This window comes from Streptomyces sp. AC602_WCS936 (genome assembly GCF_019049125.1).
In the GTDB taxonomy this organism is placed as follows: domain Bacteria; phylum Actinomycetota; class Actinomycetes; order Streptomycetales; family Streptomycetaceae; genus Streptomyces.
Genome location: NZ_JAGMUF010000009.1, coordinates 57,672 through 102,235 on the forward strand (window position 1 = coordinate 57,672; position 44,564 = coordinate 102,235).

Genomic DNA, 44,564 nt, shown 5'->3' on the forward strand with positions numbered 1-44,564 from the left:
GGAGGCGGGCGAGGTGAAGGGCAAGTACGCGGTCGTGCCGCTGCCGGGCGTGAAGTCCGGCTCGATCGCCCCGGCCTTCGCGGGCGGCAACAACATCGGCGTACTCAAGAGCACCTCGCACCGCACCCTCGCCGTGGACCTGATGAAGCGGCTCGCGTCGAAGCAGGCGCAGGGCGAGCTGTTCGACGCGATGGGCTTCCTGCCCACCTTCACGGACGTACGGCAGCGGGTGGCGGCCGAGGAGCCGTTCGTGAAGCCGTTCGTCGACACGCTCGCCGCGGGCACGAAGTTCGTGCCGGCCTCGGCGGCGTGGGCGACGATCGACTCGTCGCAGGTGCTGCCGACGATGTTCCAGGAGGTGGTGAGCGGCAAGAAGGACGTGGGCGCTGCCGCGGGGGATGCGGCTGCGAAGATGGACGACGCGTTTGGCTCCGCCGGATGACGGGGGCGCCCTCCGGGCCGGGGGGTGCGGTGGGTTTGCGGGTGCGGCGCCGTCGTGGCTGGTCGCGCAGTTCCCCGCGCCCCTGGAGGGGCGCTGCCAGTACCCCCTGGATCTACCTCGCGCCTGCTCTTGTCGTCCTTGGTGGGTTGCTCGTCTACCCCGTCTATCAGCTTGGGCTGATCTCCTTTCTGGAGTACACGCAAGCCCAGGTGTCCGGTGGGGAGCCCACCACCTTCCGGGGGTTCGGGAACTACGCCGAGCTGTTCGGGGACGCGCAGTTCTGGCGGGTGCTGGTGGCCACCGTCGTGTTCGCGGCGGCCTGTGTGGTGTCGACGCTGGCCGTCGGGTGTGCGCTCGCCGTGCTGCTCACGCGGGTGCGGGCCGTGCCGCGGCTGGTGCTGATGCTCGCCGCGCTGGGCGCCTGGGCGACCCCGGCGGTCACCGGGTCGACGGTGTGGCTGCTGCTGTTCGACCCGGACTTCGGGCCGGTCAACCGGCTGCTCGGGCTCGGCGACCACTCCTGGACGTACGGGCGCTACAGCGCCTTCGCGCTCGTCCTGCTCGAAGTGGTGTGGTGCTCGTTCCCGTTCGTCATGGTGACCGTCTACGCCGGTATCCGCGCGGTGCCGGGCGAGGTGCTGGAGGCCGCCGCGCTCGACGGCGCCTCGCAGTGGCGGATCTGGCGGTCCGTGCTGGCGCCGATGCTGCGGCCCATCCTGGTCGTCGTCACCATCCAGTCGGTGATCTGGGACTTCAAGGTCTTCACCCAGATCTACGTCATGACGAACGGCGGCGGCATCGCCGGGCAGAACCTCGTCCTGAACGTCTACGCCTACCAGAAGGCGTTCGCGTCCTCGCAGTACAGCCTCGGCTCGGCGATCGGCGTCGTGATGCTGCTGATCCTGCTCGCCGTGACGCTGGTCTACCTGCGGCTGCTGCGCCGCCAGGGGGAGGAACTGTGAATCTTCCGCTGCGTCTACCGCGCGTGCGGGTGCGCCGTCCGTGGCGGCTGGCGGCCGAGGCGTCGGCGCTGGTGATCGCCGTCGTGGTGGCCTTCCCGCTGTACTGGATGGTGCTGAGCGCCTTCAAACCGGCCGGGGAGATCGAGTCGAGCGAACCGCGGCCGTGGACGCTGACGCCCACGCTGGATTCCTTCCGGCGGGTCTTCGGGCAGCAGGAATTCGGCCGCTACTTTCTCAACAGTCTGCTCGTGGCCGGCACCGTCGTGGTCGCCTCGGCGCTGATCGCGTTCCTCGCGGCGACCGCGGTGACGCGTTTCCGGTTCCGTTTCCGGACCACCCTGCTGATCATGTTCCTGGTGGCCCAGATGGTGCCCGTGGAGGCGCTCACCATCCCGCTGTTCTTCCTCATGCGGGACTTCGGGCAGCTGAACACGCTGGGTTCGCTGATCCTGCCCCACATCGCCTTCTCGCTGCCCTTCGCGATCTGGATGCTGCGGGGTTTCGTGAAAGCCGTGCCGGAGGCTCTGGAGGAGGCCGCCTACATCGACGGGGCGAGCCGGGCGAGATTCCTGTGGCAGATCCTTTTCCCGCTGGTCTTCCCGGGGCTGGTGGCCACCAGTGTCTTCTCCTTCATCTCGACCTGGAACGACTTCCTGTTCGCCAAGTCGTTCATCATCAGCGACACCTCCCAGTCGACGCTGCCGATGGCGCTGCTGGTCTTCTACAAGCCGGACGATCCCGACTGGGGCGGAGTGATGGCGGCCTCCACGGTGATGACGATTCCGGTGCTGGTCTTCTTCGTACTCGTGCAACGACGACTCGTCTCCGGCCTCGGCGGAGCGGTTAAGGACTGACGTGACCGACGTTCTTCCCCAGCCACAGCAAGTGTCGCCCCAGGAGGGCGCGTTCTTCGATCTCCGTCCGGACACCCGGCTGGTGGCCGATGACGGCGCCGAACGCACCGAGCGCTGGCTGCGTGCCACGCTGGGCGCGGCCACCGGCCTGCCGCTGGCGCCCGGAGCGGGCGGCGGCGGCACCGTACGGCTGGCCCTCGACGCCGCACTGCCCGACGAGGGCTACCGTCTCGACATCGCACCGGGGGGCGTGCACCTCGCCGGCGGTGACCCGGCCGGCCTCTTCTGGGGCGCCCAGACGCTGCGCCAACTGCTCGGCCCGGACGCCTTCCGGCGCGCCCCGCTGCCCGGCCGACGGTGGCGGCTGCCGGCGGTCCGGATCGAGGACGCCCCCCGCTTCGGCTGGCGCGGCCTGATGCTGGACGTCGCCCGGCACTTCATCCCCAAGGAAGGCGTCCTGCGCCACCTGGACCTGATGGCGGCCCACAAACTCAACGTGCTGCACTTCCACCTGACGGACGACCAGGGCTGGCGGGTCGAGATCAAACGGCACCCCGGGCTCACCGAGATCGGCTCCTGGCGCTCGCGCACCAAATTCGGTCACCGCGCGTCGCCCTTGTGGGAGGACAAACCCCACGGCGGCCACTACACCCAGGACGACATCCGGGAGATCGTCGCCTACGCCGCCGAGCGCCACATCACCGTCGTACCCGAGATCGACGTACCCGGGCACTCGCAGGCCGCCATCGCCGCGTATCCGGAACTCGGCAACACGGATGTGATCGACACCACCGCGCTCTCCGTCTGGGACACCTGGGGCGTCAACCCGAACGTCCTCGCCCCGACCGAGAACACACTGCGCTTCTACGAGGGCGTGTTCGAGGAACTCCTGGAGCTCTTCCCCTCGGAGTTCATCCACGTCGGCGGCGACGAATGCCCCAAGGACCAGTGGCGGGCCTCGGCCACCGCGCAGGCGCGGATCGCGGAACTCGGACTCGCCGACGAGGACGAACTCCAGTCCTGGTTCATCCAGCACTTCGACACCTGGCTCGCCGGACGCGGACGCCGGCTCATCGGCTGGGACGAGATCCTGGAGGGCGGACTGGCCAAGGGTGCCGCCGTGTCCTCCTGGCGCGGGTACGCGGGCGGGATCGCCGCCGCGCGCGCGGGACACGACGTGGTGATGTGCCCCGAGCAGCAGGTGTACCTGAACTTCCGGGAGGACGGCGGCGAGGACGAACCCGTACCGATCGCCTACGTGCGCACCCTGGAGGACGTCTACCGGTTCGAGCCGGTTCCGGCGGAACTGACCCCCAAGGAGGCCGGACACGTGATCGGCACCCAGGCGAACCTGTGGACGGAGGTGACGGAGAACCAGGAACGGGTGGACTACCAGCTGTTCCCGCGACTCGCCGCCTTCGCCGAGGTCGCCTGGAGCGCCCTGCCCGCCCCGGCCGAGCGGGACTTCACCGCCTTCGAGCGGCGGATGGCGGCCCATTACCGGCGACTTGACGCCCTGGGCGTCGCCTACCGGCCGCCCGGCGGCCCGCTGCCCTGGCAGCGGCGGCCCGGCATCCTGGGCCGGCCGATCGACGGGCCGCCGCCGAACGAGTAGGACTTCCCGCCCCTTCCCGCCCCTCCCCGCCTCTTCCCGTCCACCTCCGGTACGTGCCCGATGTTCGTAGAAGGTGTGCGAAAACGGGTCATCTCACTGCTGAGGCGGGCGAATGCCTCCTAGCGGACCCCCGCGTTCGGGCCCTGCGAAGATGTGCCAGAGTTGCCACGTCCGCCCTGTGAGGTCGTACGGTACGGCCACATGGGCGGGACCAGGTGGGACAGCGGGAAGGGGCAGTCGGTTTGACCACGCACGCACCGCAGGCGGCGCAGGCCGTCACGCTGCCCACAACACTGGACGAGGCCGTGGCGGCGCTGGCCGCCATACCCGCCGCCGTGCCGGTCGCGGGCGGCACCGACCTGATGGCCGCCGTCAACTCCGGCCAGCTCAGGCCCGCCGCGCTGGTGGGCCTCGGCCGGATCAGCGAGATCCGCGGCTGGCAGTACCAGGACGGACACGCCCTGCTCGGCACGGGACTCACGCACGCCCGCATGGGCCGCCCCGACTTCGCCGCGCTCATCCCGGCGCTCGCCGCCGCCGCGCGCGCCGCCGGGCCGCCGCAGATCCGCAACGCCGGCACCCTCGGCGGCAACATCGCCTCCGCCGCCCCCACCGGGGACGCGCTGCCGGTGCTGGCCGCCCTGGAGGCGACGCTGATCATCGCGGGCCCGGACGGAGCCCGCCGGGAGATGCCGGTCTCCCACCTGCTGGCCGGCATGGAGATGCTCCGCGCGGGCGAGCTCATCGGCTACGTGCGCGTGCCGCTGCTGCACGCCCCGCAGGTCTTCCTGAAGGCGACCGGCCGCACCGGTCCGGGCCGCGCGACGGCCTCCGTCGCGCTGGTCCTCGACCCCGCCCGGCGCGGGGTGCGGTGCGCCGTCGGCGCCATCGCGCCGATGCCGCTGCGGCCCCTGGAGGCCGAGCAGTGGGTGGCCTCGCTCATCGACTGGGACAACGGCCGCGCGATCGTCCCGGAGGCACTGCACGCCTTCGGCGAGTACGTCGCCGCCGCCTGCATCCCCGACGCGGCCCCGGCGGAGGACGGCTCCGTACCGCAGCTGCCGCCCGCCGTACTGCACCTGCGGCGCACCGTCGCCGCGCTGGCCCGACGAGCACTGGGGAGGGCGCTGTCGTGACCGACGACCAGCACGGCGATCAGCACGGAGGGGGCACGCCGCCGAGCGGCGGCCGCTGGGACCCGCTGCCCCAGGGCGACTACGACGACGGCGCCACCGCCTTCGTGAAACTCCCGGAGGGCGGTGTGGACGCGCTCCTGGCCTCCGCCGACAGCCCGCTCGCCGCGCCCGGGCACGGCTACGTGCCGCCGCAGATCACGGTGGCGCCCGCCACCACCGCCGGCACCGACCCGGCGGCCACCGGCACCTGGGCGATGCCTGCGGCACCTGTGGACGGCACCCAGTGGCACGCCCCGGACGCCGGTCAGGAGCCCGCGGACCCGCACGGGCAGGGGTACGGCGAGTACGCGCGGCAGGACCCCTACGGCGGGGCGGAACCGTACGACGCCGACGCCGGGCAGGGCGACCGGTTCGCCTACCGGCCCCAGGCCACCGGCCAGTGGGACTTCTCGGAGGCCGCGACCGGCACCGGAGCGGGGACGGCGGAGAGCGCGGCGCCCGAGTCCGGTGCGTCCGGTACCGCGCCCGGCCAGGACGTGACCGGCCAGTGGTCCATTCCCGTCGCCGGCGGCGACCTGCCGGACGAATCGGGCGAGTTCACCCAGTCGTCCCTCGCCGAGCAGTGGGGCGGCACCGCACCGGCCACCCTGCCCGGCGGGGCTCCCGCGCCCTGGGCGACCCAGCCGGCCGGGCAGCCGTGGGGCGACCGCGCGGTCACGCCCGCGCCGGGCACCGAGGAGCGGCCGGCCGAGGCGGCTCCGCCCGTCGCCGGCGCCGACCCGTACGCGGGAGCGCCCGCGGCACGCGGGACGGTGAACGACGCGGCGGCGACCGGCGAGTACCGGTCGCACGACTTCCGGGGTCCCGACCCGCAGGAGCACGACGGCTTCCGGGAGCACGGCGAGTTCCGGGAACACGGCGAGCTCCGGGAGCACGGCGAGTTCCAGGAACACGGGGAGTTCGAGCGGCCCGGCGAGCCACAGGCGGCCGGTGAGGCCTCTGAGGGCCCCGCAGAGGGCCCGGCGGGCACTGCCGACGGTCCCGGCCCGGAACCGGTGCGGGAAGCCGCTGAGGAGCCCGCGGAGCCCGCGACGGCCCCCGCACCCGGCGCTCCCGAGGAGGAGCGGTCCCCGGTCTCCGGGCCGGAGCGGGACCTCCCCCTCGGGGACGGTGCGGAAGCAGGGCGGGAGGCCGATCCCGCTCGGGCACCCGAAGCCGCTGGTGCACCGGAAGCCGCCGAGGCACAGGAATCATCGCGGGAATCCGCGGACGCCCGTCGCCCCGGTCACGAGGCTGTGCCCGACGCGGCACCCGAGGCGCGCCCCGGCGACGACCCGTCCGACCCGTCCGACCCGTCCGACGCGGACACGGACCCGACCGCTCCGGCCGACGCGACCGGCACGGCCGAGCAGGGCCCCGGCGGTCAGCCGGGTGAGCCGGGCCCGTCCAGCCCGTCCAGCCCTTCCAGCCCTTCCGGCCCGAACGAGGAACACCCCCTCGCCTCCTACGTCCTGCGCGTCAACGGCGCCGACCGGCCCGTCACCGACGCCTGGATCGGCGAGTCGCTGCTGTACGTGCTGCGCGAGCGGCTCGGCCTCGCGGGCGCCAAGGACGGCTGCTCGCAGGGCGAGTGCGGCGCCTGCAACGTGCAGGTCGACGGACGGCTGGTCGCCTCCTGCCTGGTACCGGCCGTGACCGCGGCCGGCAGCGAGGTGCGCACGGTCGAGGGCCTGGCCGCCGACGGCAGGCCCTCCGACGTGCAGCGGGCGCTCGCCCGCCGCGGCGCCGTGCAGTGCGGTTTCTGCGTGCCCGGCATGGCGATGACCGTGCACAACCTCCTGGAGGGCAACCCGGCGCCGACCGAGCTGGAGGCCCGGCAGGCGCTCTGCGGCAACCTGTGCCGCTGCTCCGGCTACCGGGGTGTCCTGGAGGCGGTCAAGGAGGTCGTCGCCGAACGCGAGGCGCACGCCGCCGCCGAGGCGCCCGAGACGGACGCCGACGAGCCCCGCATCCCGCACCAGGCGGGCCCGGGCGCGGGCGGTGTCAACCCATCGGCCTTCGAGCCGCACGACCAGCCCTACGGTGACCAGCCCCACGGCCAGGACGGAGGCCACGCGTGAGCAACGACGCCGCGACTGCGGAGGCCGCGGGACCCACGGAGACGGCCCCCGCCCCCGAGCCGATCCCGCACGGCATCGGCGCCTCCCTGCCGCCCGCCGACGCCCGCGCCAAGACGGAGGGCACCTTCCCGTACGCCGCCGACCTGTGGGCCGAGGGCCTGCTGTGGGCGGCCGTACTGCGCTCCCCGCACGCGCACGCGCGCATCGTGTCCATCGACACCACCCACGCGCGCGAGATGCCCGGCGTACGGGCGGTCGTCACGCACGAGGACGTGCCCGGCGACCCGCTGCACGGACGCGGCTCCCGGGCCGACCGCCCGGTGTTCGCCTCCGAGGTCGTACGCCACCACGGCGAGCCCATCGCCGCCGTCGCCGCCGACCACCCGGACACCGCGCGGATGGCCGCCGCCGCCGTCATCGTCGAGTACGAGGTGCTCGACCCGGTCACCGACCCGGAACAGGCCTTCGAGGCCGAGCCCCTGCACCCCGACGGCAACCTGATCCGGCACATCCCGCTGCGGCACGGCGACCCGGAGGCGGCCGGCGAGGTCGTCGTGGAGGGCCTGTACCGCATCGGCCGCCAGGACCCGGCGCCCATAGGGGCCGAGGCCGGCCTGGCCGTACCGCGTCCGGACGGCGGCGTGGAGCTGTACCTGGCCTCCACCGACCCGCACGGCGACCGCGACACGGCCGCCTCCTGCTACGGCCTGCCCGCCGAACAGGTGAAGATCGTCGTTACCGGGGTGCCCGGCGCCACCGCCGACCGCGAGGACCAGGGCTTCCAGCTGCCGCTGGGCCTGCTGGCCCTGAAGACCGGCTGCCCGGTGAAACTGACCGCCTCGCGCGAGGAGTCCTTCCTCGGCCACGTCCACCGCCACCCCACCCTCCTGCGCTACCGCCACCACGCGGACGCCGAGGGCCGGGTCGTCAAGGTCGAGGCCCAGATCCTGCTCGACGCGGGCGCCTACGCCGACACGTCCTCGGACGCCCTGGCCGCCGCGGTGGCCTTCGCCTGCGGTCCGTACGTCGTCCCCAACGCCTTCATCGAGGGCTGGGCGGTACGCACCAACAACCCGCCCTCCGGCCACGTGCGGGGCGAGGGCGCCATGCAGGTGTGCGCCGCGTACGAGGCGCAGATGGACAAGGTCGCCAAGAAGCTCGGCCTGGACCCCGCCGAGGTGCGCCTGCGCAACGTCCTGGCCACCGGCGACGTCCTGCCCACCGGCCAAACGGTCACCTGCCCCGCTCCCGTCGCCGAACTCCTCCAGGCGGTCCGCGACTTCCCGCTCCCCGCCCTGCCCAAGGACACGCCCGAGGACGAGTGGCTGCTGCCCGGCGGCCCCGAGGGCGCGGGCGAACCGGGCGCGGTGCGCCGGGGCGTCGGCTACGGCATCGGCATGGTGCACATGCTCGGCGCGGAGGGCGCGGACGAGGTCTCCACGGCCACCGTCAAGGTCCAGGACGGCGTGGCGACGGTGCTGTGCGCGGCCGTCGAGACCGGCCAGGGCTTCACCACGCTCGCCCGGCAGATCGTGCAGGAGACGCTGGGCGTCGACGAGGTGCACGTGGCGCCCGTGGACACCGACCAGCCCCCGGCCGGCGCGGGCTGCCGCGGACGCCACACCTGGGTGTCGGGCGGCGCGGTGGAACGGGCGGCCAAGATGGTCCGCACCCAGCTCCTCCAGCCCCTGGCCCACCAGTTCGGCATGTCCACCGAACTGCTCCAGATCGCCGACGGCAAGATCACGTCGTACGACGGCGTGCTGTCGACCACCGTCGCCGAGACGCTGGAGGGCAAGGAGCTGTGGGCCACCGCCCAGTGCCGCCCGCACCCGACCGAGCCCCTGGACGAGACCGGCCAGGGCGACGCCTTCGTCGGCATGTCCTTCTGCGCGATCCGCGCGGTGGTCGACGTCGACATCGAGATCGGCTCGGTGCGCGTCGTGGAGCTGGCCGTCGCCCAGGACGTCGGCCGGGTCCTGAACCCGGCCCAGCTCACCGCCCGGATCGAGGCGGGCGTCACCCAGGGCGTCGGCATCGCGCTCACCGAGAACCTCCGTACGCCCCGCGGCCTGATCCGCCACCCCGACCTCACCGGCTACGCCCTCCCGACGGCGCTCGACACCCCCGACATCCGGATCGTGAAGCTCGTCGAGGAGCGCGACGTGGTCGCCCCCTTCGGCGCGAAGGCCGTCAGCGCGGTTCCGGTGGTCGCCTCCCCGGCGGCCGTCGCCTCCGCGGTACGCGCGGCCACGGGCCGCCCGGTCAACCGACTCCCGATCCGGCCGCAGTCCGCGGTGGTGACGGGAAACTGAGCCGCCCGCGCACGTGAGGCAACGCGCGGGGCGCGGGACGCGTCTGTACAAGGGACGGGCGCGTCCGCTGTGCCGGGCCGTTGTCAGTGGTGCCCCCTAGGCTGCGAAGCGGTGGGGACGGCTGACGCTCCCACCGCACGGAGCGCGCTCACGCACACTCGGGGGAGAAGATGCACGAGGTCACCACGGACACGGCGACGCGGACACCCGCGCGCGTGCCGCTGTTCTGGACGTCGGCGGCGGTGATCGGCTGCCTGCTCGTGTCCGCGGGGCGCCGTACGGTCTCCGGTCTCGCCCTGGACCTGTCCTACCGCCTGCTGACCGGCGAGTTCGGCCGGGACCGCGTGGCCCGGTACGAGGACATCGACTTCCCGCCGGCCCTCACCCACGAGCCCACCCGCCGCTTCCTGAGCGAGACGGGCCTGCCGGAGGACGCGTTCCCGCTCGCGGCGGACGACGACGGGATACCGCTGCCGACCCTGGCGGAGCACTACGGCGACGGGACCCTCGGGGAGGCGGCCGGCCATCTCGTCCGGCTGGGCCGGCTGCCCGACGGCAGCGACGTGGTCGTGGACGGCCCGACCGGCACGGTCCTGACCTGGCACCCGTCCGACACGAGCCTGCGCCCGCTCACCCCGGACGTCTCGACGCTCGTCTTCACGCTGTGGCTGCTGCGCCGCGCGGGCGCGGTGGAGGCGTAACGACGGCGGTCGTACGACCAAGGTCCCGGTCCCGTGCCGCCTCCCGACAGGGGGCAAAGCCCACTTCGGCCCTTACTCTGGCCCGATGGCGGGCGTGGCGCTGGCGGGGGCGTGGGTGGCGACCAGGCTGCGGGAGCGGTGAGCCCGCGCCGGCCCCGGGGCGCACGGGGCGGCTGTGACGTCCGTCCCACCCGGGGGTGACCCGCCCCGCCGCGGACGCCGCTCGCCCCGGGGCGCCGGTAGGGTGGCCCGGTTGTCATACGTGGCCGAGCCGTTCTACCCCCTTCGGAGACCGTGACTACCACCGCCAGCTCCAGCACCTCGCACCACCTCTCCCCGGCCTTCCCCGGCCGTGCCCCGTGGGGCACCGCCAGCAAGCTGCGGGCCTGGCAGCAGGGGGCGATGGAGAAGTACCTCCAGGAGCAGCCCCGGGACTTCCTCGCGGTCGCCACCCCCGGCGCCGGCAAGACGACGTTCGCGCTGACGCTGGCGTCCTGGCTGCTGCACCACCACGTCGTGCAGCAGGTGACGGTCGTCGCGCCCACCGAGCACCTGAAGAAGCAGTGGGCGGAGGCCGCGGCCCGCATAGGGATCAAGCTCGACCCGGAGTACAGCGCGGGCCCGCTCAGCCGCGAGTACCACGGCATCGCCATCACTTACGCCGGCGTCGGCGTGCGCCCGATGCTGCACCGCAACCGCTCCGAACAGCGCAAGACCCTCGTGATCCTGGACGAGATCCACCACGCCGGTGACTCCAAGTCCTGGGGCGAGGCCTGCCTGGAAGCCTTCGAACCGGCCACCCGCCGCCTCGCGCTCACCGGAACGCCCTTCCGCTCCGACACCAACCCCATCCCCTTCGTCGCGTACGAGGAGGGCAACGACGGCATCCGCCGCTCCGCCGCCGACTACACCTACGGCTACGGCTCCGCGCTCGCCGACGGCGTCGTCCGCCCCGTGATCTTCATGAGCTACAGCGGCAACATGCGCTGGCGCACGAAGGCGGGCGACGAGATCGCCGCCCGGCTCGGCGAGCCCATGACCAAGGACGCCGTCAGCCAGGCCTGGCGCACCGCGCTCGACCCGCGCGGCGAATGGATGCCGGCCGTGCTGCGCGCCGCCGACCAGCGGCTGACCGAGGTCAGGAAGGCCATCCCGGACGCCGGCGCCCTCGTCATCGCCGCCGACCAGGACTCCGCCCGCGCCTACGCCAAGCTGATCCGTGAAATCACCGGCAGCAAGGCCACCGTCGTCCTCTCCGACGACGTGGGCGCCTCGAAGAACATCGACACGTTCAGCCAGAGCACCGACCGCTGGATGGTCGCCGTCCGCATGGTGTCCGAGGGCGTCGACGTGCCGCGCCTGGCGGTCGGCGTCTACGCGACCACCATCTCCACGCCTCTCTTCTTCGCCCAGGCCGTCGGCCGCTTCGTACGGTCCCGCCGCCGCGGCGAGACCGCCTCCGTCTTCCTGCCGACCGTGCCCGACCTGCTCACCTTCGCCAACGAGATGGAGCGCGAGCGCGACCACGTCCTCGACAAGCCCAAGAAGGAGGGCGAGGAGGACCCGTACGCCGAGTCCGAGAAGGAGATGGACGAGGCGAACCGGGAGCAGGACGAGGACACCGGTGAGCAGGAGCAGTTCTCCTTCGAGGCGCTGGAGTCCGAGGCCACCTTCGACCGGGTCATGTACAACGGTGCCGAGTTCGGCATGCAGGCCCACCCGGGCAGCGAGGAGGAGCAGGACTACCTCGGCATTCCGGGGCTGCTGGAGCCCGACCAGGTGCAGTTGCTGCTCCAGAAGCGGCAGGCCCGGCAGATCGCGCACAGCCGCAAGAAGCCCGACGACGAGGCCGACCTGCTCGAACTGCCCGCCGAACGGCGGCCGGTCGTCTCCCACAAGGAACTGATGGAGCTGCGCAAGCAGCTCAACACCATGGTCGGCGCCTACGTCCACCAGAGCGGCAAGCCCCACGGCGTGATCCACACCGAGCTGCGCCGCGTGTGCGGCGGCCCGGCCAGCGCCGAGGCCACCGCCGGGCAGTTGCGCCAGCGCATCGCCAAGGTGCAGGAGTGGGCCACCCGCATGAAGTGACGGGCGGGGCCCGGGAGGCGCTCTGCGTGCGCTGTACGTACCGGGACAAACACAGTCAGTTCGCGCCGGTCTCCGCCCGGATTCTGGACGGAGCCTTCCGCTGAGCGGACCTGGTCGCTACTGTCCCGCTACGCACACGCCCCGTGGCAGCGCCGCCGCGGAGCGCAGCCGTGAAGCGACTGTGCCGGGCACAGGGCCGGGCCGTCAGCCGATCGGCGGCCTCTGAAGCGCGTCACTGACGGGACTCGGTGACGCATCCGCAGCGAGGGGGCCGCCGACCTCACCACTAAGGAGTGGGCGTCGTGACCGCGGAGACCTCTCAGACGCTCGACCGGGGACTGCGGGTCCTCAAGCTGCTGGCCGATACAGACCACGGGCTGACCGTCACAGAGCTGTCCCACAAACTGGGCGTGAACCGGACTGTCGTGTACCGGTTGCTCGCCACGCTGGAGCAGCACGCACTCGTACGCCGTGACCTGGGCGGACGCGCCCGGGTCGGTCTCGGTGTGCTGGGGCTCGGCCGCCAGGTGCACCCACTGGTGCGCGAGGCGGCGATGCCGGCGCTGCGATCGCTGGCCGAGGACATCGGGGCGACGGCCCATCTGACGCTGGTGGACGGGGCGGAGGCGCTGGCCGTGGCCGTCGTCGAGCCGACCTGGACGGACTACCACGTGGCCTACCGGGCCGGGTTCCGTCATCCGCTGGAGCGGGGGGCCGCGGGGAAGGCGATCCTGTCGGCGCGGCAGCAGGTGCAGCCCGCCGAGGAGGAGGGGGAGTGGCGCGGCTACGCCCTCACCCACGGGGAGCTGGAGGCCGGCGCCTGCGGGGCGGCCGCGCCGCTGCTCGGGGTGACGGGGGTGGAGGGCAGCGTGGGCGTGGTGATGCTGTCGGAGGTGGTGCCGGAGCGGGTGGGGACGCGGGTGATGGACGCGGCGCGGGAGGTGGCGGAGGCCTTGCGGTGACGTCCCTTGGTTGGGCAGCCGCGTAGGTGCCGGCCGGGGGTGGGTCGCGCGGCTCGGCGCTGCCGAGGTGCCGCTGCGCCCACCCGTGCCGCCCCAGCGGCACGACTGCCCGCAGCTGGGGGGGGCGACGGCCGCCCGCCACCCTGCGCGGCAGCGCCCTCGCGTTAGATTGACCCCGTGCTCTCTCGTCTCACGCGCCCCCAGACCCTCGCCGTCTGCGCTCTGCCCGTCGTGGCGCTGCTCGCCACCGCCGCCCTCGCGCCGCTGCCCTTCTCCGTGGCGCAGCCGGGGCTGACGGCCGACGTGCTCGGTGAGAACCGGGGCGAGCCGGTGATCACGATCAAGGGCGCGCCGACGCACGGGACGAGCGGCCAGCTGCGGATGACGACGATCGAGGCGACCGGCCCGGACGCGAGTGTCCACCTCGGCGACGTGATCGGCGGCTGGTTCGACACCGACCGGGCCGTGATGCCCCGCGACGCGGTCTACCCGAGCGGCGACGACGTCCAGGAGATCGAGCAGTACAACGAGGAGCAGATGCGGGAGTCCCAGGACACGGCGACCACGGCCGCCCTGGACCACCTGAACCTCGACCCCGCGGACATCGACGTCGACCTGCGCCTGGAGGACGTCGGCGGCCCCAGCGCCGGCCTGCTCTTCTCCCTCGGCATCATCGACAAGCTGCGCGCCGGCGACCTCACCGGCGGCAAGGTCGTCGCCGGCACCGGCACCATCACCACCGGCGGCAAGGTCGGCCCGGTGGGCGGCGTACCGCTGAAGACGCAGGCCGCCCGGCGCGACGGCGCCACCGTCTTCCTCGTACCGAAGGCGGAGTGCTCGGACGCGCAGGCGGAGCTGCCGAAGGGGCTCCGGCTGATCCCCGTCACCACCCTCGACGGCGCGGTCGACGCGCTCGAGGCCCTGCGCACGGGCAAGGGCGAGGTCCCCGCCTGCTGAGAGGCGTTCGCCGAGGAGCCGGTCAGCCCTCCTTCACGAAGCCCTTCTCGGTCATCCAGTCCAGCGCCACCTGGTGCGGGTCCTCCCCGTCCACGTCGACCCTCGCGTTCAGGTCCCGCGCGACGTCGTTGTTCAGCGCCTCGGTCACCGGCGCGAGCACCGACGCGATCGCCGGCCACTTCTTCAGGGTGTCGGTGCGGACCATCGGGGCGGCGTTGTAGTTCGGGAAGAACTTCTTGTCGTCCTCCATCACCACCAGGTTCATCGACTTGATCCGCCCGTCGGTGGTGTACACCTCGCCGTAGGTGCAGGCGCCGTCGGCGGTCTGGGTGTAGATGATCCCGGTGTCCATCTCCGTGACGTTCCCGGCCGGGATGTCCATCCCGTACGCCTTCTCCATGCCCGGCAGCCCGTCCGCGCGGTTGGCGAACTCGACCTCCACGCACAGCGTCACCGCGCCCGGGTCGGTCTTCGACAGCTGGGCCACCTCGGAGAGCGTGTTCGTGCGGTACTTCTTGTAGTTGGCCTGGTTCATGGCCAGCGCGTAGGTGTTGTTCAGCTCGGCCGGCGGCAGCCAGGTCAGCCCGTTCTTCAGGTCCTCCTGGCGCACCGCCTCCCACTGCTCGCGCGGGTCGGGGATGGGCTCGCTGTGCCCCAGGTACGTGATCCAGGCGGTGCCCGTGTACTCGTACGTGGCGTCCGCGTCGCCGTTCTCCACCGCCGCCCGGGTGCCCACGGAGCCCTGGATGCCGGTGCGGTCCAGGACCTCCGCGCCCGCCGCCTGGAAGGCGATGCCCATGATCGCGCCGAGCACGAGCTGCTCGGTGAACTGCTTGGACACCACGGTCAGGTCGGCGCCCTCCAGCGGCCGCCCCTTCCCGATCGTGCCGGGCTCCACGTCGTCGACCATCGGGGAGCCGCTGGTGAGCCCGCAGCCGGAGGCCGCCACCAGCAGCGCCGCCGTCAGCAGCCACGTACGGCGTCGCCCGCCTCCGGCACCGGGTCGCACGCTCATGTCCGCACCTCCAGGCCCCGGGGCCGCAGCAGCATTTCGGCGAGCGAGGCCAGCCAGTCCACCAGCAGCGCGAGGGCCACGGTGAGGATCGAGCCGAGCACCAGGACCGGCATCCGCTGGCTGGTGATCCCCGTGGTGATCAGCACGCCCAGGCCTCCGCCCCCGCCGAAGACGGCCAGCGTCGCCGTGCCGACGTTGAGGACGAGGGCGGTGCGCACGCCGGCCAGGATCAGCGGGACGGCCAGCGGCAGCTCCACCCGGGTCAGCACGCCCAGCGGGGACATGCCGATGCCGCGGGCGGCCTCCAGCAGGGTCGGGTCGTTGGCCTTCAGGCCCGCGATGGTGTTGGAGAGCACTGGCAGGACGGCGTAGATGATGATGCCGATCAGCGCGGCGCGGCGGCCGATGCCCAGCCAGATCACCAGCAGCGCCAGCAGACCGATCGCCGGGGTCGCCTGGCCCATGTTGGCGAAAACCATCGCCACCGGGGTCGCCTTCCGGAACATCCGGCGGGTGAGCAGGATGCCCAGCGGGATGGCGATGATCAGCACGAAGAAGGTCGAGATCACCGTGAGCTGCACGTGCTGCCACAGCGCCTTGGTGACCTGGCCGTCGGAGAGCGCGTTGCGGCTGAGCGCGTCCAGGTCGGCCTGCCGGAACCACAGCCAGGTCGCCAGCAGCACGGCCACCAGGAGCGCGGGCAGGAAGGTCAGCTTCCGCCAGCCGACCCGCCGCCTGGTCGCCGCCGGGGACGGGGGAGGCGGCTCGTGCTCGAACTCGTCCCGGTCCTCGTCCTCGTAGGCCGGTTCGTCGGTCTCCGGCCGCCGACCGGAAGTACTCACGCCTTCGCCTCCCCTCCGAAGCCTCCGAAACCTCCGGCGCTCCCGAAGCCCTCCTGCTCCGCGTGGGTCTGCCCGGCCCGGGTCTCCTCCAGGTCGTGCTGGTGCTCCAGCGCGTCCAGCCGGTCGGCCTCCAGCAGCTCGTGCACGGAGTTCAGCAGCGTCTCCATGTCGACGACGCCCTCGTACTCGCCGCGCCGCCCGGTGACCGCCACCCGCCCCGTGTTGTCGGTGAGCACCGCCTCCAGCGCGTCCCGCAGGGTCGCGTCCCGGGTCACCGTGTCGTGGACCAGCGTCCCGGCCCGCGCCAGCGAGCCCTTGGCCCGCATCAGGTCTCCGCGCCGGAGCCACTTGTACGGGCGGCGGCGCCGGTCGAGGAGCAGGATCTCGTTGGTGCCGGCCGCCCGCAGCGCGTTGAAGATGTGCTGGAGCGGGTCCTCCACGGTCACCGTCGGGTAGTCCGTGATGCCCACGTCCCGTACGCGCGTCAGGTTCAGCCGCTTCAGCGCCGCCCCGGCGCCCACGAAGCCGGAGACGAAGTCGTCCGCCGGGTTGGTGAGGATGGCCTCGGGGGTGTCGAACTGCGCGATGTGGGAGCGTTCGCGCAGCACCGCGATCCGGTCGCCCAGCTTGATCGCTTCGTCGAAGTCGTGGGTGACGAAGACGATCGTCTTGTGCAGCTCGTGCTGGAGCCGGATCAGCTCGTCCTGGAGGTGGTCCCGCGTGATCGGGTCGACCGCGCCGAACGGCTCGTCCATCAGCAGCACCGGCGGATCGGCGGCCAGCGCCCGCGCCACGCCCACCCGCTGCTGCTGCCCGCCGGACAGCTGACGCGGATACCGGCCGTGGAACTCCCCGGCGTCCAGACCGACCAGGTCGAGCATCTCCTCCACCCGGGACCGGATGCGGGACTTCGACCAGCCGATCATCTTCGGTACGAGGGCGATGTTCTGGGCGACGGTCATGTGCGGGAAGAGGCCGGAGGACTGGATCGCGTAGCCGACCTTGCGGCGCAGCTTCACCGGGTCGATGTCGGTGACGTCCTCGCCGTTGATGCGGATGCGGCCGCCGCTGGGCTCGATCAGCCGGTTGATCATCTTCAGGGTGGTGGACTTCCCGCAGCCCGAGGGGCCGACGAAGATGACCGTCTCGCCCGCCTGGATCTGCATCGACACGTTCTCGACGGCCGGCTGCGGAATGCCGGGGTAGCGCTTGGTGAGGGCCTCCAGCTCGATGGTCGCCCCGGTGGCTTCGGCCCGGCCGTTCTCAGACACGGATCCCCCTCGGGATGGTCAGCCGTCCCAGCAGGACGTACGCGGCGTCGAACAGCAGCGCCAGGATGATGATCCCGAGCGTGCCCGCGAGCACCAGGTTGAGCGCGTTCTTGCTGCCCAGCGAGGCGATCCCGCGGAAGATCTCGTTACCGAGCCCCGGCCCGGAGGCGTAGGCGGCGATGGCGGCGATGCCCATCAGCATCTGCGTGGAGACCCGGATGCCGGTGAGGATCGGCGGCCAGGCCAGCGGCAGCTCCACCCGCAGCAGCCGGGCCGCCCGCGACATGCCGATGCCCTTGGCCGCGTCCACCAGCGCCGGGTCGACGCCGCGCAGGCCGACGATCGAGTTCCGCACGATCGGCAGCAGCCCGTACAGCGTCAGCGCCGTCACCGTCGGCGGCACACCGAGGCCCACGATCGGGATGAGCAGACCGATCATGGCCAGCGACGGGATGGTCAGGATGGTCGACGTGCCCAGCGTCGCCAGGTTCCCCGCCCAGTCGCTGCGGTACGTGAGGACGCCGATCAGCACGCCGATCAGGGTCGCCACGACCATGCACTGGAAGACGGCGCTGGCGTGCTGGTAGGCGTCGGCGAGCAGTTGCTGGTGGCGGCTGCCCAGGAACTCCCAGAAGTTCACGTCCGCTCACCTCCGGGAACGTCGGACCGGTCTCAGTCGCGTCTGCCGCTGTCCTGGGCCGCCTGCTCCACCAGCGGGATGATCCGCAGCGGAACGGGGTTCTCCATCACGATCGCCGTGGCGGCCCGGACGATGCCATCAAAACCGACAACCCGGTCGATCACCCGCTGGAGATCGGCGTTCGAGCGGGCCACCAGCCGGCACAGCATGTCCCCGGTGCCGGTCGTGGTGTGCAGCTCCAGCACCTCGGGCACGGTCGCCAAGTGCGCCCGTACGTCGGCCCCTTGGCCCTGCCGGATCTCCAGCGTCGCGAACGCGGTCACCGGGTAGCCGAGCGCCGCCGGGTCCACCTCGGGACCGAATCCGCGGATGACTCCGTTCGACTGAAGCCGGTCCATCCGCGCCTGCACGGTGCCGCGTGCCACCCCCAGCCGCCGGGACATCTCCAGCACCCCGATCCGCGGCTCGCGGGCCAGCAGCCCGATGATCCGCCCGTCCAGCCGGTCTATGCCCATCCCGCACCCCTTCAGGCTGGTCATCCTGTACAGATCGCCCGCCGCGACCGCCGTGTCACTGGGCAGGTTGCCCAGTGAACGCGCAAACTATTGCGCACCTTGCAGACGCGGGAGACCCTGCGGCTATGACGCAGACCACACACCACACTCCCGACACCGCCCGGCAGGCCGACCCCTTCCCGGTCAAGGGAATGGACGCGGTCGTCTTCGCCGTGGGCAACGCCAAGCAGGCCGCGCACTACTACTCCACCGCCTTCGGCATGAAGCTGGTCGCGTACTCCGGACCGGAGAACGGCAGCCGCGAGACCGCGAGCTACGTCCTGGAGAACGGTTCCGCCCGTTTCGTGTTCACCTCGGTGATCAAGCCGTCCACCGAGTGGGGCGCCTTCCTCACCCAGCACGTGGCCGAGCACGGCGACGGCGTCGTCGACCTCGCCATCGAGGTCCCGGACGCGCGTGCCGCCCACGCCTACGCCGTCGAGCACGGCGCCCGCTCGATCGCGGAGCCGTACGAGGTCAAGGACGAGCACGGCACCGTCGTCCTCGCCGCCATCGCCACCTACGGCGAGACCCGCCACACCCTGGTCGAGCGCACCGGCTACGACGGCCCCTACCTGCCCGGCTACGCCGCCGCCGAGCCGATGGTCGAGCCGCCCGCGCAGCGCACCTTCCAGGCCGTGGACCACTGCGTCGGCAACGTCGAGCTGGGCCGCATGAACGAGTGGGTCGGCTTCTACAACAAGGTCATGGGCTTCACGAACATGAAGGAGTTCGTGGGCGACGACATCGCCACCGAGTACAGCGCGCTGATGTCGAAGGTCGTGGCGGACGGCACCCTCAAGGTGAAGTTCCCGATCAACGAGCCCGCCGTCGCCAAGAAGAAGTCCCAGATCGACGAGTACCTGGAGTTCTACGGCGGCGCCGGCGTCCAGCACATCGCGCTGAACACCAACGACATCGTGCAGACCGTCCGCACCATGAAGGCGAACGGCGTCCAGTTCCTGGACACGCCCGACTCGTACTACGACACGCTCGGCGAGTGGGCCGGCGAGACCCGCGTCCCCGTCGAGACGCTGCGCGAGCTGAAGATCCTCGTCGACCGCGACGAGGACGGCTACCTGCTGCAGATCTTCACCAAGCCGGTCCAGGACCGCCCGACCGTCTTCTTCGAGATGATCGAGCGGCACGGCTCCATGGGCTTCGGCAAGGGCAACTTCAAGGCCCTGTTCGAGGCGATCGAGCGCGAGCAGGAGAAGCGCGGCAACCTCTGACGGCCAGGCGGCGGCTACGTGGGCGGGTCCTCCACGGAGGGCTCGCCCAGCGCCGCCAGCGCCCGCTTCGCCTCGGGCACCCGCAGCGGCGAGAAGTACGGGTTGATCATCAGCGCCTCCCGCAGATGCCGCCGCGCGGGCCCGTACCGCTCCAGCTCCCGCTCGATCACCCCCCGGTGGAAGACGTACAGCGCACTGCGCACCCCGCCGCCCTTGTCGCCGTCGGTCGCGATCGTCGCGAACTCCAGCGCCTCCTCGTGCTCACCGGTGCGGTGCAGCGCCCAGCCCAGCGCGTCGGCCACCGCGATCCCCGGCTGCCGCCCCCACTCCTGACGCAGCAGCCGCACAGCCCGGGCCGGGTCCCCGTGGTCCGCCTCGAACCGGCCGAGCACCAGCCGCTCGTCCGCCCCGGCCGCCTCCGCGCCCCGCACCCGCTCCCGCAGCAGGTCGTACTGCACCCGCGCGGCCTGCCCGAGCCCCAGCGACTCGTACAGCTCGCCCAGCTCCAGCGCGTACTCCGCGTCCGGCCGCTTGGCCAGCGCCGCCTGGTACGCCGACAGCGCGTCCGTCGTCCGGCCCAGCGCCGCCAGCGCCCGCCCCTGCCCGGCCTGCGCCGCCCGCTGGTCCGGATCGGTGCGCAGCGCCTCCTGGAAGAACCGCAGCGCCTCCCGGCGGTCCCCGCGCTCGAACGCCAGCCGGCCGGCCTGCTCCAGATACGCCGCCCGCTCGGCCGGCGCCTCCGCGGCCGCCGCCGCGTCGGAGATCCGGGCCTGCGCGTCCTCCCGCCAGCCCCGGTCCCGGTAGACCGCCGCCGCCCGCGCCCCCGTCGCCGGCGCGTCCGGCCGCAGCTTCTTCAGCTTCTCCAGGGCCCGCCCCACGCCCTTGTCGTCGCCGAGCCCGGTGTACGCGTCGATCAGCACCGCGTGCGCCGTCCACCGCTTCGGCGCCGCCTTCACCGCGCTCTCGCCCCACTTCTTCGCCGCCGGGAAGTCCCGCCGCGCCACCGCCAGCGCCGCCAGCCCCTCCAGCGCCTGCGGATTGCGCTCCGCCCCGACCTTCAGGGACGTACGCAGCGCCTTCTCGGCCTTCGCCCAGTTCGCAAAGTCCGCCGTACGCCGCCCCTGCTCGACGTAGGCGGCGCCCAGCACCGCCCACGACGCCCCGTCCAGCGGCTGCGCCCGCAGATGCCGCTCGCGGTCGCCGATCAGCACCGCCAGGTCCCCCAGCGCGGCCGGCACCCCCGTGGTCACCGCACCGCGCGCCAGCGCGGCCGGCCCCGGTGCGGGCGGGGGTGCGTCGCCCCCGTCCCACGGCAGCAGCACCAGCACCCCGCCGAGCACGGCGGCCCCGGCGACGGAGGCGATCAGGACCCGGCTCCGGCGGCGGGAACGCCACCCGCGTTCGATCTCCATGGCGCCTACTGTGCGCCCGTACGACAAGCACACCGCGGCTTGCGCCGGGTGCCGTCGACGGGGTTCACACCGATGGCCCCGGGTGCGAACCTGTGATCATGAGCCGTATCGAAGCGCCTCGCGACGAAGACGACGCATCCCGCGAGCCCGGCGCGGCCCCGGCGGCCGACAGCCCCCTCGTCGAGCGGCTGCTCGCCGGCCTCCCCGCCGAGTCCGTCCTCACCGACCCCGACATCACGGCCTCCTACGCCAACGACATGGCGAGCTTCTGCCCGGCCGGCGCCCCCGCCGCGGTCGTCCTGGCGCGCACCGTGGAGGACGTCCAGCACGTCATGCGCACCGCCACCGAGCTGCGCGTCCCCGTCGTCCCGCAGGGCGCCCGCACCGGCCTGTCCGGCGGCGCCAACGCCACCGACGGCTGCGTGGTCCTCTCGCTGACCAGGATGGACCGCATCCTGGAGATCAACCCCGTCGACCGCGTCGCCGTCGTCGAACCGGGCGTCGTCAACGCCACGCTCTCCCGCGCGGTGAACGAACACGGCCTGTACTACCCTCCCGACCCCTCCAGCTGGGAGATGTGCACCATCGGCGGCAACATCGGCACCGCCTCCGGCGGCCTGTGCTGCGTCAAGTACGGGGTGACCGCCGAGTACGTCCTCGGCCTGGACGTCGTCCTCGCCGACGGCCGCCTGATGTCCACCGGCCGCCGCACCGCCAAGGGCGTCGCCGGGTACGACCTCACCCGTCTCTTCGTCGGCTCCGAGGGCTCGCTCGGCATCGTCGTACGGGCGGTGCTCGCCCTGCGCCCCCAGCCGCCCGAGCAGCTGGTGCTGGCCGCCGAGTTCTCCTCCGCCTCCGCCGCCTGCGACGCGATCTGCCGGATCATGGAGGGCGGACACGTGCCGTCCCTCCTCGAACTGATGGACCGTACGACCGTCAAGGCGGTCAACGACCTCGCCCACATGGGCCTCCCGGAGACCACCGAGGCCCTGCTCCTCGCCGCCTTCGACACCAACGACCCGGCCGCCGACCTCGCCGCCGTGGGAGCCCTGTGCGAGGCCGCCGGCGCCACGCAGGTGGTCCCCGCCGACGACGCCGCCGAGTCGGAGCTCCTCCTCCAGGCCCGCCGCCTCTCCCTCACCGCCCTCGAAGCGGTCAAGGGCACCACGATGATCGACGACGTGTGCGTGCCCCGGTCGAGGCTCGGCGACATGCTGGAGGGCATCGAGCGCATCGCCGCGAAGTACGACCTGACCATCGGGGTCTGCGCCCACGCGGGCGACGGCAACACCCATCCCACGGTCTGCTTCGACGCGGCGGACCCCGACGAGTCCCGCCGGGCCCGCGAGTCCTTCGACGAGATCATGGGCCTCGGCCTGGAGCTCGGCGGCACCATCACGGGCGAACACGGCGTGGGCGTACTGAAGAAGGAGTGGCTGGCGCGCGAGATCGGCCCGGTGGGGCTGGAGATGCAGCGGGCCGTCAAGCAGGTCTTCGACCCGCTGGGCATCCTCAACCCGGGCAAGCTCTTCTGACGCCCGCCGTTCACCGGGCCAGCAGCTCGGCCAGCCCGTCGTCGAGGCCGAGCTGCCCGGCCTCCGCCCCCGGCGGCACCGCCCGCAGCGTCCGCTCCAGCCACGCCGACACCTGAGCCGACGGCGCCTCCAGCAGGGCGTCCCCGTCGGGGCTGCTCAGCGCCATCAGCACGACGCTGCGGCCGTCCGCCTTCGACGGCCACACCCGCACGTCCCCGTGCCCGCACGGCCGGAACACCCCTTCCACGAGCAGGTCCCGGGCGAACGTCCAGTGCACGGGGTACCCGGAGTTGATGTGGAAGGTGACGTGCACGGCGTACGGGTCGTCGGAGTGGTAGACGAGCCGTGCCGGCACCGGGACGGCGTGCTCGGGCGACAGGATGAGCCGCAGTTCCAGCTCGCGTTCCACGACGGTGGGGTGGTTGGGGTGCATGGCGTGTGGTCCTCTCTCGTATCTCGTACGGGTCCGCACGGGCCGCCTGGAACGGGCCCGCACGAGTGAGAGCGACGAGGGCCGTGAGCGTTACGCGGGTTCGCGGAACTTTTTTCCTCCCCTCTGTCCCGGGTGTGAAGGTCCATGCACGAGGTTGCCCGGAAAGGGGTGGGTCCGGCGGGACCGGCGGTGCGGATTGCGCCCGTCTGATAGATGTTGAGCCCCCGAACCAACCCCCGAGCAGATACGGGACGACGGACATGAGCGCCCCAACCCCGGCCCCCGGCGACGACAGGCCCCGCGAAGGGTATTACCCGGACCCGTCCATTCCTGGATATGTCCGGTACTGGAACGGCGCCTCCTGGGTGCCGGGCACCAGCCGGCCCGCCCCCAAGGACGGCGAGCCGCTCGCGCCGCCGCCCGGCGCCCGGCCCTCCGTGGAGGAGACCGGCCCGCACTTCTTCGACGAGGACCCGGTCGAGGAGCCGCCGCCCGCCGACGCGTCGCAGCACGGCAGCCGCCCGGAGCCGGCCGCGTCCTGGGCCGCCGACCGCTCCGGTGCGGCGGGCGCGCAGGGCTCGTCCGTCGCCTGGCCGGGCCCGGCCCAGGCCACGGACCCGAGGCTCGCGCACGCCCAGGGCACGGGACCCACGCGTGATCCCCGGGCCCAGGACGCCGGTGCCGGTCCCGCTGGGGGCTCGAATACGGGCTCGGGCTCGGATGCTGGCTCGGGCTCGGGCTCGGGCTCGGGTACGGGCTCGGGTACGGCTCCCGACGCGGTCGCCGCTGCGGGGTCCGCGTCCGACCGCGGTGAGGCGGAGGCCGAGTCGGGCAACACCTTCGTCTTCCGGCGCCCGACGGCCGGGCCCGGGGCCCGGGGTGCCCAGCCCTCGGACGGCGCCGCCGACGAGGGCACGATGACCTTCCGCGCGGTCTCCCCGCGCGCCGGCGCCACGGGCGGCCCGGGCTTCGCCGCCGGCAAGGCCGCCGCGGCCCGGGCCGCCGCGCCGACGGCCCCCTCCGGCCCCCAGCAGACGGCCGGTCCGGCCGTCCCGCACCAGGCCGCCGCCCCCTCGCCCCAGCAGGCCGCCCCCTCGCCCCAGCAGCAGGCCCCCGCCTCACAACCGCAGCCCGCCGCCTCCGCCCCGGTCGCGGCCGGTCCCGGCGGCGGTCAGGCCTCCTGGGCGCAGCAGGTGCACCGGCTCGCGGGCGCCGGCGAGGGCGAGCAGCCCGTCGCGCCGTGGAAGCCGCCGGTGGAGGACGTCTTCCAGGCCGCCGCCCGGCGCCAGGCGGCCGCCCGCCCCGCCGGGCTCGGCAAGCGGCTGGCCGCCCGGCTGATCGACACCGTCGTCCTGGGCGCCGTCACCGCCGTGGCCGCCGTACCGCTCGGCCTCAAGGCGGTCGACCACGTCAACGGCAAGATCGACGAGGCCAAGCTCTCGGGCGAGACGGTCACGGTCTGGCTGCTCGACGGCACGACGTCCACGTACCTGGGCATCGTGCTGGCCGTCCTGCTGGTCTTCGGCGGCCTCTACGAGGCGCTGCCCACCGCCAAGTGGGGCCGGACCCTGGGCAAGAAGCTGCTCGGCCTGGAGGTACGGGACATCGAGGCCCACGAGCCCCCGACCCTCGGCGCGGCCCTGCGCCGCTGGCTGGTCTACAGCGTCCCCGGCCTCCTGGCCATCGGGCTGGTCGGCGTCGTGTGGTGCGTGTTCGACCGCCCGTGGCGCCAGTGCTGGCACGACAAGGCGGCGAATACGTTTGTCGCGGGCTGACTTGACGGGGGGTTTCGTGGTCGGGTGCGGGTGAGTGGTGGGCTGGTCGCGCAGTTCCCCGCGCCCCTTTCAGGGGCGTCCAGTGCACGTCCCTCAAGGGGCGCGGGGAACTGCGCGAGCAACCCCCCACGCACCCGCACCCGCCAAAGCCCCCGCAGCCCCACCCCCGATCGCGTCGGACCCCGCACCCTCCGTCCCCTGGACGGCCCCCCGCCGGATGCGCCGTAATAGAGCCCGAGGTCCACTCGGGACATGAGCAGCGAACCGCCCCCCGGCTCCGGCCGGCAGCCGCCGGAAGACGACCCGTTCAGGAAGCGCCCCCCGTCCGACCCGCACGGCAGTACCGGCGAGCCCCCGCCGTACGGCGGCAGCGCGCCCCCACCCCCGGGCGGCGGCGGCCCCTACGGTCCCCCACCTCCCGGCGGCGGCTCCTACCCCACCGACCCGCTCGCCGGCATGCCCCCGCTCGCCGACAGCGGCAAACGGGTCCTCGCGAGGATCATCGACATGATTCTCGTCGGCATCGTGGTGTGGCTGCTCAGCTGGGCGTTCAACGTCCAGGAGTACCAGGTGGACGGCGAGGACATCTCGGTCGGCAAGTCGTTCGGGCAGTCGCTGATCGCCGCCGTGCTCTACATCGCCTACGACACCTGGATGACCGCGAAGACGGGCCAGACCCTGGGCAAGAAGTGGCTCGGCATGCGCGTGGCCAACCTGGACAACGGCGCCACACCCTCGGTGCAGACGTCCCTGATCCGGGCGCTGGTGCTGTGGATCCCGTTCGCCTTCTGCTGCGCCTGCGTCTGGACGATCATCGCGGGCGGCTGGAGCTTCTTCGACCGGCCCTACAAGCAGGGCCTGCACGACAAGGCGGCCAAGACGGTGGTGGTCAGCACCCGCTGACGGACGGGGCCGCCCACCCGGGAGGCAGCGACGTCAGGCGGCGCGGTCGCGGGCCGCTTCTCCCGCTCCCGCGGAGACGCGGGCCGCCCGCACGGGCTCCCGGTCCGCGGCGCGCCCCGAGGCCGGTACGACGGTCATCGTGCGCGTCGTCCTGGGCTGGGGGACCGTCATGGCGACCAGCAGCCCGAGGGCGAGGGCGGCGACGGCGATGACGGCGACTCCGGGACCCGAACTCGTCTGTGAGAGCAGCAGCATGGCGAGCGTCGAGAAGATCACGGTGCACGTACCGTAGGCGAACTGTGCGGCAGTCGGACGGGGCATGGCCATCGTGTCCTCGGAAGACAATCTGGGGGTGAGACCGGCTGTCGGCCTGGCTTTCCGCCGGCTTCCGGGCGTTCCGCCAAGCGACTCTAACCCGCTGTGTGCCCGGGAGGAAACAGTGGTAAGCCCGCCCTAACCGACGGGGCCGATGCACGGGGGGCGCACGGATTCATGGTGCGCCGGAAGCGGACGGTACCGCGCGCCCGCCGGACGTCCCGCCCGTCCCGTACCGCGTCCCGCACCGCGTCCGCAAAGCGAACGCCGACTCCGCATAGTGCACTTGTTCTGCTCAAGTCAAGGTCTGTCTTTTCCGGTGAACCTCTAGTCAAATGTCGTCACTTGAATACACGCGTTGATCACGTGTGCGCGGACTCGCTCTGTCCTTGTCCTCCCATCCGCGCGCGTGGACGCGGGGGAGGAAATCAAGTGACCAGAAGATCCTGGACGTTCAGAACGGCGGCGACCGCCGTCGCACTCGCCGCCGCCACCGCGACGCTCTCCGCGGCGGGCGTCGCGCAGGCGGACGCGCCCGCCAAGCCGGAGGCCGTGGACCGCCACGACCCGCACCCCGCGAAGGACATGCACTCGCATGACCTCAAGGGCCCCATGAGCGACACTCAGGCGGCCCAGCGCGAGGAGGCCCTCAAGCAGGTCATCTCCGGCAAGGCCTCGGTGAAGAAGAAGGACGGCTCCAACGTCGTCCAGCTCAAGAGCAAGAAGGGCGACGCCAAGTACGTCGAGCTGGGCCGGGAGAAGACCGACAAGATCTTCACCATCCTGGTCGAGTTCGGCGACAAGATCGACAGCCGCTACGGCGGCGAGGCCGGCCCGCTGCACAACCAGATAGCCAAGCCCAACCGGAGAACCGACAACTCCACGGCCTGGCAGGAGGACTACGACCAGCAGCACTACCAGGACCTGTACTTCGGTTCCGGCAAGGGCGTCAACTCGGTCAAGACGTACTACGAGAAGCAGTCCTCCGGCCGCTACTCGGTCGAGGGCGAGGTCTCCGACTGGGTCAAGGTCCCCTACAACGAGGCCCGCTACGGCAACAACGCCTGCGGCGACACCAACTGCCCGAGCGTGTGGAACGTCGTCAGCGACGGCCTGAACGCCTGGGTCGAGCAGCAGAAGGCGGCCGGCCGCACCGACGCCCAGATCAAGGCCGACGTGGCCCGCTTCGACGAGTGGGACCGCTACGACTTCGACGGCGACGGCGACTTCAACGAGCCCGACGGCTACATCGACCACTTCCAGATCGTGCACGCCGGTGAGGACGAGTCCGCCGGCGGCGGCGCCCAGGGCACCGACGCGATCTGGGCCCACCGCTGGTACGCCTTCGGCACCGACGCCGGCGCCACCGGCCCCGAGCAGAACAGGCTCGGCGGCGCGCAGATCGGCTCCACCGGCATCTGGGTCGGCGACTACACCGTCCAGCCGGAGAACGGCGGACTCGGCGTCTACGCCCACGAGTACGGCCACGACCTCGGCCTGCCGGACCACTACGACACCGCGGGCGGCGAGAACTCCACCGGCTTCTGGACGCTGATGTCGTCCGGCTCCTGGCTCGGCACCGGCCGCAAGGAGATCGGCAACATGCCCGGCGACATGACCGCCTGGGACAAGCTCCAGCTCGGCTGGCTGAACTACGACACCGCCAAGGCGGGCGTCAACTCCTGGCACAAGCTGGGCCTGGCCGAGTACAACACCAAGCACAAGCAGGCCCTGGTCGTCGAACTGCCGAAGAAGGCCGTCACCACCGAGATCGTCCCGCCCGCCGAGGGCGAGACCCAGTGGTGGAGCGGCAGCGGTGACAACCTCAGCAACACGCTGAGCCGTTCGGTCGACCTGACCGGCAAGTCGAAGGCCGAGCTGACCTACGACGGCTGGTACGACATCGAGGCCAACTACGACTACCTCTACACCGAGGTGTCCACCGACGGCGGCGCCAACTGGACCGCCATCGACGGCACGGTGGACGGTCAGCCGATCCCGCGCGACGCCGCCGACAAGCCGGCCCTGCACGGCACGCTGGACGCCTACTCGAAGTTCGCGTTCTCCCTCGACGCCTACGCCGGCAAGAAGATCGACCTGCGCTTCCGCTACCAGACCGACGGCGGCGTGGCCCAGAAGGGCTTCACGGCCGACTCGATCAAGGTGACCGCGGACGGCGAGGCGCTGTTCACCGACAACGCCGAGACCGCGGACGCCGCCTGGACGGCCGACGGCTTCACCCGCAAGGGCGCCTCCTTCACCGAGGACTACGCGCAGTACTACATCGCCGAGAACCGGCAGTACGTGTCGTACGACAAGACGCTGAAGACCGGCCCGTACAACTTCGGCTTCACGGACCGCCCGAACTGGGTGGAGCACTACGCGTACCAGAACGGCCTGCTGATCTGGAAGTGGGACACCTCCCAGGCGGACAACAACACCAGCCAGCACCCGGGCACCGGCCTGGTCCTGCCGGTCGACTCGCACCCGACCGCGATGAAGTGGAAGGACGGCACGCTGCTGCGCAACCGCGTCCAGTCGTACGACTCGCCGTTCAGCCGCTACCGCACGCAGGGCATGACGCTGCACAAGGCGGACGTCGCGAAGTACTTCCCGGGCTCGAAGGGCGTCTCGGTCTTCAACGACCGCAAGAACGACTACTACGACGAGTCGAACCCGACCGGCGGCGTCAAGATCACTGACACCAACACGAAGATCAAGATCCTCAAGGAGGCCAGGAACGGCTCGACGATCGAGCTCGAGGTCGGTCCTGCGGGCAGGTAAATAGCATCTGCCCAGGTCAGAGCATGATCGGCGGTGACCCCCTGGCGGGTCGCCGCCGATCCGTGTTTAGGTGCCTCCTGTGGTTCTCTTATTGACACCTGGTCCGAGAAGCGGACCGGCACCGGCTGACACGGGGGTATGACCGCATGGCCCAGGGAGGCTTCAGCAAGCTGCCGAACGGCACGGTGGTGGTGGCGCTCAACCTGCCCAGCCCCGCCACGCCCGAGGGCAGCGTGCGCTTTCTCGTCCACGCCCAGAACCGGGCGCGCGCCCTGACCAGGCTGCGCAACCTGGGGCTGCGGGCGGTCTACCTGCGGGGCAACGCCGCCCCGCCGACCCCGGACGAGATCACCGCGGTCCTGCACCACCCCGACGGCCTCATATGGCGCACGGCCCCGGTGGCCGGTGTCACGGGCGGGCCCGAGCGCGTCCAGGAGCTGTGGCACCCGATCCGGGCGCTCCTGAGACGCCCGGCGCCGCAGCCGTAGCCGTAGCCGCAGCCCGGCCAGACGGCGGCGGGCGCTACTGGACGACCGGCTTCCCGGACAGCTCCACGCCCGCCTCCCGCAGTTCCTCCATCGCCCGCTCGGTGGTCTCGGGGGCCACTCCGGCGGTCAGGTCGAGCAGCACCTGCGTACGGAAGCCCTCGCGGGCCGCGTCCAGGGCGGTGGCCCGCACGCAGTGGTCGGTGGCGATGCCCACCACGTCGACCTCGTCGACCTCGCGGGCCCGCAGCCAGTCGGCGAGCGTCGTGCCGTTCTCGTCGGCGCCCTCGAAGCCGCTGTAGGCCGCCGAGTACGCGCCCTTGTCGAAGACGGCGTCTATCGCGCCGGAGGCGACGGCGGGGGCGAAGTTCGGGTGGAAGCCGACGCCCTCCGTGCCGGCCACGCAGTGCGCGGGCCAGGAGTGGACGAAGTCCGGGTTGTCGGCGAAGTGGCCGCCCGGCGCGATGTGGTGGTCGCGGGTGGCCACGACGTGGCGGTAGCCGGCGGGCGCCTGCCCGATCAGCTCGGTGATGGCGGCGGCCACGTCGGCACCGCCGGTCACCGCAAGGCTGCCTCCCTCGCAGAAGTCGTTCTGCACGTCTACGACGATCAGGGCGCGGCGCATGGTCGGTGTCCTTCGGCTGGGTGGGCTGTGGGGTAGGAGGGACGGAGGTCTGGCGGTGGGCACGGATCTGGTTGCTGGTGCGGTGCCGGTCGGACCGCACCAGCTTTAGCTACCCGAGCCCTCGTGCGCGTACTCCGTCGGAATGACGGGTTCCCCTCGGGAGAGCTGCGTCGCGGACAGCGGGAGGTTGGCGCGGGCGGCCGCGTGCCGGTCCCGGGCGGCGTCCAGCGGCTCGCGGGCGACCACCTCGCCGCCCTTGACCAGCTCGACCAGGAGCTGCCGGTCGGCGAGGTCGTCGGGCACCGGCCCGGTGCCGACCACCTCGGCCTCGGCGTACCCGTAGGAGTCCAGTCGCCGGGCGGCCCACTTGCGGCCGCCGACCGAGGTCTTGCCGCCGCTGGACTTCTTCGCCACCGGCACCAGCGGCGCCCCGTCGTCACCGGACTCGGCGCGGGCGACCAGCTTGTAGACCATGGAGGCCGTCGGGTGCCCGGAACCGGTCACCAGCTGGGTGCCGACGCCGTACGCGTCCACGGGCGCCGCCGCGAGCGAGGCGATGGCGTACTCGTCCAGGTCCGAGGTCACGACGATCTTCGTGTCCCTGGCGCCCAGCTTGTCGAGCTGCTGGCGCACCCGGTGGGCGACCAGCAGCAGGTCGCCGGAGTCGATGCGTACGGCGCCCAGCTCGGGCCCGGCGATCTCCACGGCCGTGCGGACGGCCTCGGCGACGTCGTAGGTGTCCACGAGCAGCGTCGTACCCCGGCCCATCGCCTCCACCTGGGCCCGGAAGGCGTCGCGCTCGTTGTCGTGGAGCAGGGTGAAGGCGTGGGCGGAGGTGCCGACGGTGGGGATGTTGTAGCGGAAGCCGGCGGCCAGGTCGGAGGTGGTCGCGAAGCCGCCGACGTAGGCGGAGCGGGCGGCGGCGACCGCGGCCAGCTCGTGGGTGCGGCGGGCGCCCATCTCGATCAGCGGGCGGTCCCCGGCGGCCGAGGCCATCCGGGAGGCGGCGGCGGCGATCGCCGAGTCGTGGTTGAGGATGGACAGGATCACCGTCTCCAGCAGCACGCACTCGCCGAAGGTCCCCTCGACCCGCATGATCGGCGAGCCCGGGAAGTACACCTCGCCCTCGGGGTAGCCCCAGATGTCGCCGCTGAAGCGGTACTGGGCGAGCCAGTCCAGGGTCTCCTCGTCGACGATGTCCCGCTCGCGCAGGAAGCGCAGGACGCCCGCGTCGAAGCGGAAGTTCTCCACCGCGTCCAGCACCCGCCCGGTGCCCGCCACGACGCCGTAGCGCCGCCCATTCGGCAGCCGCCGCGTGAAGACCTCGAACACGCTGCGCCGCCCGGCCGTGCCCGCCTTCAGGGCGGCCCGCAGCATGGTCAGCTCGTACTGGTCCGTGAAGAGCGCCGTCGAGGGGACGTCCACCGGCAGCCCTAGGTCCGCTGTGTTCATGACCGGGATCGTACCCCCATTTCGTCAGTCTGACGATTTGTGGTCGCGTGGCGCCCGCCACAGGCCCGTTTGTGCGGGTGCCCCCCTGTGGTGGCAGCATGGGCCATGTGACGGCAGCCGCACCCATGGAGATCGAGAAGACCGAGTCGGCGGAGGAGGTCTTCGCCGTACCCGAGCCCGACGTGCCCTGGGTGACGATCGTGCACAACGACCCCGTCAACCTCATGAGCTACGTGACGTACGTCTTCCAGTCCTACTTCGGCTACTCGAAGGACAAGGCGACCAAGCTCATGATGGACGTCCACCACAAGGGCCGGGCGGTGGTGTCCAGCGGCTCGCGCGAGGAGATGGAGCGGGACGTCCAGGCCATGCACGGCTACGGTCTGTGGGCCACCCTCCAGCAGGACCGGAAGTGACCGAGAATGACCGGAAGTGGCCGGAAATGACCCACGCCCGCCCGCAGGACGGAAGTAGCTGAATCACCTCCATGCCAGGACAGTTCGAACCGCTTCCCGGCGGCGGCGCGGCCGTCGCCCTCGACGATGTCGAGATCTCCATCATCCGGTCCTTGGCCGTGCAGCTCCTGGAGCTGATCGGCCCCGGCCCCGCCGAGGACGCCTCCGACGACCCGCTCGCCGAGCTGTTCGCCGACGGCCCGAGCGAGCCGCCCTCCGACCCCGTGCTGCGGCGCCTGTTCCCGGACGCCTACGGCGACCCCGAAGGCGCCCCGCAGGCCGCGGAGGCCGAGGAGCAGCGGGCGTCCTCCGCCGAGTTCCGTCGCTACACCGAGAACGACCTGCGGGCCGGCAAGCGGGACAACGCCCTCGCGGTGGTCCGCACCCTGGACGCCCTCTCCTCGGCGTCGGCGGGCGAGGACGGCGCGGTGCTCAAGCTGTCGCCCGACGAGTCCCAGCAGTGGCTGCGCACCCTGAACGACCTGCGCCTGGCGATCGGCTCCCGGCTGGAGATCGCCGACGAGGACGACACGGACCTGCTCTACCGGCTCCCCGACGAGGACCCGCGCAAGCCGATGGTGATGGCGTACCTGTGGCTCGGCGGGCTCCAGGAGTCGCTGGTCTCGACCCTTATGCCCTGATTGCCCGGTCCGATGTCCGCTCAGCGGACCCTCAAATCCGGGTAATGATCTCGTCAAAGAGTCATCCCTCTTCGCCCGCCTCGGGTGCCTTTTGTCCCGTTATGACTGTGTGGTGCGTCACACTGCGCCCCTGTGATCGGCGTCGCAGCCGTGGTAAATCTTCACGACCGCCCGGCGAACACCACCCGAATGTTCGGCCGGGTGCGCCACCGAGCCGGCGGACCGCCGGCCAGGCAGAGAGCGGGACGTGAGGCCCGCTCAGCTCCATCATCCGGGGGGATCGAGACCCGATCCGCGGCCGACGACAGGCCCGGGTCGGCATGGAGAAAGGCGCACCACACATGACCTCTGCGCAGGTCGACACGGAGAAAGCACCTGAAGAGGGCTACGAGCGCGGACTCAACAGCCGTCAGGTCCAGATGATCGCGATCGGCGGCGCCATCGGCGTCGGCCTCTTCCTGGGCGCCGGGGCCAACATCGCCAAGGCCGGACCCAGCATCATCCTCATGTACGCCCTCGCGGGCGTGATCATCTTCTTCATCATGCGGGCGCTCGGCGAGCTGCTCCTCTACCGTCCCGTCTCCGGCTCCTTCGCCGAGTACTCACGCGAGTTCCTCGGCCCCTTCTTCGGATACTTCACCGGCTGGACGTACTGGCTGATGTGGGTGGTCACCGGCATGGCGGAGCTCACCGCCGCCGCCATCTACATCCACTACTGGTTCCCGGAGATCCCGCAATGGGTCTCCGCCCTCGTCTTCCTCGTCCTGCTCTTCGTCGCCAACCTGATCTCGGTCAAGCTGTTCGGCGAGATCGAGTTCTGGTTCTCGATGGTCAAGGTCACCGCCATCATCGGCATGATCGTGATCGGCATCGGCGTCCTCACCCTCGGCTTCAGCCAGGCCGGCGACACCGCCGCCGTCTCCAACCTGTGGGAGTTCGACGGCTTCTTCCCCAAGGGCATCGGCTCGTCCCTGATGACCCTCCAGGGCGTCATGTTCGCCTACCTCGCCGTCGAGCTGGTCGGCGTCACCGCCGGCGAGTCCGAGAACCCGGAGAAGACCCTCCCCAAGGCGATCAACACCCTGCCCTGGCGCATCGCCCTCTTCTACGTCGGCGCCCTCACCGTCATCCTGGCGGTGGTCAAGTGGACCGAGTTCGCCGAGGGCGTCAGCCCCTTCGTGGAGGCCTTCACCGTCATCGGCATCCCGGCCGGCGCCGGCATCGTCAACTTCGTCGTGCTCACCGCCGCCCTGTCCTCCTGCAACTCCGGCATGTACTCCACCGGCCGCATGCTGCGCACCCTCGCGGACAACGGCGAGGCCCCCGGCGTCTTCCGGCGGCTGTCGTCCACCAAGACCCCGGCCCTCGGCATCGGCGTCTCGGTGATCTTCATGGGCATCGGCGTGGTCCTCAACTACACCGTCCCGGAGAAGGCGTTCGGCTACGTCACCTCCGTCGCCACCGCCGCCGGCATCTGGACCTGGCTGATGATCCTGATCAGCCACGTCCGCTACCGCCGCAAGGTCGTCGCGGGCCGCCTGCCCGCCTCCTCCTTCCCGGCGCCGGGCGGCTCGGTGTGCTCCTACATCGCCATCGCCTTCCTCCTCTTCGTCACCTGCCTGATCGCCTACGACGCCGACGCCCGCGTCTGCCTGTACGTGATGGCCGGCTGGGCCGCCGCCCTCGGCATCGGCTGGGCCGTGCTGAAGAGCCGCAACCCGGAGGTCACCGAGCGGCGCGGCGAGCCGGACCTGGAGAAGATCGTCTGACCTGCGCGTTCTCGCGCATCCGGGACGTCCGGTCACCGGGGACGCTCGTGGCCTCCTCACCGGCCGCCGCTCAGGATGTCCAGCATGTGGGCCACCCCGTACCACCCACCGGTACGGGGTGGCCCTTCTGCTTATCCTGGGCCGCATGCTGACCATCACCCAGGCCCTGTACGACCAGATCGTCGCCCACGCGCGCGAGGACCACCCCGACGAGGCGTGCGGCGTGGTGGCCGGTCCCGTGGGCGAGGGCCGCCCCGAGCGGTTCATCCCGATGCTCAACGCCGCCCGCTCGCCCACGTTCTACGAGTTCGACTCGCAGGACCTGCTCAAGCTCTACCGCGAGATGGACGACCGCGACGAGGAGCCGGTGGTCATCTACCACTCCCACACCGCCACCGAGGCCTACCCCTCCCGCACCGACATCACCTACGCCAACGAACCCGGCGCCCACTACGTCCTGGTCTCCACGGCCGACACCGACGACGCCGGGGACTTCCAGTTCCGTTCGTTCCGCATCCTGGACGGAGAGGTGACGGAGGAGGAGGTCAAGGTCGTGGACGCGTACTGAAACTCCCTTCGTATCGCATCGCGGATGGAGGGCGTCCAGCAGGTGAGATCACACTCCGGAAGCCGGTCCGGGAATCGATACGATGAGCCCATGGTTCTTCTCGACGTGAGCGAAAAGGCGCCGGGCACGTTGCTCGTGGCGCGGCTGCACGTCGACCTGTGCAGGCTGAACAGCGCCATCTGTTGATCTTCCGCTGCCGCCGGACGGCCGTACGCCGCGGCGGGCTGCCGCGTGCCACCGCGCGCCTCACCGAACCCACGACACCTTCCGACAGGAGCCCTCAGCCATGGCCATCGAGGTCCGCATCCCGACCATCCTCCGCCAGTACACCGACGGCCAGAAGGCGGTGGAGGGCACCGGGGACACCCTCGCCCAGCTCTTCGCCGACCTCGAGACCCGGCACACGGGCATCCAGGCGCGCATCGTGGACGGGGAGCAGCTGCGCCGCTTCGTCAACGTCTACCTGAACGACGAGGACGTCCGCTTCCTCGACGGCATCGACACCAAGCTGTCCGACGGCGACAGCATCACGATCCTGCCGGCCGTCGCCGGCGGTATGGCCTGATCGGGATGCGGTACGACTCCCCGCTGGCCGCGGTGGGCAACACCCCTCTGGTGCGCCTGCCGCGGCTCTCGCCGTCCGACGACGTCCGCATCTGGGCCAAGCTGGAGGACCGCAACCCCACCGGCTCGATCAAGGACCGCCCCGCGCTCCACATGATCGAACAGGCCGAGAAGGACGGCCGCCTCACCCCCGGCTGCACGATCCTGGAGCCCACCAGCGGCAACACCGGCATCTCGCTCGCCATGGCCGCCAAGCTCAAGGGCTACCGCATCGTCTGCGTCATGCCCGAGAACACCTCCCAGGAACGCCGGGACCTGCTCGCCATGTGGGGCGCGGAGATCATCTCCTCCCCGGCCGCGGGCGGTTCCAACACCGCCGTACGGGTCGCCAAGGAACTCTCCGCCGAGCACCCGGACTGGGTCATGCTCTACCAGTACGGCAACCCGGACAACGCCGGCGCCCACTACGCGGGCACCGGTCCGGAGATCCTCGCCGACCTTCCGTCCATCACCCACTTCGTCGCGGGCCTGGGGACGACGGGGACGTTGATGGGCGTCGGCCGCTACCTGCGCGAGAACAAGCCCGACGTGAAGATCGTCGCCGCCGAACCGCGCTACGACGACCTGGTCTACGGCCTGCGCAACCTCGACGAGGGCTTCGTGCCCGAGCTGTACGACGCCTCCGTCCTCACCACCCGCTTCTCCGTCGGCTCGGCGGACGCCGTGACCCGCACCCGGGAACTCCTCCAGCAGGAGGGCATCTTCGCGGGCGTCTCCACCGGCGCCGCCCTGCACGCCGCGATCGGCGTCGGGAAGAAGGCGGTGAAGGCCGGCGAGAGCGCCGACATCGTGTTCGTCGTCGCCGACGGCGGCTGGAAGTACCTCTCCACCGGCGTCTACACCGCGGCCACCACCGAAGAGGCCATCGACACCCTCCAGGGCCAGCTCTGGGCCTGACCGCCGCTCACCGGGCGAGGTGACGCACCTGGTCCCACAGGGCCGGGTCCACCTCGCCCACCCGGCGCCGGAAGTCCCGCACCGGCACCCGGCGCAGCTCGTCCGTCTCCAGGAAGCTCGTCCGCCCCCGCGCGTCACCCACCGAGCCCGGCGGCAGCGTGATCACCCCGGCCCGCTCCTCCCGGTACCGGCTGGTGATCTTCGCGACCAGCGCGCGCCGCCCGCGCACCGAGATCACCAGGCACGGCCGGTCCTTCGCGCCGTCGGTGTCCTCGTACGGCACGTTCGCCCACCAGATCTCCGCGGGCCGCGGCCGCGCCGCCCGCCCCCTCGGCCCCGTGGGCCGCCCCGGCGGACGCCGGCTGCCACCCGGACGCGGCGGCCGCCGCCCCCGCCCCCACCCGTCGACGATCACGGCGACGAAGGCGAGCAGTACCACCGCCGCGAAGGCGAGCCACCAGGACGTGTCCATACCAACGACGGTACCGGCGCACACGCCCGCCGCGCGCCCCCTCCCTGGCCCCGCGCGCCCCTGGTCCAGCCGAACCGGTGACAGCACAGGTGAGTTCGCCCACAACGGCCCCTGGCGGAGGAGCGACCAAAGGTTTTGCGCCTTACGCTCGACAAACCGCACGACCCCCGTCTCTCCACACGCGCCAGCGGAGGTTTCTGCTTCATGAAGCTCACCGTCGTCGGCTGCTCGGGGTCGTTCCCGTCCGCGGAATCGGCCTGCTCGAGCTACCTCGTCGAGGCCGACGGCTTCCGGCTGCTCCTCGACATGGGTAACGGCGCCCTGGGCGAGCTGCAGCGCCACTGCGGTCTCTACGACCTCGACGCGATCTTCCTCAGCCACCTGCACGCCGACCACTGCATCGACATGTGCGCCTACTTCGTGGCGCGCTACTACCGGCACGACGGCGGCCGCTGCGACCCCCTCCCGGTCTACGGCCCCGAGGGCACCGAGCACCGGCTCACCACCGCCTACGCCGACACCCCCTCGGCCTCCTCCATGAGCGAGGTCTTCGACTTCCACACGGTCAAGCCGGGCACCTTCGAGATCGGCCCGTTCACCGTGCACACCGACCGCGTCGCCCACCCCGTGGAGGCCTACGGCATCCGCGTCGAACACGGCGGCCGGTCACTGACCTACTCCGGCGACACGGGCGTCACCGCCGCACTGGACGAACTCGCCCGCGACACCGACCTCTTCCTGTGCGAGGCCGCCTTCACGCACGGCAAGGAGAGCATCCCCGACCTGCACCTCAACGGCCGCGAGGCGGGCGAGACGGCCACCCGCGCCGCCGCCCGGCGCCTGGTCCTCACCCACATCCCGCCGTGGACCGACCCCCGGGTCAACCTCGCCGACGCCCGCGAGGCCTACGACGGGCCGGTGGAGGTGGCGGCGGCGGGGGCGACGTACGAGATCTGAGCCCGGCACGGCGAAGGCCCTCGAACCGGAAGAAACGGTTCGAGGGCCTTCGTCATGCCGTACGGGGGAGACTCACGCCTTCGTGAGGTCCTCGATCTCCTCCTCGGGCTCGCGGCCCGGGGTCTTCAGGTTGAACTTGACGATCGCGAAGCGGAACGTCACGTAGTAGATCACCGCGAAGACCAGACCGATCGGAATGATCAGCCATGGCTTGGTGGCCAGATGCCAGTTCAGCGCGTAGTCGATGAAACCGGCCGAGAAGTTGAAGCCGGCGTGCACACCCAGGCCCCACGTGACCGCCATCGAGATCGCGGTGAGCACCGCGTGCAGCACGTACAGGACCGGCGCGATGAACATGAACGAGAACTCGATCGGCTCGGTCACACCCGTCACGAACGAGGTCGCGGCCAGGGAGACCATCATGCCCATCACGGCCTTGCGGCGCTCCGGACGGGCGCAGTGCGCGATGGCGATCGCGGCGGCCGGCAGACCGAACATCATGATCGGGAAGAAGCCGGACTGGAAGATGCCGGCGTCCGGGTCACCGGCCAGGAAGCGGGTGATGTCACCGTGCACGACCTCACCGGCGGCGTTGGTGAAGTCACCGAGCTGGAACCAGGCCACGGTGTTCACGAACTGGTGCATGCCGACCGGGATCAGCGCGCGGTTCACACCACCGAAGAGGGCCGCACCGCCGGCGCCCAGGCCGGTCATCCACTCGCCGAAGTTCGAGATGCCCTCACCGATGGGCTCCCAGACCAGACCGAAGAAGACACCGACCACGATGCCGACGAAGGCCATGATGATCGGCACCAGACGGCGGCCGTTGAAGAAGCCGAGCCAGTCCACCAGCTTCTTGCGGTGGTACCGCTGCCACAGCACGGCGGCGAGCAGACCCATGATGATGCCGCCGAGCACCCCGGGGTCGTTGTATGTGGCCGCGACGTCCTCGCCGTTCTTGACCACCGCCTCGGTGACCGGGAAGGCCTCCAGGACCTTGCTGTAGACCAGGAAGCCGACCACCGCGGCCAGCGCGGTCGAACCGTCCGCCTTCTTGGCGAAGCCGATGGCCACGCCTATGCAGAACAGGATCGGCAGCGAGCCGGTGAGCGCACCGCCCGCGTTGTTGAAGACGGCGGCGACCTTGTCCCAGCCCAGGCCGTCCTTGCCGAAGATGTCGTCCTGGCCGAGCCGGACCATGATGCCCGCCGCCGGCAGCACGGCGATCGGGAGCTGCAGGCTGCGGCCGACCTTCTGCAGACCCTGGAAAAGACCAGATCCCCGCTTCTTTGCGGGGGCCGCCTTGTCGGTGGCGGTGCTCATACTTCCTCCATCGGGTGGTGGTCTACACCACTCAGTGGTGTAGACCTGTTGTAGCACGATGAAGGTGGCGTAAGGAACCCGTAATTCCGCTACCGGAGCGCTACGCGCAGTACCGGTCCCCAGCCCCTGGCCACAGGTCTGTGAAGGCGTACCGAAGGCCCCCGGACCAAGGGTCCGAGGGCCTTCGCAAGACCATCCCCAAAGAGTACGCGAGGGGCGCGAGAGGTCTACACCTTCGTGACGTCCTCCACCTCGTCCTCCGGCTCCCGACCCGGCGTCTTCAGGTCGAACTTCGTGATCGCGAACCGGAAGATCACGTAGTACACGACCGCGAAACACAGACCGATCGGAATGATCAGCCACGGCTTCGTCGCCAGGTTCCAGTTGATGACGTAGTCGATCAGCCCCGCCGAGAAGCTGAACCCGTCCTTCACGCCCAGCCCCCACGTCACCGCCATCGACACACCCGTCAGCACCGCGTGCACCGCGTACAGCGCCGGAGCGATGAAGAGGAACGAGTACTCCAGCGGCTCCGTGATCCCCGTCACGAACGACGTCAGCGCCACCGACAGCATCAGACCGCCCACCTCCTTGCGGCGGTGCGGCTTCGCACAGTGCGTGATCGCCAGCGCCGCGGCCGGCAGCGCGAACATCATGATCGGGAAGAAGCCGGTGGTGAACTGCCCCGCGTTCGGATCGCCCGCCAGGAACATGTTGATGTCGCCGTGCACCACCGTGCCGTCCGGCTTCGTGTACGAACCGAACTGGAACCACATCGGCACGTTCAGGAACTGATGCAGACCGATCACCAGCAACGCCCGGTTCGCCAACCCGAACACACCCGCACCCCACGCGCCCAGCCCCGTCAGCCAGTCACTGAAGCTCTCCAGCGCGTCACCGATCGGCGGCCACACCCACAGACACAACGCCGCGAACGCGATCGCCACGAACGCCATGATGATCGGCACCAGCCGGCGCCCGTTGAAGAACCCGAGCCAGTCCACCAGCTTCGTACGGTGGAACCGCTGCCAGAAGTACGCCGCCAGCAACCCCATCACGATGCCGCCGAACACCCCCGGATTCTGGTACGTGAACGCCGTCACCGTCCCCGAACCGTCCGTCAGCTGACAGCCGACCTGCGGAACCGCCTCCGAACCCTCCGGGCAGTCCTCTGGGAACTGCCGCAGCACGTTCCAGTAGACGAGGAACCCCGCCACCGCCGCCAGCGCCGTCGAACCGTCCGCCTTCTTCGCCATCCCGATGGCCACGCCGACGCAGAACAGCAGCGGCAGCCCCAGCGAACCGTCCAGCAGCGCGCCACCCGCGCCGGTCATCACCTTCGAGACGTTGGTCCACCCCAGGCCGTCGTCACCGAAGACGTCCGGCTGCCCCAGACGATTGAGAATGCCCGCCGCGGGCAGGACCGCGATGGGCAACTGCAGACTGCGGCCCATCTTCTGCAGCCCCTGGAACGCCTTGTTCCAGCGGGCACGGGCGGGGCTGACCGCGCTGTCGGCACTCATCCGGTCTCCATCCGGTCGCCGGTACACTGGTGTAGACCAGTTGACAGACGGCTCCGCCGCCGTGACGCCATCATTCGGCACCAGCCCCACCGATGGCTCGCGAAGATGGGCCAACTGTGGGTTACTGCCACAAAGCGGCTCGGATCAGGGAGAAGAACATGGCCAGCAAGGCTGAGAAGATCGTCGCCGGCCTCGGCGGCTTGGACAACATCGAAGAGGTCGAAGGCTGCATCACCCGCCTCCGCACCGAGGTCAACGACCCCGGCCTGGTCAACGAAGCCGCCCTGAAGGCCGCCGGCGCCCACGGCGTCGTCAAGATGGGCACCGCCATCCAGGTCGTCATCGGCACCGACGCCGACCCGATCGCAGCGGAAATCGAAGACATGATGTAAGCGCCCCGCGCGCATCAGCGCGCACGAGCGCGCACCGGGCGCCGAAAAGCGCCCCCAGGGGCCCTCCCACCACACACCACGGGAAGGGCCCCTCCCCATGCCCCGCTAGGCTCACCCGCATGTCACGCATCGACGGCCGCACCCCCCAGCAGCTCCGCCCCGTCACCATCGAACGAGGCTGGAGCAAGCACGCCGAAGGCTCCGTCCTCGTCTCCTTCGGCGACACCAAAGTCCTCTGCAACGCCTCCGTCACCGAAGGCGTCCCCCGCTGGCGCAAGGGCAGCGGCGAAGGCTGGGTCACCGCCGAATACGCCATGCTCCCCCGCGCCACCAACACCCGCGGCGACCGCGAGTCCGTCAAGGGCCGCATCGGCGGACGCACCCACGAGATCAGCCGCCTCATCGGCCGCTCCCTGCGCGCCGTCATCGACTACAAGGCACTCGGCGAGAACACCATCGTCCTCGACTGCGACGTCCTCCAGGCCGACGGCGGCACCCGCACCGCCGCCATCACCGGCGCCTACGTCGCCCTCGCCGACGCCATCACCTGGGCCCAGCACACCAAGAAGCTGATCAAGCCCAGCCGCAAGCCGCTGACCGGCACCGTCTCCGCCGTCTCCGTCGGCATCGTCGACGGCACCCCGCTCCTCGACCTGCGCTACGAGGAAGACGTCCGCGCCGACACCGACATGAACGTCGTCTGCACCGGCGACGGACGCTTCGTCGAGGTCCAGGGCACCGCCGAGGCCGAGCCCTTCGACCGCGACGAGCTCAACACCCTCCTCGACCTCGCCGCCGCCGGCTGCACGGAACTGGCCGAACTCCAGCGCAAGGCGCTTGATACCGTCCTCGAAAAGTAAAGAGCAGACCAAGAGCACGCCAAGAAAGGCGGCCGGGACACGCAACTCGACCGCCCGCCACAGCGTCACTAGCAGTACGAGCGACAGCACAGCAGTTCCACGGGCGTACGACCGACACCGGCCGTACGCCCGACGCCGCCGCACCGACCGAACACGGGCCGCCCGGCCCTGTCCCAAGGGGAGGACCGAGACCCATGGCCGCGAGCCGCCACCGCCGCCTTCGCCGCACCACCGTCACCGCCGCAGCCGTGGCGACCTTCGCCCTGACGGCCGGCCTCACCACCGGGTGCGACGCCGTCGACAAGGCACTCGACTGCGTCCAGACCGCCGACGCCATAGCCGACAGCGTCACCGCTCTCCAGCAGGCCGTGGAGAACGCGTCCAACGACCCGACGCAGCTCGAGGAATCCCTCAACTCCATAGACAAGAACCTCGACAAGATCGGCGACCAGACCGACAACGCGGACGTCGGCAAGGCCGTCGACGACCTCGGCAAGGCCGTCGACAACGTCCGCACCTCCGTCGAGAACGGCGACAACACCCCCGACCTCGGCCCGGTCACCGACGCGGCCGGCGAACTGACCAAGGTCTGCACGCCGTGATCCAGGGGTCATGGGGTCCGGAATACTGGACCCCATGACCCGCCTGATCCTCGCCACCCGCAACGCCGGAAAGATCACCGAACTCAGGGCCATCCTCGCCGACGCGGGCCTGCCCCACGACCTCGTCGGCGCGGACGCCTACCCGGAGATTCCCGACGTCAAGGAAACCGGCGTCACTTTCGCCGAGAACGCCCTCCTCAAGGCCCACGCCCTCGCCCAGGCCACCGGCCTGCCCGCCGTCGCCGACGACTCCGGCCTCTGCGTCGACGTCCTCAACGGCGCGCCGGGCATCTTCTCCGCCCGCTGGGCCGGCCGCCACGGCGACGACAAGGCCAACCTCGACCTCCTCCTCGCCCAGATCGCCGACATCGCCGACGAACACCGGGCCGCCCACTTCGCCTGCGCGGCGGCGTTGGCCCTCCCCGACGGCACGGAACGGGTCGTCGAGGGCCAACTCCGAGGCACCCTCCGCCACGCCCCCGCCGGCACGGGCGGCTTCGGCTACGACCCGATCCTCCAGCCGGAGGGCGAGACGCGAACCTGCGCGGAACTGACGGCGGAGGAGAAGAACGCGATCAGCCACCGGGGGGAGGCGTTCAGGGCGCTGGTGCCGGTGGTGCGGGAGCTGCTCGGCTGAGGCTCGCGGAAGGGGCCGCCCGATGGACGGCCCCTCTGCTGTGCGGCCGGTGGGATTCGAACCCACACGGGCTTTCGCCCACGGCGACCTAAACGCCGCTCGGCTGCCAATTACGACACGGCCGCTCAAAAACGGTCACAGTGCTCGACCGGTGGCAACCAGTGTACGGGGGGAAGGGGTCACCCTGCGAGGGGCGCCCTGCCCTTCCGGCGGCACCAGGTCTCTGTCAGGGCGTGGCAGTTGGGGCAGAGGTACCGCAGGTTCTCCCGACGGTTGTCCCGCCAGATCCCATTGACATGGTCGATCTGAAGGGTGATGGGCTGACCGAGCCATGCGCCGGTGTTACCGCAGGTCTCGCAGGAGTACGGCACTCCGATCTCCCCCAGGGCTCTATGCAGTTGGGCCCTGTTGGTTCGGCCGGCGTGAGCTGGGAGAACGATCAGCACTCGGTGAGCGGTAGGTGTTGGGGCGGGCGGTTCTGCTCGCCCCCAGGACCTGCGCTCGAAATGACTGGTGTCGATCCCCAAACGCGCGACCGCGCGGCGGACCCGGCGATGGTTGACATCACTAACCTCCAGGCCGAGGCTGCGCATGACGTCGGCGTAGCTCGTGCAACGTGGGACAAACTTGCGGAGCTGCTCTTCCAGAATATGCAGACGCCGGTGTGAGAAGTGACTCGTGTCGACGCCCTGGGCGCTCATCATGCGACGCAGTGTGGCGCGCGAGCGGCTGTCGTCCGGTACTCCCAGTGCACGTGCGACCGCTCGGACGCTGGTCACTGCTGCCGCCGCGGTACGAAGTTCATCGGTAGTGAAGGGCAGGTCTACGTCGGCCTGGTTGAGACCGGGGAAGTGGCTCACGTCGATTCCTGCTGCGCTGATGCGACGCCGGATGTGGGACAGGGTCCCAGTGGCCGGAGTCGCACCCAGCTTCAGCGCCACCTCCCGTAGCGATGATGACGAGGCGGCGGCCTCAGCGATGGCCGCGTCTGGATATTTGCGCCAGGGACTGCGCTTGACGAAGTGGCCCGTGTCCAGCCCGTATCCGTTGACCTTTTCCTGAAGCACCCTTCGTTGGCCGCCGCTCGCCTTGAGGCCGAGCCGCCGCATCAAATCTGCCCAGTTCCGAGCTTCGGCGACGGCCTCCTCCAGCCGCTCCCGGCTGTACGCACTCGCCCCCATCACGTCCCCTCCGTCCCCGGCCACGCGTTCGCAGCCTCGTACGGAGTAACGAACCGTTTATCGGACGGTCACGCACGGAATGCGGAAGGGCCCGTACCGGAAAGCTACGGCACGGGCCCCGCCAAAAAGGGGAACTCAGAGGTCGTTCTCTTTCCGAACCCCGTGTGCGGATTCCGCTGGTCAGGCATGGGAACGCAGGTGTTGCGGAAGTCTCGGCTCGTTACTGGCCGAGATG

Annotated in this window: 43 protein-coding genes and 1 tRNA gene (1 of these 44 only partly in view); 29 read left to right on the forward strand and 15 right to left on the reverse strand. The window is 71.2% G+C overall.

Translation table 11 applies throughout. The features are described from left to right. The 11 genes from KUM03_RS05085 to KUM03_RS05135 all read left to right on the forward strand — a co-directional run. On the forward strand, positions 1–442 hold the 3' portion of the coding sequence (locus KUM03_RS05085; protein WP_217245785.1) for an extracellular solute-binding protein. Its footprint begins 857 nt before the window's first position; 442 of the gene's 1,299 nt are visible here — the last part of the coding sequence; the start codon falls outside the window, past its left edge; the stop codon is at positions 440–442. Next, complete coding sequence (locus KUM03_RS05090) at positions 439–1,404, forward strand: carbohydrate ABC transporter permease (protein WP_217245786.1); 966 nt, start codon at positions 439–441, stop codon at positions 1,402–1,404. Before KUM03_RS05085 ends, KUM03_RS05090 begins: the two co-directional genes overlap by 4 nt. After that, entirely contained in the window at positions 1,401–2,258 is an 858-nt protein-coding gene (locus KUM03_RS05095) for a carbohydrate ABC transporter permease (RefSeq protein WP_217245787.1), read from the forward strand. Before KUM03_RS05090 ends, KUM03_RS05095 begins: the two co-directional genes overlap by 4 nt. Before the next feature lies 1 nt (position 2,259). Next, on the forward strand, positions 2,260–3,873 hold the full coding sequence (locus KUM03_RS05100; protein ID WP_217245788.1) for a beta-N-acetylhexosaminidase: 1,614 nt from the start codon (positions 2,260–2,262) through the stop codon (positions 3,871–3,873). A gap of 242 nt (positions 3,874–4,115) precedes the next feature. Further along, positions 4,116–5,009 carry a xanthine dehydrogenase family protein subunit M gene (locus KUM03_RS05105; RefSeq protein ID WP_217245789.1) on the forward strand — a complete coding sequence of 298 codons (894 nt, stop codon included), beginning with the start codon at positions 4,116–4,118 and terminating at the stop codon, positions 5,007–5,009. After that, the gene (locus KUM03_RS05110) at positions 5,006–7,129 is read left to right on the forward strand and encodes a 2Fe-2S iron-sulfur cluster-binding protein (RefSeq protein ID WP_217245790.1); all 2,124 of its coding nucleotides are present in this window, start codon (positions 5,006–5,008) and stop codon (positions 7,127–7,129) included. The genes KUM03_RS05105 and KUM03_RS05110 overlap by 4 nt, the downstream gene beginning before the upstream one ends. After that, on the forward strand, positions 7,126–9,444 hold the full coding sequence (locus KUM03_RS05115) for a molybdopterin cofactor-binding domain-containing protein (protein WP_217245791.1): 2,319 nt from the start codon (positions 7,126–7,128) through the stop codon (positions 9,442–9,444). Before KUM03_RS05110 ends, KUM03_RS05115 begins: the two co-directional genes overlap by 4 nt. Positions 9,445–9,614: 170 nt before the next feature. Beyond that, complete coding sequence (locus tag KUM03_RS05120) at positions 9,615–10,145, forward strand: SUKH-4 family immunity protein (RefSeq protein WP_217245792.1); 531 nt, start codon at positions 9,615–9,617, stop codon at positions 10,143–10,145. Positions 10,146–10,439: 294 nt separating this feature from the next. Next, complete coding sequence (locus KUM03_RS05125; protein WP_217245793.1) at positions 10,440–12,236, forward strand: DEAD/DEAH box helicase; 1,797 nt, start codon at positions 10,440–10,442, stop codon at positions 12,234–12,236. A 302-nt stretch (positions 12,237–12,538) separates the two neighbouring features. Then, the gene (locus tag KUM03_RS05130) at positions 12,539–13,198 is read left to right on the forward strand and encodes an IclR family transcriptional regulator (RefSeq protein ID WP_217245794.1); all 660 of its coding nucleotides are present in this window, start codon (positions 12,539–12,541) and stop codon (positions 13,196–13,198) included. A 177-nt stretch (positions 13,199–13,375) separates the two neighbouring features. After that, a complete protein-coding gene (locus tag KUM03_RS05135; RefSeq protein WP_217245795.1) occupies positions 13,376–14,155 on the forward strand; it encodes a S16 family serine protease in 780 nt (259 codons plus the stop codon). Between the two features lie 22 nt (positions 14,156–14,177). Here KUM03_RS05135 and KUM03_RS05140 read toward each other — a convergent pair whose 3' ends face one another. The 5 genes from KUM03_RS05140 to KUM03_RS05160 are packed head-to-tail and all read right to left on the reverse strand — an operon-like array spanning position 14,178 to position 18,438. Next, positions 14,178–15,170 carry a glycine betaine ABC transporter substrate-binding protein gene (locus tag KUM03_RS05140; protein ID WP_217245796.1) on the reverse strand — a complete coding sequence of 331 codons (993 nt, stop codon included), beginning with the start codon at positions 15,168–15,170 and terminating at the stop codon, positions 14,178–14,180. Beyond that, positions 15,167–16,012, reverse strand: coding sequence for an ABC transporter permease (locus KUM03_RS05145; protein WP_217245797.1), 846 nt, complete (start codon positions 16,010–16,012; stop codon positions 15,167–15,169). Before KUM03_RS05145 ends, KUM03_RS05140 begins: the two co-directional genes overlap by 4 nt. After that, positions 16,009–17,283 (reverse strand): betaine/proline/choline family ABC transporter ATP-binding protein, encoded by a 1,275-nt coding sequence (locus KUM03_RS05150; RefSeq protein ID WP_217245798.1) that lies wholly within the window; start codon positions 17,281–17,283, stop codon positions 16,009–16,011. Before KUM03_RS05150 ends, KUM03_RS05145 begins: the two co-directional genes overlap by 4 nt. Continuing rightward, the gene (locus KUM03_RS05155) at positions 17,276–17,923 is read right to left on the reverse strand and encodes an ABC transporter permease (protein ID WP_073723627.1); all 648 of its coding nucleotides are present in this window, start codon (positions 17,921–17,923) and stop codon (positions 17,276–17,278) included. The genes KUM03_RS05150 and KUM03_RS05155 overlap by 8 nt, the downstream gene beginning before the upstream one ends. A 32-nt stretch (positions 17,924–17,955) precedes the next feature. Next, complete coding sequence (locus KUM03_RS05160; RefSeq protein WP_217245819.1) at positions 17,956–18,438, reverse strand: Lrp/AsnC family transcriptional regulator; 483 nt, start codon at positions 18,436–18,438, stop codon at positions 17,956–17,958. 125 nt (positions 18,439–18,563) lie between these two features. Between KUM03_RS05160 and hppD the strand changes: the two genes are divergently transcribed. Continuing rightward, a complete protein-coding gene (hppD, locus tag KUM03_RS05165) occupies positions 18,564–19,709 on the forward strand; it encodes a 4-hydroxyphenylpyruvate dioxygenase (protein WP_073723623.1) in 1,146 nt (381 codons plus the stop codon). Between the two features lie 14 nt (positions 19,710–19,723). Here the strand turns inward: hppD and KUM03_RS05170 are convergent, their stop codons facing one another. Next, a complete protein-coding gene (locus KUM03_RS05170) occupies positions 19,724–21,121 on the reverse strand; it encodes a lipopolysaccharide assembly protein LapB (RefSeq protein WP_217245799.1) in 1,398 nt (465 codons plus the stop codon). A 92-nt stretch (positions 21,122–21,213) separates the two neighbouring features. Here KUM03_RS05170 and KUM03_RS05175 point away from each other — a divergent pair, with 92 nt between their 5' ends. Beyond that, positions 21,214–22,656 (forward strand): FAD-binding oxidoreductase, encoded by a 1,443-nt coding sequence (locus KUM03_RS05175; RefSeq protein ID WP_374225262.1) that lies wholly within the window; start codon positions 21,214–21,216, stop codon positions 22,654–22,656. Positions 22,657–22,666: 10 nt separating this feature from the next. Here KUM03_RS05175 and KUM03_RS05180 read toward each other — a convergent pair whose 3' ends face one another. Continuing rightward, positions 22,667–23,089: an SsgA family sporulation/cell division regulator gene (locus KUM03_RS05180; protein ID WP_217245801.1), complete on the reverse strand. Its 423-nt coding sequence runs from the start codon at positions 23,087–23,089 to the stop codon at positions 22,667–22,669. 260 nt (positions 23,090–23,349) lie between these two features. Between KUM03_RS05180 and KUM03_RS05185 the strand changes: the two genes are divergently transcribed. Together KUM03_RS05185 and KUM03_RS05190 are read left to right on the forward strand one after the other, a co-directional pair. Next, positions 23,350–24,864, forward strand: coding sequence for an RDD family protein (locus KUM03_RS05185; protein ID WP_217245802.1), 1,515 nt, complete (start codon positions 23,350–23,352; stop codon positions 24,862–24,864). A 252-nt stretch (positions 24,865–25,116) separates the two neighbouring features. Continuing rightward, positions 25,117–25,767 (forward strand): RDD family protein, encoded by a 651-nt coding sequence (locus KUM03_RS05190; protein ID WP_217245803.1) that lies wholly within the window; start codon positions 25,117–25,119, stop codon positions 25,765–25,767. A gap of 33 nt (positions 25,768–25,800) precedes the next feature. On the opposite strand, the gene KUM03_RS05195 is transcribed toward KUM03_RS05190, so the two are convergent. Then, the gene (locus KUM03_RS05195) at positions 25,801–26,094 is read right to left on the reverse strand and encodes a hypothetical protein (RefSeq protein ID WP_374225263.1); all 294 of its coding nucleotides are present in this window, start codon (positions 26,092–26,094) and stop codon (positions 25,801–25,803) included. A 420-nt stretch (positions 26,095–26,514) separates the two neighbouring features. Between KUM03_RS05195 and KUM03_RS05200 the strand changes: the two genes are divergently transcribed. Together KUM03_RS05200 and KUM03_RS05205 are read left to right on the forward strand one after the other, a co-directional pair. Further along, positions 26,515–28,866, forward strand: a complete 2,352-nt coding sequence (locus KUM03_RS05200) for an immune inhibitor A domain-containing protein (RefSeq protein WP_217245805.1) — start codon at positions 26,515–26,517, stop codon at positions 28,864–28,866. 146 nt (positions 28,867–29,012) lie between these two features. After that, the gene (locus KUM03_RS05205) at positions 29,013–29,354 is read left to right on the forward strand and encodes a hypothetical protein (RefSeq protein ID WP_073723609.1); all 342 of its coding nucleotides are present in this window, start codon (positions 29,013–29,015) and stop codon (positions 29,352–29,354) included. 34 nt (positions 29,355–29,388) lie between these two features. Here the strand turns inward: KUM03_RS05205 and KUM03_RS05210 are convergent, their stop codons facing one another. Together KUM03_RS05210 and KUM03_RS05215 are read right to left on the reverse strand one after the other, a co-directional pair. Beyond that, positions 29,389–29,976, reverse strand: coding sequence for a nicotinamidase (locus KUM03_RS05210; protein WP_217245806.1), 588 nt, complete (start codon positions 29,974–29,976; stop codon positions 29,389–29,391). A 105-nt stretch (positions 29,977–30,081) separates the two neighbouring features. Continuing rightward, entirely contained in the window at positions 30,082–31,428 is a 1,347-nt protein-coding gene (locus tag KUM03_RS05215; protein ID WP_217245807.1) for a nicotinate phosphoribosyltransferase, read from the reverse strand. A gap of 98 nt (positions 31,429–31,526) precedes the next feature. Here KUM03_RS05215 and clpS point away from each other — a divergent pair, with 98 nt between their 5' ends. From clpS to KUM03_RS05245, 7 genes are all read left to right on the forward strand, one after another. After that, positions 31,527–31,844, forward strand: coding sequence for an ATP-dependent Clp protease adapter ClpS (gene clpS / locus KUM03_RS05220; RefSeq protein WP_073723603.1), 318 nt, complete (start codon positions 31,527–31,529; stop codon positions 31,842–31,844). Positions 31,845–31,915: 71 nt separating this feature from the next. Beyond that, positions 31,916–32,524, forward strand: a complete 609-nt coding sequence (locus KUM03_RS05225; RefSeq protein WP_217245808.1) for a DUF2017 domain-containing protein — start codon at positions 31,916–31,918, stop codon at positions 32,522–32,524. Between the two features lie 341 nt (positions 32,525–32,865). Continuing rightward, a complete protein-coding gene (locus KUM03_RS05230; protein WP_217245809.1) occupies positions 32,866–34,293 on the forward strand; it encodes an amino acid permease in 1,428 nt (475 codons plus the stop codon). Positions 34,294–34,438: 145 nt separating this feature from the next. Beyond that, on the forward strand, positions 34,439–34,861 hold the full coding sequence (locus KUM03_RS05235) for a Mov34/MPN/PAD-1 family protein (RefSeq protein WP_100049234.1): 423 nt from the start codon (positions 34,439–34,441) through the stop codon (positions 34,859–34,861). A 90-nt stretch (positions 34,862–34,951) separates the two neighbouring features. Further along, on the forward strand, positions 34,952–35,047 hold the full coding sequence (locus KUM03_RS39170; protein ID WP_310873142.1) for a putative leader peptide: 96 nt from the start codon (positions 34,952–34,954) through the stop codon (positions 35,045–35,047). 100 nt (positions 35,048–35,147) lie between these two features. Next, entirely contained in the window at positions 35,148–35,426 is a 279-nt protein-coding gene (locus tag KUM03_RS05240) for a MoaD/ThiS family protein (protein WP_073723595.1), read from the forward strand. A 5-nt stretch (positions 35,427–35,431) separates the two neighbouring features. Next, on the forward strand, positions 35,432–36,382 hold the full coding sequence (locus KUM03_RS05245; RefSeq protein WP_217245810.1) for a PLP-dependent cysteine synthase family protein: 951 nt from the start codon (positions 35,432–35,434) through the stop codon (positions 36,380–36,382). 7 nt (positions 36,383–36,389) lie between these two features. Here the strand turns inward: KUM03_RS05245 and KUM03_RS05250 are convergent, their stop codons facing one another. Further along, a complete protein-coding gene (locus KUM03_RS05250) occupies positions 36,390–36,854 on the reverse strand; it encodes a type II toxin-antitoxin system PemK/MazF family toxin (protein WP_217245811.1) in 465 nt (154 codons plus the stop codon). 204 nt (positions 36,855–37,058) lie between these two features. Here KUM03_RS05250 and KUM03_RS05255 point away from each other — a divergent pair, with 204 nt between their 5' ends. Continuing rightward, entirely contained in the window at positions 37,059–37,811 is a 753-nt protein-coding gene (locus KUM03_RS05255; protein ID WP_217245812.1) for an MBL fold metallo-hydrolase, read from the forward strand. 72 nt (positions 37,812–37,883) lie between these two features. On the opposite strand, the gene KUM03_RS05260 is transcribed toward KUM03_RS05255, so the two are convergent. Together KUM03_RS05260 and KUM03_RS05265 are read right to left on the reverse strand one after the other, a co-directional pair. Next, complete coding sequence (locus tag KUM03_RS05260; RefSeq protein WP_217245813.1) at positions 37,884–39,134, reverse strand: PTS transporter subunit EIIC; 1,251 nt, start codon at positions 39,132–39,134, stop codon at positions 37,884–37,886. A 227-nt stretch (positions 39,135–39,361) separates the two neighbouring features. Next, positions 39,362–40,657 carry a PTS transporter subunit EIIC gene (locus tag KUM03_RS05265; protein ID WP_217245820.1) on the reverse strand — a complete coding sequence of 432 codons (1,296 nt, stop codon included), beginning with the start codon at positions 40,655–40,657 and terminating at the stop codon, positions 39,362–39,364. Between the two features lie 92 nt (positions 40,658–40,749). Between KUM03_RS05265 and KUM03_RS05270 the strand changes: the two genes are divergently transcribed. The 4 genes from KUM03_RS05270 (at position 40,750) to rdgB (ending at position 43,148) form a co-directional block, all read left to right on the forward strand. After that, a complete protein-coding gene (locus tag KUM03_RS05270; RefSeq protein WP_073723583.1) occupies positions 40,750–41,049 on the forward strand; it encodes a glucose PTS transporter subunit EIIB in 300 nt (99 codons plus the stop codon). Positions 41,050–41,168: 119 nt separating this feature from the next. After that, complete coding sequence (rph, locus tag KUM03_RS05275; RefSeq protein ID WP_217245814.1) at positions 41,169–41,909, forward strand: ribonuclease PH; 741 nt, start codon at positions 41,169–41,171, stop codon at positions 41,907–41,909. 194 nt (positions 41,910–42,103) lie between these two features. Beyond that, positions 42,104–42,511, forward strand: a complete 408-nt coding sequence (locus KUM03_RS05280; RefSeq protein ID WP_217245815.1) for a hypothetical protein — start codon at positions 42,104–42,106, stop codon at positions 42,509–42,511. 34 nt (positions 42,512–42,545) lie between these two features. Continuing rightward, positions 42,546–43,148 carry an RdgB/HAM1 family non-canonical purine NTP pyrophosphatase gene (rdgB, locus tag KUM03_RS05285; protein WP_217245816.1) on the forward strand — a complete coding sequence of 201 codons (603 nt, stop codon included), beginning with the start codon at positions 42,546–42,548 and terminating at the stop codon, positions 43,146–43,148. 41 nt (positions 43,149–43,189) lie between these two features. Here rdgB and KUM03_RS05290 read toward each other — a convergent pair. Both KUM03_RS05290 and KUM03_RS05295 read right to left on the reverse strand, forming a co-directional pair. Continuing rightward, positions 43,190–43,273: transfer RNA gene (locus KUM03_RS05290), tRNA-Leu, on the reverse strand. A gap of 54 nt (positions 43,274–43,327) precedes the next feature. Continuing rightward, a complete protein-coding gene (locus KUM03_RS05295; RefSeq protein WP_217245821.1) occupies positions 43,328–44,329 on the reverse strand; it encodes an HNH endonuclease in 1,002 nt (333 codons plus the stop codon). Between the last annotated feature and the right edge of the window lie 235 nt (positions 44,330–44,564).

Bases quoted from the DNA above. Each gene is read 5' to 3' on its own strand.
- KUM03_RS05090 (WP_217245786.1), top strand. From the start codon at position 439: ATGACGGGGGCGCCCTCCGGGCCGGGGGGTGCGGTGGGTTTGCGGGTG.
- KUM03_RS05120 (WP_217245792.1), top strand. From the start codon at position 9,615: ATGCACGAGGTCACCACGGACACGGCGACGCGGACACCCGCGCGCGTG.
- KUM03_RS05140 (WP_217245796.1), bottom strand. From the start codon at position 15,170: ATGAGCGTGCGACCCGGTGCCGGAGGCGGGCGACGCCGTACGTGGCTG.
- KUM03_RS05160 (WP_217245819.1), bottom strand. From the start codon at position 18,438: ATGGGCATAGACCGGCTGGACGGGCGGATCATCGGGCTGCTGGCCCGC.
- hppD (WP_073723623.1), top strand. From the start codon at position 18,564: ATGACGCAGACCACACACCACACTCCCGACACCGCCCGGCAGGCCGAC.
- KUM03_RS05170 (WP_217245799.1), bottom strand. From the start codon at position 21,121: ATGGAGATCGAACGCGGGTGGCGTTCCCGCCGCCGGAGCCGGGTCCTG.
- KUM03_RS05180 (WP_217245801.1), bottom strand. From the start codon at position 23,089: ATGCACCCCAACCACCCCACCGTCGTGGAACGCGAGCTGGAACTGCGG.
- KUM03_RS05185 (WP_217245802.1), top strand. From the start codon at position 23,350: ATGAGCGCCCCAACCCCGGCCCCCGGCGACGACAGGCCCCGCGAAGGG.
- KUM03_RS05190 (WP_217245803.1), top strand. From the start codon at position 25,117: ATGAGCAGCGAACCGCCCCCCGGCTCCGGCCGGCAGCCGCCGGAAGAC.
- KUM03_RS05195 (WP_374225263.1), bottom strand. From the start codon at position 26,094: ATGGCCATGCCCCGTCCGACTGCCGCACAGTTCGCCTACGGTACGTGC.
- KUM03_RS05205 (WP_073723609.1), top strand. From the start codon at position 29,013: ATGGCCCAGGGAGGCTTCAGCAAGCTGCCGAACGGCACGGTGGTGGTG.
- KUM03_RS05210 (WP_217245806.1), bottom strand. From the start codon at position 29,976: ATGCGCCGCGCCCTGATCGTCGTAGACGTGCAGAACGACTTCTGCGAG.
- KUM03_RS05215 (WP_217245807.1), bottom strand. From the start codon at position 31,428: ATGAACACAGCGGACCTAGGGCTGCCGGTGGACGTCCCCTCGACGGCG.
- clpS (WP_073723603.1), top strand. From the start codon at position 31,527: ATGGGCCATGTGACGGCAGCCGCACCCATGGAGATCGAGAAGACCGAG.
- KUM03_RS05225 (WP_217245808.1), top strand. From the start codon at position 31,916: ATGCCAGGACAGTTCGAACCGCTTCCCGGCGGCGGCGCGGCCGTCGCC.
- KUM03_RS05230 (WP_217245809.1), top strand. From the start codon at position 32,866: ATGACCTCTGCGCAGGTCGACACGGAGAAAGCACCTGAAGAGGGCTAC.
- KUM03_RS05235 (WP_100049234.1), top strand. From the start codon at position 34,439: ATGCTGACCATCACCCAGGCCCTGTACGACCAGATCGTCGCCCACGCG.
- KUM03_RS39170 (WP_310873142.1), top strand. From the start codon at position 34,952: ATGGTTCTTCTCGACGTGAGCGAAAAGGCGCCGGGCACGTTGCTCGTG.
- KUM03_RS05240 (WP_073723595.1), top strand. From the start codon at position 35,148: ATGGCCATCGAGGTCCGCATCCCGACCATCCTCCGCCAGTACACCGAC.
- KUM03_RS05245 (WP_217245810.1), top strand. From the start codon at position 35,432: ATGCGGTACGACTCCCCGCTGGCCGCGGTGGGCAACACCCCTCTGGTG.
- KUM03_RS05250 (WP_217245811.1), bottom strand. From the start codon at position 36,854: ATGGACACGTCCTGGTGGCTCGCCTTCGCGGCGGTGGTACTGCTCGCC.
- KUM03_RS05255 (WP_217245812.1), top strand. From the start codon at position 37,059: ATGAAGCTCACCGTCGTCGGCTGCTCGGGGTCGTTCCCGTCCGCGGAA.
- KUM03_RS05260 (WP_217245813.1), bottom strand. From the start codon at position 39,134: ATGAGCACCGCCACCGACAAGGCGGCCCCCGCAAAGAAGCGGGGATCT.
- KUM03_RS05265 (WP_217245820.1), bottom strand. From the start codon at position 40,657: ATGAGTGCCGACAGCGCGGTCAGCCCCGCCCGTGCCCGCTGGAACAAG.
- KUM03_RS05270 (WP_073723583.1), top strand. From the start codon at position 40,750: ATGGCTCGCGAAGATGGGCCAACTGTGGGTTACTGCCACAAAGCGGCT.
- rph (WP_217245814.1), top strand. From the start codon at position 41,169: ATGTCACGCATCGACGGCCGCACCCCCCAGCAGCTCCGCCCCGTCACC.
- KUM03_RS05280 (WP_217245815.1), top strand. From the start codon at position 42,104: ATGGCCGCGAGCCGCCACCGCCGCCTTCGCCGCACCACCGTCACCGCC.
- rdgB (WP_217245816.1), top strand. From the start codon at position 42,546: ATGACCCGCCTGATCCTCGCCACCCGCAACGCCGGAAAGATCACCGAA.
- KUM03_RS05295 (WP_217245821.1), bottom strand. From the start codon at position 44,329: ATGGGGGCGAGTGCGTACAGCCGGGAGCGGCTGGAGGAGGCCGTCGCC.